The 57,671-nt window shown below is 36.3% G+C and carries 47 protein-coding genes and 1 other RNA gene (1 of these 48 running past the window's edge); 21 read left to right on the plus strand and 27 right to left on the minus strand.

Going from position 1 to position 57,671, the window contains the following annotated elements; all coding sequences use genetic code 11:
• The 5 genes from MM236_RS00005 to aqpZ form a co-directional block, all read right to left on the minus strand.
• Positions 1 to 1,279: phage tail-like protein (locus MM236_RS00005; protein WP_500793347.1), on the minus strand; the 1,279-nt coding region annotated here is incomplete at its 3' end.
• 87 nt (positions 1,280 to 1,366) lie between these two features.
• Positions 1,367 to 2,947 (minus strand): T9SS type B sorting domain-containing protein, encoded by a 1,581-nt coding sequence (locus tag MM236_RS00010; RefSeq protein ID WP_241272866.1) that lies wholly within the window; start codon positions 2,945 to 2,947, stop codon positions 1,367 to 1,369.
• A gap of 5 nt (positions 2,948 to 2,952) precedes the next feature.
• Positions 2,953 to 5,304 (minus strand): OmpA family protein, encoded by a 2,352-nt coding sequence (locus MM236_RS00015; RefSeq protein ID WP_241272867.1) that lies wholly within the window; start codon positions 5,302 to 5,304, stop codon positions 2,953 to 2,955.
• Between the two features lie 2 nt (positions 5,305 to 5,306).
• Complete coding sequence (locus MM236_RS00020; protein WP_241272868.1) at positions 5,307 to 6,278, minus strand: PorP/SprF family type IX secretion system membrane protein; 972 nt, start codon at positions 6,276 to 6,278, stop codon at positions 5,307 to 5,309.
• A gap of 754 nt (positions 6,279 to 7,032) precedes the next feature.
• Complete coding sequence (aqpZ, locus tag MM236_RS00025; RefSeq protein ID WP_241272869.1) at positions 7,033 to 7,722, minus strand: aquaporin Z; 690 nt, start codon at positions 7,720 to 7,722, stop codon at positions 7,033 to 7,035.
• 557 nt (positions 7,723 to 8,279) lie between these two features.
• Between aqpZ and MM236_RS00030 the strand changes: the two genes are divergently transcribed.
• A complete protein-coding gene (locus MM236_RS00030; protein WP_241272870.1) occupies positions 8,280 to 8,507 on the plus strand; it encodes a hypothetical protein in 228 nt (75 codons plus the stop codon).
• A gap of 89 nt (positions 8,508 to 8,596) precedes the next feature.
• On the opposite strand, the gene MM236_RS00035 is transcribed toward MM236_RS00030, so the two are convergent.
• Entirely contained in the window at positions 8,597 to 8,893 is a 297-nt protein-coding gene (locus tag MM236_RS00035; protein ID WP_241272871.1) for a hypothetical protein, read from the minus strand.
• A gap of 140 nt (positions 8,894 to 9,033) precedes the next feature.
• On the opposite strand from MM236_RS00035, the gene ffs reads away from it, so the two are divergent.
• Positions 9,034 to 9,122, plus strand: an RNA gene (gene ffs, locus MM236_RS00040) — signal recognition particle sRNA small type.
• A 272-nt stretch (positions 9,123 to 9,394) separates the two neighbouring features.
• Here the strand turns inward: ffs and MM236_RS00045 are convergent.
• Positions 9,395 to 10,135: an NYN domain-containing protein gene (locus MM236_RS00045; protein WP_241272872.1), complete on the minus strand. Its 741-nt coding sequence runs from the start codon at positions 10,133 to 10,135 to the stop codon at positions 9,395 to 9,397.
• A gap of 609 nt (positions 10,136 to 10,744) precedes the next feature.
• On the opposite strand from MM236_RS00045, the gene MM236_RS00050 reads away from it, so the two are divergent.
• On the plus strand, positions 10,745 to 11,071 hold the full coding sequence (locus tag MM236_RS00050; RefSeq protein ID WP_241272873.1) for a YbjQ family protein: 327 nt from the start codon (positions 10,745 to 10,747) through the stop codon (positions 11,069 to 11,071).
• A gap of 87 nt (positions 11,072 to 11,158) precedes the next feature.
• Here MM236_RS00050 and MM236_RS00055 read toward each other — a convergent pair whose 3' ends face one another.
• The 3 genes from MM236_RS00055 to MM236_RS00065 form a co-directional block, all read right to left on the minus strand.
• Positions 11,159 to 12,412 carry a DUF819 family protein gene (locus MM236_RS00055; protein WP_241272874.1) on the minus strand — a complete coding sequence of 418 codons (1,254 nt, stop codon included), beginning with the start codon at positions 12,410 to 12,412 and terminating at the stop codon, positions 11,159 to 11,161.
• A 63-nt stretch (positions 12,413 to 12,475) separates the two neighbouring features.
• A complete protein-coding gene (locus MM236_RS00060; protein WP_241272875.1) occupies positions 12,476 to 13,108 on the minus strand; it encodes an NUDIX hydrolase in 633 nt (210 codons plus the stop codon).
• Entirely contained in the window at positions 13,098 to 13,775 is a 678-nt protein-coding gene (locus tag MM236_RS00065) for a bifunctional isocitrate dehydrogenase kinase/phosphatase (RefSeq protein WP_241272876.1), read from the minus strand. Before MM236_RS00065 ends, MM236_RS00060 begins: the two co-directional genes overlap by 11 nt.
• Positions 13,776 to 14,184: 409 nt before the next feature.
• Between MM236_RS00065 and aceK the strand changes: the two genes are divergently transcribed.
• A complete protein-coding gene (aceK, locus tag MM236_RS00070; RefSeq protein WP_241272877.1) occupies positions 14,185 to 15,915 on the plus strand; it encodes a bifunctional isocitrate dehydrogenase kinase/phosphatase in 1,731 nt (576 codons plus the stop codon).
• Here aceK and tamL read toward each other — a convergent pair.
• Entirely contained in the window at positions 15,912 to 18,200 is a 2,289-nt protein-coding gene (gene tamL, locus MM236_RS00075) for a translocation and assembly module lipoprotein TamL (RefSeq protein WP_241272878.1), read from the minus strand. The genes aceK and tamL overlap by 4 nt on opposite strands.
• Positions 18,190 to 23,226 carry a translocation/assembly module TamB domain-containing protein gene (locus MM236_RS00080; RefSeq protein ID WP_241272879.1) on the minus strand — a complete coding sequence of 1,679 codons (5,037 nt, stop codon included), beginning with the start codon at positions 23,224 to 23,226 and terminating at the stop codon, positions 18,190 to 18,192. The genes tamL and MM236_RS00080 overlap by 11 nt, the downstream gene beginning before the upstream one ends.
• 338 nt (positions 23,227 to 23,564) lie before the next feature.
• Here MM236_RS00080 and miaB point away from each other — a divergent pair, with 338 nt between their 5' ends.
• From miaB to secG, 5 genes are read left to right on the plus strand one after another with little or no spacing between them, the layout of a single operon-like run.
• On the plus strand, positions 23,565 to 25,025 hold the full coding sequence (gene miaB, locus MM236_RS00085) for a tRNA (N6-isopentenyl adenosine(37)-C2)-methylthiotransferase MiaB (RefSeq protein WP_241272880.1): 1,461 nt from the start codon (positions 23,565 to 23,567) through the stop codon (positions 25,023 to 25,025).
• A 15-nt stretch (positions 25,026 to 25,040) separates the two neighbouring features.
• On the plus strand, positions 25,041 to 26,330 hold the full coding sequence (locus MM236_RS00090; protein WP_241272881.1) for a sigma-54 interaction domain-containing protein: 1,290 nt from the start codon (positions 25,041 to 25,043) through the stop codon (positions 26,328 to 26,330).
• Complete coding sequence (locus MM236_RS00095; protein ID WP_241272882.1) at positions 26,317 to 26,862, plus strand: LptE family protein; 546 nt, start codon at positions 26,317 to 26,319, stop codon at positions 26,860 to 26,862. The genes MM236_RS00090 and MM236_RS00095 overlap by 14 nt, the downstream gene beginning before the upstream one ends.
• 36 nt (positions 26,863 to 26,898) lie before the next feature.
• Entirely contained in the window at positions 26,899 to 27,714 is an 816-nt protein-coding gene (locus MM236_RS00100) for a DUF8458 domain-containing protein (protein ID WP_241272883.1), read from the plus strand.
• A gap of 4 nt (positions 27,715 to 27,718) precedes the next feature.
• Positions 27,719 to 28,099, plus strand: coding sequence for a preprotein translocase subunit SecG (gene secG, locus MM236_RS00105; protein ID WP_241272884.1), 381 nt, complete (start codon positions 27,719 to 27,721; stop codon positions 28,097 to 28,099).
• A 61-nt stretch (positions 28,100 to 28,160) separates the two neighbouring features.
• Here secG and MM236_RS00110 read toward each other — a convergent pair whose 3' ends face one another.
• Positions 28,161 to 28,868 carry a hypothetical protein gene (locus tag MM236_RS00110; RefSeq protein WP_241272885.1) on the minus strand — a complete coding sequence of 236 codons (708 nt, stop codon included), beginning with the start codon at positions 28,866 to 28,868 and terminating at the stop codon, positions 28,161 to 28,163.
• A 230-nt stretch (positions 28,869 to 29,098) separates the two neighbouring features.
• Here MM236_RS00110 and MM236_RS00115 point away from each other — a divergent pair, with 230 nt between their 5' ends.
• The 6 genes from MM236_RS00115 to MM236_RS00140 all read left to right on the plus strand — a co-directional run bounded on the left by MM236_RS00115 (position 29,099) and on the right by MM236_RS00140 (position 35,025).
• A complete protein-coding gene (locus MM236_RS00115; protein ID WP_241272886.1) occupies positions 29,099 to 29,377 on the plus strand; it encodes a co-chaperone GroES in 279 nt (92 codons plus the stop codon).
• Between the two features lie 43 nt (positions 29,378 to 29,420).
• Positions 29,421 to 31,049, plus strand: a complete 1,629-nt coding sequence (gene groL, locus MM236_RS00120) for a chaperonin GroEL (RefSeq protein ID WP_241272887.1) — start codon at positions 29,421 to 29,423, stop codon at positions 31,047 to 31,049.
• Positions 31,050 to 31,243: 194 nt separating this feature from the next.
• The gene (locus MM236_RS00125) at positions 31,244 to 31,618 is read left to right on the plus strand and encodes a response regulator (RefSeq protein ID WP_241272888.1); all 375 of its coding nucleotides are present in this window, start codon (positions 31,244 to 31,246) and stop codon (positions 31,616 to 31,618) included.
• Position 31,619: 1 nt separating this feature from the next.
• The gene (gene corA / locus MM236_RS00130; protein WP_241272889.1) at positions 31,620 to 32,627 is read left to right on the plus strand and encodes a magnesium/cobalt transporter CorA; all 1,008 of its coding nucleotides are present in this window, start codon (positions 31,620 to 31,622) and stop codon (positions 32,625 to 32,627) included.
• An 81-nt stretch (positions 32,628 to 32,708) separates the two neighbouring features.
• On the plus strand, positions 32,709 to 33,791 hold the full coding sequence (gene proB, locus MM236_RS00135; RefSeq protein ID WP_241272890.1) for a glutamate 5-kinase: 1,083 nt from the start codon (positions 32,709 to 32,711) through the stop codon (positions 33,789 to 33,791).
• Complete coding sequence (locus MM236_RS00140; protein WP_241272891.1) at positions 33,784 to 35,025, plus strand: glutamate-5-semialdehyde dehydrogenase; 1,242 nt, start codon at positions 33,784 to 33,786, stop codon at positions 35,023 to 35,025. The genes proB and MM236_RS00140 overlap by 8 nt, the downstream gene beginning before the upstream one ends.
• On the opposite strand, the gene MM236_RS00145 is transcribed toward MM236_RS00140, so the two are convergent.
• The 3 genes from MM236_RS00145 to MM236_RS00155 form a co-directional block, all read right to left on the minus strand.
• On the minus strand, positions 35,015 to 35,803 hold the full coding sequence (locus MM236_RS00145) for a YoaK family protein (RefSeq protein WP_241272892.1): 789 nt from the start codon (positions 35,801 to 35,803) through the stop codon (positions 35,015 to 35,017). The two genes, MM236_RS00140 and MM236_RS00145, sit on opposite strands and share 11 nt — an antisense overlap.
• A 3-nt stretch (positions 35,804 to 35,806) precedes the next feature.
• Entirely contained in the window at positions 35,807 to 36,271 is a 465-nt protein-coding gene (locus MM236_RS00150) for a hypothetical protein (RefSeq protein ID WP_241272893.1), read from the minus strand.
• A 329-nt stretch (positions 36,272 to 36,600) separates the two neighbouring features.
• Entirely contained in the window at positions 36,601 to 36,999 is a 399-nt protein-coding gene (locus tag MM236_RS00155) for a DUF983 domain-containing protein (protein WP_241272894.1), read from the minus strand.
• Between the two features lie 390 nt (positions 37,000 to 37,389).
• Here MM236_RS00155 and MM236_RS00160 point away from each other — a divergent pair, with 390 nt between their 5' ends.
• Entirely contained in the window at positions 37,390 to 38,088 is a 699-nt protein-coding gene (locus tag MM236_RS00160) for a murein L,D-transpeptidase catalytic domain family protein (protein WP_241272895.1), read from the plus strand.
• Here MM236_RS00160 and MM236_RS00165 read toward each other — a convergent pair.
• Positions 38,074 to 39,747 carry a L,D-transpeptidase family protein gene (locus MM236_RS00165; protein ID WP_241272896.1) on the minus strand — a complete coding sequence of 558 codons (1,674 nt, stop codon included), beginning with the start codon at positions 39,745 to 39,747 and terminating at the stop codon, positions 38,074 to 38,076. The two genes, MM236_RS00160 and MM236_RS00165, sit on opposite strands and share 15 nt — an antisense overlap.
• 309 nt (positions 39,748 to 40,056) lie before the next feature.
• On the opposite strand from MM236_RS00165, the gene MM236_RS00170 reads away from it, so the two are divergent.
• The 3 genes from MM236_RS00170 (at position 40,057) to MM236_RS00180 (ending at position 42,983) form a co-directional block, all read left to right on the plus strand.
• Positions 40,057 to 40,431, plus strand: a complete 375-nt coding sequence (locus MM236_RS00170; RefSeq protein WP_241272897.1) for a hypothetical protein — start codon at positions 40,057 to 40,059, stop codon at positions 40,429 to 40,431.
• A 103-nt stretch (positions 40,432 to 40,534) separates the two neighbouring features.
• A complete protein-coding gene (locus MM236_RS00175; RefSeq protein WP_241272898.1) occupies positions 40,535 to 41,434 on the plus strand; it encodes an HAEPLYID family protein in 900 nt (299 codons plus the stop codon).
• A gap of 313 nt (positions 41,435 to 41,747) precedes the next feature.
• Positions 41,748 to 42,983: an ROK family protein gene (locus MM236_RS00180; RefSeq protein WP_241272899.1), complete on the plus strand. Its 1,236-nt coding sequence runs from the start codon at positions 41,748 to 41,750 to the stop codon at positions 42,981 to 42,983.
• Here the strand turns inward: MM236_RS00180 and MM236_RS00185 are convergent.
• Positions 42,970 to 43,995, minus strand: coding sequence for a LacI family DNA-binding transcriptional regulator (locus tag MM236_RS00185; protein ID WP_241272900.1), 1,026 nt, complete (start codon positions 43,993 to 43,995; stop codon positions 42,970 to 42,972). The genes MM236_RS00180 and MM236_RS00185 overlap by 14 nt on opposite strands.
• Positions 43,996 to 44,521: 526 nt before the next feature.
• On the minus strand, positions 44,522 to 46,684 hold the full coding sequence (locus tag MM236_RS00190) for a glutamine synthetase III family protein (protein WP_241272901.1): 2,163 nt from the start codon (positions 46,682 to 46,684) through the stop codon (positions 44,522 to 44,524).
• 231 nt (positions 46,685 to 46,915) lie between these two features.
• Here MM236_RS00190 and mtaB point away from each other — a divergent pair, with 231 nt between their 5' ends.
• Positions 46,916 to 48,235 carry a tRNA (N(6)-L-threonylcarbamoyladenosine(37)-C(2))-methylthiotransferase MtaB gene (gene mtaB / locus MM236_RS00195; RefSeq protein WP_241272902.1) on the plus strand — a complete coding sequence of 440 codons (1,320 nt, stop codon included), beginning with the start codon at positions 46,916 to 46,918 and terminating at the stop codon, positions 48,233 to 48,235.
• Between the two features lie 132 nt (positions 48,236 to 48,367).
• On the opposite strand, the gene MM236_RS00200 is transcribed toward mtaB, so the two are convergent.
• From MM236_RS00200 to lpxK, 8 genes are all read right to left on the minus strand, one after another.
• Positions 48,368 to 49,276, minus strand: a complete 909-nt coding sequence (locus MM236_RS00200; protein ID WP_241272903.1) for a helix-turn-helix domain-containing protein — start codon at positions 49,274 to 49,276, stop codon at positions 48,368 to 48,370.
• Positions 49,277 to 49,285: 9 nt separating this feature from the next.
• Positions 49,286 to 49,630, minus strand: coding sequence for a hypothetical protein (locus tag MM236_RS00205; protein WP_241272904.1), 345 nt, complete (start codon positions 49,628 to 49,630; stop codon positions 49,286 to 49,288).
• Positions 49,627 to 50,415 (minus strand): SDR family oxidoreductase, encoded by a 789-nt coding sequence (locus MM236_RS00210; protein ID WP_241272905.1) that lies wholly within the window; start codon positions 50,413 to 50,415, stop codon positions 49,627 to 49,629. Before MM236_RS00210 ends, MM236_RS00205 begins: the two co-directional genes overlap by 4 nt.
• A 130-nt stretch (positions 50,416 to 50,545) precedes the next feature.
• The gene (locus MM236_RS00215; RefSeq protein WP_255742105.1) at positions 50,546 to 52,048 is read right to left on the minus strand and encodes an ATP-binding cassette domain-containing protein; all 1,503 of its coding nucleotides are present in this window, start codon (positions 52,046 to 52,048) and stop codon (positions 50,546 to 50,548) included.
• A gap of 30 nt (positions 52,049 to 52,078) precedes the next feature.
• The gene (locus MM236_RS00220) at positions 52,079 to 53,323 is read right to left on the minus strand and encodes an ABC transporter permease (protein WP_241272907.1); all 1,245 of its coding nucleotides are present in this window, start codon (positions 53,321 to 53,323) and stop codon (positions 52,079 to 52,081) included.
• 121 nt (positions 53,324 to 53,444) lie between these two features.
• Positions 53,445 to 54,026, minus strand: coding sequence for a MiaE family protein (locus tag MM236_RS00225; RefSeq protein ID WP_241272908.1), 582 nt, complete (start codon positions 54,024 to 54,026; stop codon positions 53,445 to 53,447).
• Between the two features lie 32 nt (positions 54,027 to 54,058).
• On the minus strand, positions 54,059 to 55,993 hold the full coding sequence (locus MM236_RS00230; RefSeq protein ID WP_255742303.1) for a putative porin: 1,935 nt from the start codon (positions 55,991 to 55,993) through the stop codon (positions 54,059 to 54,061).
• Between the two features lie 31 nt (positions 55,994 to 56,024).
• Positions 56,025 to 57,083 carry a tetraacyldisaccharide 4'-kinase gene (gene lpxK, locus MM236_RS00235; protein WP_241272910.1) on the minus strand — a complete coding sequence of 353 codons (1,059 nt, stop codon included), beginning with the start codon at positions 57,081 to 57,083 and terminating at the stop codon, positions 56,025 to 56,027.
• A gap of 46 nt (positions 57,084 to 57,129) precedes the next feature.
• Between lpxK and MM236_RS00240 the strand changes: the two genes are divergently transcribed.
• On the plus strand, positions 57,130 to 57,671 hold the 5' end (the start) of the coding sequence (locus MM236_RS00240) for a Nif3-like dinuclear metal center hexameric protein (protein WP_241272911.1). 559 nt of this gene lie beyond the right edge of the window; the window shows 542 of its 1,101 coding nt (coding positions 1-542); the start codon lies at positions 57,130 to 57,132; the stop codon falls past the right edge of the window.

Raw genomic sequence — 57,671 nt, forward strand, 5'->3', positions numbered from 1 at the left:
CTTCGGTCAATATCTGGTTGTAGATCTCCTCAAACTGGTTCACAACACTCGCAGGGATGTTGATGATAAACTCAACATCCGATTCATTGAAGTAGGTATAGCTACCGTCTGTATTCTGCTCTATCCTCGTGACCGTCTCGTTTGCCTGGACGATGCTCTCTATGGTTGCCCACTCAACATAACCGTTGGCATTCGTGATCAACATGCTGTTCGAAGCTCCGCCGTCTATCGTGATCTCGTATGGATCCGTTTCCGTTCCCGAACCTGTAACGGTAATGAAATCACCGCCATCTATGTTCACAGCATTGATCGCTATGAACTCAAGGTATTCCTCAAATGAAGTGTAGGTATTGCCTTCAACCGTGATCTCTTCGGTCAATATCTGGTTGTAGATCTCCTCAAACTGGTTCACAACACTCGCAGGGATGTTGATGATAAACTCAACATCCGATTCATTGAAGTAGGTATAGCTACCGTCTGTATTCTGCTCTATCCTTGTGATCGTCTCGTTCGCCTGCACGATGCTCTCTATGGTTGCCCACTCAACATCGCCATTGGCATTCGTGATCAACATGCTGTTGGCTACCCCTTCCGATATGGATACGATATATGGATCTGATTCCGTTCCCGAACCTGTAACTTGGATGAACTCACTGTCCCCCATGTTTACCGCCTGGTTGGCTATCGTTGTTAGGTATTCCTCAAAAGTATTGTAGGTCTCTCCCTCTATCGTGATAGACTCGTTCAAAATTTCATTATAGATGTTCTCAAACTGGTTGACCACTGAAGCGGGAACATCAATGATGAACTCCACATCAGCTTCGTTTTTGTAGCTATATACTCCAGGGGAAACCAGTTGCATAGTTGTGACAGTCTCTTCAAAAAGATCACCCATGTCTATCAATACCAAATCACCATCCTGATTGGTATAGAAAAATTCATTAGTGGTAGGATTATAGGTAACAAAATTGTTCGAACCCTCTCCAGCACCTGTCCATGCCATTCTTCTCCATCTATCATTGTACCAATAATAGTACCCAGGGACGATTAGTCCATTTTCAGTTGTGTTATAAACCAACAAGCTCTCTACATTACCAGCTGAAATGGTTCCACTATCAGTGACACTCGTAAGTGCGACTCTAGGAATCAAGAGACCTCTGTCAGATGATACTATCTCAAGTTGGCTTGAGCGAGATGGATCAACCGTTCCTATCCCAACTTGTGCAGATACTTCTATGTAGGCACCTACAAACAAAACCAAAAGTAGTATTTTTTTCATATTGCTATAATTTTTATTCCTTCTAAAAAACATTCTACCAATTTTATATTTATGTGGACAGTCCACTTTAATGCATTTAAATAATTACTATTCTTTTACGACCTGAATCCAACCTTTAAATTGCTTTTCCTGCCCATTGTGCTCATTCACAGTAAGAATATAAAAGAATGTACCTGCAGGGAGGCCGTCAGCATCCCAATCATTTTGGTAATTTTCCGATTCGAATAAATGATCCCCATACCTATTGAAAATGACAATTTTGTTACTCGCAAACTTGCTAAGTCCCATGATTTGAAAAGTGTCATTATCTCCATCACCATTCGGTGTTATTACATTTGGAATAAAAAACTCCAAAATTCTATTCTCATCTGTATCTGTATTATCGTTGAGATCTTGGTCCTGTTCCAAAGCCAATACCTCTGCAAAATTGATGATGGTACCTGGTGTCTCAGCCCTAACTTTTAATCTGATTATCATTTCATCACCTGCTAAAAACACAGGCACACTCCATGTAAGGGTCTGTCCAATAACATTTAAAGAGTATTCCATTAAGCCAAATGCCGTTTCTACTTCATTACTTACATAAGAAACACCATTGGGTAAATTGTCTACAATAACAACTTCGGTAGCTTCAAACTCTGAATTGTTTTGTACCCGTATTTCATATTCAAAGACATCACCTTCCCAAATCGAAACATCAAATGAGGTTTTCTCAATAGCCATATTGACCAAGTTGCTAGACAAAACAGCTAGGGTAAAAATCCCATAGGAATCAAGCACCAAAGGCGTAGTAACAGTCTGAGAAGCTAAATCTACATCTCCACCCAAACTAATCCATTGGTTATCAGAATTATCCCATTTTGCCACAACCACACTATTTGTTTGTCCTAGAATAAAAGCTGGTGTAGTGACATCCCTCCAAGAGAGTGTCAATTTTACATCTGATTGGCCATTTTCTTTTACCAACTCCCAGTATTCTGCATCGTTTATCAAATTCAATCTAGGAGCTTTTTGGTCACGCGGATAAAAATTGTTTGGATCCTCTAGGAAATACTTAGCCCTAAACCTTTCACTTTCATTTGCAGGAGCAGAAATACCGGCAAATCTAAAGAAGCCTGAGTCACCAATTGGATAGTTGAAACTTTCATTTCCAACTTTGGCTACTGTCCCGTCTACATGACTTCTGTCTGATGTACTCTGATGTTCTGAACCTTTTTCAAAGATCATCAACCCACCAAATCCATCTGCTAATACGATTCCCTCAATAAAATTTGAAATACCCGCAACACTTAAGTCTCCAAATAAATGAAAAGCATTTGGCGCAGACGCATTATCAAAGACTACATTGTTCAAATTACTGATTTTGGTACCCATTATTTGTTGGACAGTATTTTGTCCGACAAACCTAGAGACACCTTCAGTACCATTAGAGAAAGTGATCTCTCCATCATTATTCAAATTTGCGAACAAATACAAATCCCCATCATTGATCAATCTGCCTGATTGTCTATTATCGAGATTAAATAAAGTTGATACTGTAGTACCAGGCAAAATAGCCATTTCTCCCTGATTTACTGTCTGTGAAAAGCTTTGGAAAGCAAACACATTGAAAACGAAAAGAAAAACTAAAGTTATTCTTTTCAATAAAGATGAAATTCTTGTTTTCATAAGCGTCATTTTATCTTTATTTCTGTTCTTCTGTTTAACTGATGCATTTCAGGAGTACAATCCTGAGTCAAGCAGTCTACAGCAGGTTTTGATTTTCCAAACCACTCATAGGTCAACCTATTTTTTTGAATGTTTCTATCTATAAGATACTTCAAGACAATTTCTGACCTTCTTTCTGACAATGATTTATTATAGCTTTCGCTACCCCTAATGTCAGTATGTCCTTCTAAGTTTAGATTTATGTTGCTGTTGTTCAAAAGAAGTATCAGTCTTTCCAAATCCATTTTATGCTCAAGCTTTAAATGTGATTTGTCAAAATCAAAATAGATTGTAGGAATCTTCAAGTCCTTTTGTATCTTATTTATTAGATCTGCTTCCTTACACAATTCATCTTCTAGGAAATCCTCTGGAACTAATGAACCTTCTTTTAATACAATTGAAAGACTCAGTTCACTTCTTCTATTCAATTGATGGTCATCTTCAGAACAATCCACACCATCAGGACAATCTGTAATCAATTTGTCTTCGCCATACCATTCCAATGAAATCCTATCTTGATTGATTCCTTTCACATTTAGAGACTCCCTCACAGCTTCTGCTCTCCTTTTACTCAAGGCCACATTGTAATCTGATGAAGCTCTAGAATCTGTATGAGAGGCAACTTTCAACTCCAAAAATTTATATTTGTCCATCAAGGAACTCACATTTGCCAAAATTTCCTCGGCATCATTTCTAATATCACTTTTATCAAGGCCGTAATAAATTATATCTGTAAATACTACCAGGTCTGATGGTATTCTAATGAGCCTATAGTCTCTTTCAATAATACCAGGCTCCATATCAACAGTGGTAATTGTATGGTCCTCTACAGAAAAATGTCCGTTTTTGGCCAAATTAAGATCATATTTAGTATCAGCTTCCAAATCCCCCACGTAAGCTCCTTCGCTATTCAGCTTCATATCAACCTTTTCTCCTTTGGCCTGAAATACATTCAAATCAAAATCCGTAACCAATTCACCATCGCAATCCACTACACGAACCAACAATTGTCTCAGCTGGTTGGAAAGTTTGTAGATGTTATCTAAACCTGAGTCTCCCAATCTATTGGAGCTCAGATAAATTTCGTCTTTCTTGAACTTCTTATATCCGAAATCATCTTTGGGAGAATTAATGGGGGCTCCTAAATTAATTAGGTTTAAAAATATTCCATCACCCTTGGAATCTGCCTGAAAAATATCGAAGCCCCCAAAGCCTTCATGTCCATTTGAGGAGAAGAAAATCTTTTCCTCAAAAAGATATGGATCTCTTTCATCTCCTTCGCTATTAATATTTTCACCTAAATTAATAGGATCAGTGAATTGAAAATCATTTCCAAATTCTACAAAATAGATGTCAAACCCACCAATTCCACCAGCCATGTCTGACGAAAAGAAAAGCTTGTTTCCTGAATTAATAATAAATGGTGTAACAACGCTGTGCTCCAAGAAACTATTATATGGAAAATCTTGAATACCAATAACTTTACCATCCTCTAATTTTCCATAGAACAACTCTGGATGTACCGTTATATTTTTTTTCTTTTTGATTTTGGTGACATCCCTGGTGGCTGTAAAAAACATATATTCCACCCCATTAACTTTGGTAATCGCAGGATCACTGATATGGAGAAAGTCACTTCTTTCGAATTGTACTTCTTGGATGTTTTTTTCTTTATCTTGTCTATAGATCTTCAGGTACTCTCTTCCTGTCCAATCATAGATGTTTTTGTTAAAAGTTCTATTTCGGGCATCCATTCTTATCAAAGGCATGGACTTGCTATCCATCAACTGTTCTCTATCAGAAACAAAATAAATGTTTCCTTCCTCATCTAATGCGCCAGTAAAGTCAGCCGCATTCGAAGAGTTCAACTCACCCAAGTATTCCAAAGTCAGACTGCTTTGCATATCACGAGAAGCCAAAATCATTTCGACTTTAGATTGCTCTATTTCTTCTACTGCATATCCAAGGGAAGCTATCTTTTCAATCGCAACATTTTCTCTACCAACTACATAAGCAGATAGTAGATAACTTTCAATATCTTCTTTGATTGGTTCAGAGGACACATCAATTACTTTTCCCCACCAATCATAAGAGTTGGAATAATCATTAAGTTTATCAAAACTTAATGCTGCACCTTTGGCTGCTATATAGGAATTTTTCCTTTGGAAAGCTTGTGTATAAATATCCGCAGCATGATGGTAGTTACCAAGCTGGACTTCCTGATCTGCATACCTTAGCATCTGGTTTTGTGCTCTTGCATTAAACACAAAACCTACAAGCAATAAGGAAAGTATAATTAGTTTGTAAAATTTCTTCATAATTAGAACCATCTTTGATTTTTCATCTGTGCTTTTCTATGTGAGAGGTAATATCCTAAAGAAATCTCGTGGGAATTGTGCCTCATGTCTACCAATACATTAAGATTCTGATCATAAGCATAACCAAACCTTAAATTTTGAGTAGCAAAAACTTCTAATATCAATGCAACAGCATTTCTTGATGACAAATTAGAAGGCAAGTTATCTTTACCCCATTTCACATTTGATCTGAATGATCCGCCTAACCACACTCTATCATGAAACAATACCATGGCATTTAAGTCATAGTTGGTAGGTGCTCCCTTTACTTCCCTTACCAATATGGAAGGTTTAAACTTGACCACATCAGACACAGGTATTAACCCACCCATTGTGAAATAATAGTGAAAATCATGGTAAGCCAAGGCTATGTCCTCTCTTTCCAACACTCTTTTTCCTACCATATTGTATGCACTTATTCCTGCATAAAATGTAGATGTATTGAAAAATATTCCTGCATTCAAATTTGGAGTATAGAGATTAGCCAATCCTCCAGCTAGGACCTCATCAGGATAATCGAGAGGGTCAAGCATAGATCTATCAATGGCATATTCAGAAGCTCCAGCACTTATACCTAACCCTAAATGCGAATCAAAGCCCGTCTGAATTCTGTATGCATAAGTTAATAATGCTCCACTCGTCCGAGCAGGTCCCAATGCATCATTCAAAAAAGAAATCCCAAATCCCATAGACCCTTCATTGGCACTGAAATCCGCCGAAACTGATAAAGTCTTTGGTGCACCCGGAAACCCAACCCACTGTGATCGGTAAGTTGATTGAATATAACCCTCTTCTTTATAACCCGCATACCCCGGGTTTATGTGTAGGCCATTAAAAATATATTGACTGAATTGTGGTAACTGCTGTGCACCAACATCAATTTTTAAAGTACCAAACAATAGAAAAGCTAAAAGTAGTTTGTAATGTTTTCCCATATTAACCTGATTATAAAATCTGAATACCCATTTAAACTAGAACATTATTTAATATTCAGTTTACAAAAGTAGTTTATCGGTATGCGATCATCAATTAAACTAATACGCACTTATACTCAATCAAAAAAAATATTTAGTAATCAAACAATTATCAAAAATCAGGCATTTCAACCTTTAGCGTATTGACAATTCTTTTGATAAATACTACAACCCATATTTGCTTGTTTTTAGCCTACTCTCTATCCCTAAAGAAAAATAAATGAAGAAAATGTTCTTTATTCTTCAGAATAATTCAGGAATTGAAACAATTTGAGAAAAAATTCCCCAACCACTAAACATGATAAATTAGGTTAAACAACCTTTGCATTCCCAAATTAGACTGAAAATACCTTCTGACATCTTTTAATTCAAAAATGAACTTCATTTCTAGATCCGAATTTTGGGAGGGACTTTACAAATCACGAAACAGGTTTTTTTGAAATCGTTATCATTTTTTGATGATAGCAAATAGCATTTACGTTATTTATGGTCAACTGTCTTAAATCATCAAACCGCAGATTGGTTGAAATATACTTTGAAGAATGTTAAAAGTGACAATTGTTAAGAAAGCAGCTAATCACAATATATAATATGACATGCTATTCAAATGAAAAACAAAAAAATCAGCATAATTAACTTCATATCTAAAGAATTCAGTGAATTATGCTGATTATTGAATTTACTCACGCAAGCAACAATCTAAAAAACAGAATCACTATTCTTTTATATTCGAAAGATATTTATATACCCAAGCAGCCAAAACAGCGCCCAAAATTGGTGCAACAATAAAGACCCATAATTGGCTAATTGCATCCGTCTGTGCAAACAAAGCCTGGCTTATGCTTCTTGCTGGATTGACTGAGGTGTTTGAAATTGGAATACTGACCAAATGGATCAAAGTAAGGGCTAAGCCTATCGTCAAACCTGCAAATCCTTTCGGAGCAAATTTGTCAGTCACTCCGAGAATTACTAATAAAAAGAAGAATGTCAATAAAGCTTCAGCCAAAAAGACGGAAAACAAGCTATAACCTCCCGGTGAAAGTTCCCCATACCCATTTGAGGCAAAGCCTCCAATTTGGAAATCGCCAGCTCCCGACAAAACCAAAAACAAAACACTCGCACTTGCCACTGCACCTAAAATCTGTGCAAATATATATGCCCCTACTTCAGAACCACTATGCCTACCACTAACCCAAAGGCCTACTGTAACTGCAGGATTCAAATGAGCTCCCGAAATATGCCCCAATCCATAAGCCATGGTAACAACTGTCAATCCAAAAGCCAATGAAACCCCTGCAAAACCAATTCCTAGTTCAGGATATCCTGCTGCAAATAATGCGCTTCCACAACCTCCGAATACAAGCCAAAAAGTCCCAAGGAACTCAGCAATCATTTTTCTTACCATAAATGTTTATTTAAATTTTTGAAAATAATTATAAACTAACTTTTACTCATAACTAATCATTGTGTTCCAAATAGTAAACTTGAAATATTCATCTTATTTGAAATCTATTCAATTGTAATTGGCAAGTGATAAAAAACATGTTTTCAAAATCTCACAAAAAGGATTTTTAACAATAATATATGTTACAAATATGCTTTTTCCTAAGTCATCGAAAGGAAACCAAAATTTGCATTTTCTATTCCTTTTGATTCTCAACCATAATTCATCTTTATACCTAATACGCGAAGGTTCAAAACAATATTTGATAGCGAATCCCACTTATAATTGGTATTATTCACACGAACAAATACTAAGTAAAAGAAGACAAATTCAAAAAATAACCAAAAAATACTAGTACTACAAAAATACCACATTGTGCACTTTTTTTATAAAAAATACTCTCAATAGCAATTAAATGCATTTTTTTAAAGCAACAATAATGATTAAAAAAAAATAACTGAGTGATCTTCCTAACTTTGTATTAAATAACAAACATTATGATTGAAAACATTTAACTTATGAATAAGCTCTCTAAATATTATAAAAGAACGTTTGATGACTACAAAGTACTGGTACAGGTAAATCCAGAAGATTGGAGTGGAATCGAGTTGATTGTACATCCAGATGGTAAAATCGAAAAAACAGAAATGCAATTTGATGAGGAAGTCTTTGAAGATTTGGCTGTCGATGAGTTTGAAGAAAATGGCGCCATGGAATTTAATCTATACTTGAAAGGGGTAAAATAGAAACCTAACCTCTTTTTAGTTTAAAAAAATTCAAAAAGCCTGACAATTTCAAATTGCCAGGCTTTTTAATATACGGATTACTTTAATTGTTATTCCTCGTTATTATTTTGATTGGAAGGTTGTTGAGGCATCCATGTGGGCACCATCTCCCTTTCTTCCAACTTAATCAACTTTCCATCTTCAAAAGTCGCAAGAACATAGAATGTCTCCCCTCTATTTACTCTGTAGGTAGTAAATTCCCCATCTAAGGTATTGATGACTGCATCTCTGTTTTGTCTAAGGAATTGTCTTTCTGACATTCCTTTAGAAAACTCTGCTCTAGGGCCGAAAACAGCACATGAACCCAATAAAATTAATGCAAAGGTAAAAACTATTGAATATTTCATAATTTATTTTCATTTGTCTATGGTAAAATCTGCAAATATACTGCCATAATTTTTTGGTCTGAAAATAAGCATTTTAGCAAATTGGGGAGATTTAATCGACATTATATACTTGGAATGGAATAATTTTAAACTACCTTTGTATCGGCGGTACGACCAGCTCCTGCTGAATCCCCCAGGTCCGGAAGGAAGCAAGGGTAGGCGGTCGTAGCGGTGCGATACCGCCTCTTTTTTTATCCTTCCCTCAAAATCTCCATCAAATATCGTTCAGTGTTAAATTTATCCGCTTCCTTTCCTAGCGGGATGAATAATCAATATAATTATTAAGTCACCTAGATCAAGAAAGGATCTTAAGAGAGTCTCTTTGCTTCTTTGAAACAGGAAAGTGTATATTAAAATAGGAGTATGAAATTCGGAACAAGATTTCTCCCTAACCTCCCTAAAGTGAGGTAAAGTCAAAATGACTACTAAGATAGGAAAGGTCTCAGAAGAGGATTGCTTGTATTATCCTTTCTTATCTCTTACATAGATCAACTTAAATCTCCCTTTTTGATTTTCTCTTTGCTCAACTTCAAATCTATCAATGGAAGAAATCAAGGGTGTCAATTTCTGAAAACCGTAATTTCTAGAATCAAAATTTGGTTGCTTTTTTTGCAAAAGGTTACCAATATCACCCATAAATGACCAACCTTCATCATCAGCCAAATCCCCAATAGTGGAAGCAATTAACCTGATCAATTTAGGGTTTATCTTATCCACCTGAGGTACAGGTGTTTTTTGATCTTTCTGTTCCTCCTGATTATCTGATTGAGTTCGGAGGATTTCGAGATAAATAAATTTGTCGCAGGCTACTATAAATGGTTCTGGCGTTTTCTTTTCCCCAATTCCAATTACAGTCATTCCTGCTTCTCTTAGCCTAGTAGCAAGTTTGGTGAAATCACTGTCACTGGAAACAAGACAAAAACCATTTACTTTTTCAGAGTAAAGGATATCCATGGCATCAATTATCATTGCCGAATCAGTCGCGTTTTTACCTGTCGTATAGCCATATTGTTGAATTGGATTGATCGCATTTTCGAGCAAAACATTTTTCCACTTACCAAGATGAGGTTTGGTCCAATCACCATAGATTCTTTTGATGGTAGGATTTCCATATTTAGCAATCTCTTCCATCATTTCCTTTACTTGACCAGATGGGATATTATCTGCATCAATTAATACCGCAATCTTTATATCAGTATTCATATTTGTTTCTTTGGCTATGCTTTTTACTAGAAATCAAATATACACAAAGCATTGCTTTGGATACCCCATATACTTGAAAACTATGATGATTATCAGCTTCTTTGTTAAGAAAGAAAGAAATGATTCTAAGGATATACGGAACTTTGCCACTAACTAAAAAAAACCTGATTTAGCTTAGATCCGATATTAATTGATATTAGATACTCATAGATATTGAACATAAGCAATCAACCTTGGAATTAAAGCTACTGGCAAAGAGGCGGATAATCATAAAACTTTTTATGGAATCTGAGAAAGTAGTATGTAACCAAAAAACTTCATATGCCTATCTGCTTTCTTGCACATAGCCAATCAATAGAATGCTTGATGAACGATTTGAGGTTATTTGTTGACTGTTGACAGTTGTCTGTTGACGAGATCCGCAACTTATAAAGCCTCTTCTTACCCAAAGTGCACCATTGCGGATACTCAATTGCGGATACTCATAAACTTAAACCTAAATTTTGGTTCTCCCACTTTTATATTTAGAAATAAAATTGACTCTAAACACATTTTAAATTTTACTAATTTGTATTTTAGTTCCTTTATTAATCTTTAACTACTAATAAAATGATCGTATCAACGACTCCTTCTTTGGAAGGGTATGAAATTACAGAATACTTAGGTATCGTATCTGGAGAAACTATAATTGGAGCAAATCTTTTCAAGGATTTTTTTGCAAGCATCACAGATATCGTCGGTGGAAGATCTTCATCTTACGAAAGGGTTCTTCGCGAGGCAAAATCTATCGCATTGTCAGAAATGGAGATGCAGGCAAGAGCCTTTGGCGGAAATGCTGTCATTGGAATCGATTTGGATTATGAAACGATCAGGGACGGAATGCTTATGGTAACTGCCAGTGGCACTGCTGTGAAGGTAAATAAGAAAGCTGTCTAAATAATTTAAAACAGGAAACAATACAGCCTAAAACCCACAGCCAATTTGACTCACAAAAATTGGCTGTGGATTGCTTTTTTGAATGGTTTACAAATTATGAATCCATTGGAGCAGATAGCCACAAAGCAAAGCTCCATAAGTACCCACAGCATATCCCAAAACCGCCATCAAAACACCTACTGGGGCAAGGGAGGGATTGAAAGCCGAAGCTACTATCGGAGCAGAAGCTGCGCCTCCAACATTTGCCTGTGAACCCACAGCCACAAAGAAGAATGGCGCCTTGATAAGGTAAGCTACCAGCAGCATGATGACCACATGGAAAAGCATCCATAATATCCCGATCAAGAAAAGGATAGGGTTATCGAAGATAGCCATCAAGTCCATTTGCATCCCAATAGTTGCCACCAATACGTAAAGCATGCCTGAGCCTAATCGGGAAGCACCAGCGCCTTCCATCTCACGTGCTCTCGTAAATGAAAGAATCAGCCCCCCAGTGGTCGCAATAACCACAATCCAAAAAAATGTAGAATCCAAAGAATATTGATTCAGCTGGGGATAATTTTCTCCAATAAAAGGCGCCAGATTATCTGCTATCAGATGTGCCAATCCAGTAACTCCAAATCCAACTCCAAGAATCTTCATTGTATCTGCCATGGTAGGTATTTTCAAGATGCTATCGCGGTACTTTTCGACTTTGTCCTGCAATTCATGGATTGCAGAGCTGTCTGCTTTGAACAATTTGTCTATTACACCAGGTTTAGCTGCCCAGTAAAGCAAAACAGCCATCCAAACATTGGCTACTATCACATCCACAGCGATCATTTGGGAAAACAAACTTGGACTTGCACCAAATATCTCCAACATGGCTGTTTGATTTGCTCCTCCACCTATCCAACTCCCAGCAATCGTAGATAATCCCCTCCAAACTTCATCAGGACCTACCCCACCCAGAATCTCCGGATAGACCCAAGAAATCACAAACAATGCCATAGGTCCTCCCAAAATGATCCCTAAAGAACCCGCCAAAAACATAATCAGCGCTTTTGGTCCAAGTTTCATAATACCTTTGAAATCTATACTGAGCGTAAGCAACACAAGTGAAGTTGGAAGCAAATATCTTGAAGCCATGAAATACAACCCTGAATATTCTCCAGATATCACACCAAATGAATTTAATAAGGCTGGAATAAAATAACAAAGTAAAATGGAAGGAACTACGCGGTAAAACTTTTTGAAAAATGTATTTTCACTATTATATGTTGAAAAAACCAATGCCAGAATAATCATCAGGATACCAAAAACTACTGCATCATTGGTCAACAAAGGGATATTTTCTTCCATTATATTTGGGGTTGATTGAACTACATAAATACACTAAATGCCCGAAAAGCCAAAAAAAACCAATCAGTAATTTTCCCAGAGAAACATAAATTCCCCAAGCATCATTGCGGTAGCTCCCCAAACCATTTCTTTTTCTATATCAAAATATGGGGCATTAAGCTTCATTTGGTCACAAACAGCAATCTCTCCTTCTTTCCTAATATTCAGATCTGTCAACAAATCAACTGGGCAGGAAATAATCCGATCTACTTCAAATGGATCGGGTACAAACATTGGCTTTTCTTCTACAAATCCAATATAGGGGGATACAAGAAAATTGCTAGGTGGGATATATAGGTCAGATAATTTCCCCAGCAAATTGACATTGTTTTGTCTGACGCCGATTTCTTCCTCGGTTTCCCTCAGAGCAGTTTGCGATAAATCGTGGTCTTCTTCTTCCCATTTGCCTCCAGGGAAAGAGACCTGCCCTCCATGAACCCCATCATAACTTGGTCTTTTGATAAATGGAACCAAAGTATCATGCTCACCAGGATAAAACAACATTAAAACAGCCCCTCTTCTAGGATTAACTGGCTGATATTCGGAAAACCTCTTTTCATCTACAGGCTTAGGCGCCATACTTATCTGCCCCTCCCTACCCGGAAGTGGTTGCGAAAGCATTTTATCCAACTTCTTTATAACGTCTTTAAAGTCCATTTACCAAACTTACACCTGTAAATCTCTTAAGCAAAAAACTCTCTCTTTTATATTCTTTTGATTGAAGTGAATTGTCATATTGAGTGACAATCCCGTCATTGGGATAAATCAACCAAGCTTTTGGGGAGACACCATTTTCATCTTCAAAATGGCCTACTACAAGCAAGATTTCAGGTGTCAGCCAAACCAAATCTTCAAATGCACCAGATGGCCCCATAAATAGCAAACGCTCACGCATGCCATCAGCTCTAAAATAAGTCACTTCTGAATCTGGATTGAAATATGGTCTCCCTTCTTCCGGAAACACAATTTTATAGCTGTAAATATCAACAACCCCTTGTCCATCGGGCTGCTTTTTGAGATGAGGATAAAAAGGGCTTCCTTGGGTGATATGGAGCTCTTCCGGTCGTTCTATTCCTTCTATTGTGTCTTTTCGGGAAAATTCAAAAGCACTAAGATCAAAATCAGAATCAACACTTTTCCAATGGCTAGACCAAGCTGAAAGCTTTTGTAATCCCAATTCCATTAGCTGAGCCTCTTCGTCCATATCTGCATGTGTTTTTTCCTCTTTTGAAACATCATTCTCCTCATTTTTAGACGAGCATGACAAAACTGAAATCAGAGAAAACAATACAAGAAAGTGAATGATTTTGTTGGAATGAACCATATTTAAATTAGATGTCAAAACGAATGCTAAAGAAACACAAAATCTTATAAAATCAAAAAAGGTTCGAACATTGCTCGAACCTTTTCTATCTCTCAAACCTATTAAACCTATTGTAGATATTCATTGAATGAATAACACGCAGGAAAGGTAGAAAATGTTTTTTTATTGTCCAAACAATCGATTGCGAAAATTTTATTTGGTCGTGTAAAATATAATATAGCATCCCATTTACCCCATAATTTTCACCTTTCAAAAATACTTTTTACCATAAAAACTTCATACAGCCAGTGACAAAATAGTGAAAACCTCTAATAAAAATTTATGTTTTGTACATACCCTTCAATCTAGATTTACTAATTTCAGATTTTAAAAAATATTTTCAGAGCTTAATTTTTATTAAAATACAATCATGACCATAAATAAGGCAATTGAGTATGCTATTAATAGTATCACTTTAGAGTTCGAAAACTATATCTACAAGTTCAATGAATTGACTGGATTGGCTCCAAAGTTTTTTGCTGAAAGAAATTGGTCTGCAATGCATGAGAATCAGAGAAGAAGACTCCGCATTTACAAAGATTTCGTAAGGGTATGTGTTTTGTCATTAGAGGAAAATCTAAAACCACATATTGAAAGTAAAGAGTTTTGGAAAGAAGCAAAAATCCAATATTCAGCGAATATTTCAGCTCGGAAAGATAAAGAGCTCGCGGAAACTTTTTTTAATTCTGTCATAAGGAAAGCATATCCCAATTTGGAAATAAATGAAAATGTAATGTTTGTCCATGAAGGTTATGACACTTGTGACCTTCATCCAGTAGACAGTCTTTATCATAGCTACCCATCTTCTTGGGGACTTCAGAAAATCATTCGAAAAATCATTGAAGATTTTGATTTTGGCGTTCCTTATTTGAGTAAAGAGGAAGATATCCAGTATCTGGTCAAAGCAGTAAGGGAAGTGATTTTGACTAGGTACGAGCCTACCCAAGATACAATCACACAGGTGCTAAAAAGTGTTTTCTATAGAAATAAAGCCGCATACCTTATCGGTAGAACAAGAGTTGGTGGAAAATGGATGCCTTTTATCATCCCATTTCTAAATGGTCCAAGCGGAGTTTATGTTGACACAATGATTTTTGATCCAAGAATCATGGCGCACATGTTCAGCTTTAGCAGGTCTTATTTTATGGTAGAAGTAGAGATTCCTTCATTGATGGTTTCTTTTCTGAATGCTGTCATTAGCCACAAACAAGTCCATGAACTTTATAATGCCATTGGTTTCAACAAACATGGGAAAACTGAATTCTATCGTGACTTCTTAATTCATCTAAATGAAAGTAAAGATCAATTTACCATAGCAGAAGGGATTTTGGGGATGGTAATGACAGTGTTTACCTTACCAAGCTACAACATCGTATTCAAGCTTATCAAGGATCACTTTGAGCCTCCAAAAAACATGACAAGGCAGGAGGTTCGTGAAAAATACAAGCTCGTGTCATTACATGATCGTGTGGGAAGAATGGCTGATACGCATGAATTTGAGAACTTCCATTTCCCGCTAGACAGAGTAGATCCTCGACTTGTAGAAGAAGTGAGAAACACCACTAATTCACTTTTGGTAATCAAGGATAATAAAATGATCATCAAACATCTATACACTGAGAGAAGGATGATCCCTTTAAACATCTATTTGGAGCATTGCAGCCATGAAGATGCGAAGCAGGCGGTAGAAGAATACGGAAACAGTATTCTTCAACTTGCACAAGCGAACATTTTCCCTGGGGATATGATGACAAAAAACTTTGGTGTAACGCGACAAAAAAGAGTGATTTTTTATGATTATGATGAAATAGAATTTTTGACAGATATGAATTTTAGATGGAAACCTAAAGCAGAAACTTATGAACAGATTTATGCTTCAAGCCCTTGGTATGACATTGCCAAAAATGATGTTTTCCCAGAGGATTTCAAAAGATTCATGATTGGCAGAGCAGATGTAAAAGAACACTTTTGGGAATACCACAAAGACTTATTCAATCCAGATCATTGGGTGGAAATGCAAAATAAAATCCGATCAGGTGAAATACTCCATGCATTTCCTTACCCAATTGCAATAAGGTTTAGACCAAATGAAGAAATTTAGAAGGGATAGCCAATGGCAAAGTTGAAGATGAGGTTTTCTCTTCGCCAAGATTTACTTCCAAATTCAAAAGTATTGCCCCAGCGTTCGTTTTCTGGTAAATATGGAACTCTTAGAGGTGTAGCCAAATCGAATCTTATCACAAAAAACTCTATATCTATTCTTGCTCCGAATCCAGCACCAACAGCCATTTCATTCCACCAGTTGGATGTGAATTTTCCACCCGGCAAAGCTTCATTTTCATTGATTAACCAAACATTACCTGCATCCATAAATAATGCCCCTTTCAAAACCGAAACCAATGGAAACCTATATTCTATATTTCCTTCCAGCCTTACATCACCTGCTTGATCAAAAAAAGACCCCAAATCGATCTGTTCGGGTCTATATGTACCTGGTCCCAAACCTCTGATCCGAAATGCTCTCACACTATTTGGGCCACCTGAGAAAAACTGTTTTACAAAAGGCAATGATTCTGAATTCCCATAAGGCAGTCCTGCACCACCAAAAAGCCTTGTCGCTATTGTATGCTTTTCGTTCAATCTGAGATAGTATCTAACGTCTACATCAGCTCGGGAATACTGGGCGAAATTCAAGCCAATGAAAGTCCCAGGCTCCCCTCCTGTTACTGATTTGGCAAGATTCAAACCGTTTCCAGCAAGGTCAAGTGTAGTTCCTACAAAAATGCCATGAGTCCTAAATCTATCTGAAAGCTTGTTGTAATTGAAGGTATAATTGATACCCGCTATAAACTGCTGCTCAAAACTCCTTCGGAGGAAAGGGTTGTTATCCAATATCTCATCAAACTCCGGTGATGTCCTTGAGAGGTTCACCAAATTTAAACTTATTGGATTGATCTCATGATAGACAAATCTATTGGCATTCCAATAGTACCCGTAGTTTGCAGAGAATGTGTTTAACCTATAGAGCCCTCCTCTATTTTGATATTCAGTACCCAAACTCATTTTGGTTTTCGGCACAGAGTAGCTGAATTTCTCTTTGATGGGAAGGAAAAACACTACCCTAGGAAAAATCAGATCTGCCTTCAACCCCAGCTCTATGGAGTTCAAGCCAGACAATTGTCCTCCTGCAATTTGATTTTCATAAGCAAATTTGGCAGTCAAATTCATCGTCTCACCGCCGTGGAACAAATTTCTGTTCCTATAAATCAAATTCAGTGCTGGGCCGGCAAAGTTGTTTGATTTAGACACCCCCTGCAACTCTACCCTCACTGACCTTTTATTCATTGGTGATAAGTATATATCTGCATCCAAATTTCCTTTGGTCACACTATCGCTTAGCTCCTCATACCGTAAGTTAACGAAGCGATAATTCCCAATAGATGTCAGCCTATTACTTGTCAATCTGGATTTTTCAGGAGAATATCTTTCCCCTTTTTCCAGTAAAATATACTGTTCCAGCAATTTCGGTTTAAAAACCTCAACACCTTGAATAAAATCCTTCCCTTCTATTGTCACGGTATCGATCTTGTCTTCCTCTTCAGAGACAGAATAATTTGGAAAAACCCTAATGTTATTCACCGTGTAGGGAATAATCCCACTACTAGGTGTATCAGATCTAAACCTTAAAAAAAGATCAAACTCACGTTGCTCATTAATATTTGTATCTGCTTCAAATATCAGATAGTTGGGATTGAAATTGTAATAGCCGATTTTTTTCAATTCTTCATCGATTCTTTCTCTTTCACTTTTTAGCTCTGACAGATTAAATCGAACACCTTTTTTCAGAATGGTCTCCTCCATCAGTTTAATGATTTCTTTATCAACTTCCAGAGAATCTCTATCGACGCTTATATCCCGCAATAAATATGGTTTAGACACCTCAACTTTATAAGCTACTGATGCGAATTTCCCATCTCTATCCACATCTGAGGAGGCTACAGAATAGAAAAAACCGTTATTTTCTAATCTGTTTACCATCAACTCCTCTGTAGTAGCTGGATCCACTTCACTAAAATACACCGGCTCTTCCCCAAATTTTCTTTTCAAAAATCTATTGATAAACCCTGGCTTTTCTTTACTTCCTTTGTAATGTGTCCAAAGTCCAAAATACATTCCCAGAACTTTGTTGTTGGGCTCAGGTCTCATCAACCCTTCCAATTCAGATTTCAAATCTTTGAAATCCTGAATACTCTCTTCAGACTTAAGTTCCAAATCAGCTCCCGTATATAGATATTCATCTTCAGGTATGAATTTTTTTACACTGCATGCTTCTGACAAAACAAATAGCAAACAAAAAATAAATATTTCTTTGGACTTAATTTTCATCTTCCTCCTTCTTTAGATTTTCAGACTTTCCTTCAGAAGGCTTTTCTTTTCCTTCTTCTTCCTTATCTTTTTTACCGTTCTCTTCTTTGATTTTATCGATTGGGTTTGACTTATCCTTATCCGCTTCTACCCCTTTCCAAAGTTCAAAAAACTCATTGAATTCTCTGTTGAAAATGACTCCAATCCCTGTAATGATCAACTGACCATCGATAATACTTTCAAATTGATTTTTTCTAAAAGCCCTTAATCTATATCTTTCGTTTTTGGTGAGGATATACTCCAAGCTTACATTTCCAAGAACTGCATTGGCTTGATCTGGATTTTGGGAACTTCCTTCCACATCTACTTGGCTACCAACTTGGACTATTAGCCTATCGTCAAACATCCTTTTTCTGGCACTTACATTCAGTTGTGTTCTATCTTGTGCACTACCTCCTTGATAATCGGTAAAGCTATCCAAATCAAAATCCAATTCTAATCCTGAATTTCCAAAAACGCTGCTAGACAAAGCGTTCAATTGACCTGAAAGAACCTGGCTCACGCTATTTCGTGCAATCGCAGAAGTTCCTCCTCCCGAACCATCACTGCCGGTGGATGGGAAAAATCTATTGAGAACCAATAAGGAAAAGACCTGTTTATTGAGTTCATCTTCTTGCTCATTTACTTGTAAAACTCTGCTATAAACATTTCCCCCAAGTGCGCCTCTTTGTTCCTCTGGCATATCAAGTCTAAATGAAATCTCTGGCCTTAGCAATTCCCCATTCACATTCAAATAAACTGAAAAAGGCAGTTCCTGATTGAATTGGGTTCTAGATTCCGTATTCGAACCAGAAAGCTGAGAAGCCATCAATTCTGTAGCAGCAGTCCTGATCGAATAGATAGCCGAAATACTCAAGTTGGCATCCATAGGGTCTCCATTCCAAGTAATCCTACTACCAGATGCTATTTCAAACCTTCTACTTACGAGATTATAAAGTGACATTTCATAATGACCATTATTAATTTCATAATTACCACTCAAAGTAATTCTTCCATTTGGATTGATTTCCATATTTAAATCAGCCCTCCCAGACACTTCCAGATTATCACCCGATCGCTCATCCACTACAATTCTAAATACAGCGTCCGGATCAATTTTCAGGACTGACCTGATATCATATCCAGCAAATGAACCAGTGACTTCATCACCCTGACGCGTCAATATATCAAATGGATCTTGTCTATTCACAAATTGGACTACACCTTCCCTTTCTACAATATCTAATTGTGTCTCCGGAATGATTACAGTGAAATCTGTCCCTTCTTTGATACTGATATCGGCCTTGATTCTTGGAAGGTTCAAATCTCCTGTCACTGCCACATCCGCATCCAAAATAGCACTCCCAAAGAATAAGTCATTATCCTCTCTACTGGAGCTTACTGCTTTGAAGTTATTTGCTTTCAGGCTTAGATCAAAACTTGGGTTGACAAAGCTTTCTGTTTTGACTGATCCATCGATCACAAAATTCTGACCTTCCACATCCTGAATTGTAAAATTGTTTAGATATACACCTTCATTGTCAATCCTAATCCTTTCGTCAGGCATGAGGTATTTTGAATTCAGTTGGGATACTAAAAAAGAAGCTTGTTTAAAAGAGAATTCACCTTCATATCTCGGGTCAGTTGTAGTTCCTGATGCATTGATTTTGCCAGAAAGATATCCTGATGCATCTCTTAATTCTGAACCTGCAAGATCTGCAATGACTTGCATCTCTATTTTATTCAAATCCAAATCAAGATCAAATTCCCCTCCAGCCTCATCAGCGATAAAACTTCCTCCCAAATCCAAATCAAAACCGCCGTCTTTCAATGCCAGTTCAAGTTTGTAATTACCTAAATTTTCAGACACAGCATCCAATGAAAGATTGCCCAAAGGAACATCCAAAGCCTTGAGTTCCGCAACTTTTAAGTTTGCCAAAAGACCTATTGCTCCAAATGGGTTCTCGACAACCAATCTACCATTGAGGGTACCTCCTGCAATCAGTTCATCTGGATTGAGCAAACTGGTAAAGGTTTCTAACCTGAAATCCTTAAATTCCATTGCAAGGTGCTCTTCTGAAACATCGTTTAAATCATCCCTGATCTGTAATTCCTGATTGTTTCTAAAAAATCTAAATTCTTCAAAATGAATAAATTTTTCAGCCAAAAGAATCTCATTATTTTTTGGTATCTGCCATTCTCGTTTGTTCAGCAATAAATTTTCAGGTGAAAAATGAATACTCAGCGTGTCACCATTCATTCCAATGTCAGTTGCTACATGTACAAGTCTCTCCTCACCATCAAACGAGTTGAAGTCAAAATACAATCTTGAATCTTGCAACTCACCCTTGAAATAAGTCCTATCCATAGATAAAGGCCCAGTAACAAGTTTCATAAACCCAAAAGCCAAATCCAAATCTTCTTGATCTGATCTTACCCTCACCCCCAAACTATCTAACTCAATCCCTGCATATTTCAAATATGGGAAATCCACATTTGCATCAAGTTTACTTTCCCTTTGGTTGAAATCTACAATGATCTTTGCAGTATCCAATTTTTCCAACCCTTGTAAAAAAACCTGATTCAATATCGGAGCTTGATTTATCGTCAAGTCCAAATTCATCATAATATCGCCATCCGCAAGTAAGCTGGAATCTTGCTCATCAAGATACCTTCTCAAATGATCACCAATTGCATCACTTAATAATTGTGGTGAAGTATTTGACCTCAATTTTCCATTGACCAATAAACTTTTGATATCCAAACTCGTGGAGTCTTCTCTTATCATTGCTTTGAGATCTAGGCTTCCAATTGGATAACTTCGTTGCTCATAAACCATGATTGCATCTTTCAAGTTAGTATGCAAATCAAAACTGCTTGGATTTCCTTCAAATTGTGCTGTAAATAAAAACTTACCCCTTAGGCTTTGTGGAAAAAATCCAAGTTCATAAAAATCGGCTCCTTTTAGATCTAAATTGACATCTATCTTGGAGTTTATTGAATCTAGCTCAAGTTTTGTAAGCAATTCAAAATTCAAATATTCGTCTTCAAGGGATAGCTTAACATCACCAATTCCATTCTCCATCTGTCCTTCCAATACCATTCCCGAATAATCATTCCCATTTATTCTCAACCTTTCAAAATTGGAAGTGAGCTCAGCACTCAGATCATTTATTGAGGATCCGCTTCCCGAACTTTGAATTTCGAAAGTCAATGTATCCAAGCCCGGATTGTCCAACAAATTCCCTAATTGCAATTGATCAACTTTGATATTTGCCAAAAAAACTATTTGCTCTTGATTCTTGAAAGCACCATCGAAATTGATTTTGCCCATTTCAGTTTCTAGAAATGCCTGCGCTTTCAGATCATCCAGCTTTCCTTTTACTTCTGCATCCAATGAAAGGCTTTCAGGCAAGTTAATTCCACCTAGACTTTGCTGATCCACGAACTTTAGAATTGTATTCTTATTTGTTTTTAGGGAAATTTCAGGAAAATCAAAGGCCAATAAATCCATATCCAAAAGATTGGATACTTTCCCGGAACTTGTCAGTCTAGTTTCATCCCAACTCACTTCTAAATTTGGGATATCCAATGAAGTTATGTCTCCTCTAGCACGAACTTTCATTCTTACCGGATAAGAAGCCAAACTTTTTATCATTTCATCATTTCTTAAACTTGGTTCAAAAAAGTATGCATCTCTAACATCAACCAAAAACTGACTTACCTCAATATCCATTGAGCTACGGTCCGGTGATTCAATCAAGGCTTGGATGGAATTGTAGCCTAGTGCCACATCAGCCCGAAGCTTACTTCTATTTGTCTCAATCCGGAAATCATCAATCTCTATTGATTTATTGTCGAGTTTGAGTCCTGTAGTAAAAGTCCTTAATTCAAACCCTCCAGCTTCTTTAAAATTGAATTCACTGATATTTAATCCTGCCTTTTCATTTTTCAAATAAATATTATCCAAAGTCAGAGTTAACTCCTCAAAAACCATTGCCTCGGGATTAAAAAACCCTTGTCTTGGTGCTACATCTTTTGTCTTGAATTCAATTCTGTTTTCCTCCAAATTGATTAAACCTACATCAACAATCCAATTTGGCCACTTGAAAGGTGTAGCTTCAGTTTGATCTGATGAGTTTGAAGCAACTGATGGGGTGGAAAAATCGTGAAACAATATCTTTGATTTTAATAAGGACAATTCCTTTACCATCACTTTTTGGGTTTCCAAATCGAACTCTGGCACTTCCAATCTCAAATCTCCAATAAACACATCTGCCAGTTGATTTGATACTTCATCATTGTACATCAATGATACATTTTGGATCAAAAAATTATCCAGTGAAACCAAGGCCAAAGCTTCCGAATCAGATTCCTCTTCTTCAGATGCTTCTAGGGGCTTCGTTTGCCTGTAGCTAATTTGACTTTCCTTCAACTCTATATTTCTAATATCAAATTCCAATTTTTCTAAATCTAAAAATGGGATATCAACATCCAGACTCCCTAATAATAACTTCGCATCCATACCCATTTTTTCATCAAGATATATCAAGTCGAAATTCCTCAAAGAAATTGGATCAATTGAGATTTTCATGGGTTCAGATTCAGCCTCAGTTTGATTTACTTCAGTATCTTGGATGTTTGTAGAATCAGAAACAAAAGCATCTATCAAAAAATCATAATTAAATTTCTCGGAATTTTCTTTTCTAACAACTCGTGCTTTGAGACCTTCCCAATCAAGTTTGGATATATGAAGATCACCAGAACTGATAAAATCCCATAATCCAATACCAACTTCAAGATCTTTGGAATACAACAATGTGTCATTTTGCATATCCTCTACGTAAAGGCCTTCTAAGGAAAGGTTTCCACCAAAAGTCAAGAAAAGTCTTTCAATTTCTATTTTAGTGTTTGTTTTTTGGGAAAGAAAAGAAGTTGCTTTCTCCACGACAATACCTTGCCCCCAGGGACTTCTGATAAAAAACACCAGAGATATCAGGATCACCATAATGCTCAGAATTATTATAGCTGAGATTTTTAAAAATTTGCGAAGAAGCTTTTTGATGATTATAAGAAGGTTAGGTGAATATTAAGTTTCAAATATAACATTAACATGATAAAATTGGGCAAAAATAAAGCCACAATCATAATGATTCAGAAGAGAGTTAAATATTATTTGATAAGTGAGCGCTTGACCGTTTTGTAAAACCAAAAATTTCTTTCAAAGTTTATCTCAACCCAAAACAAATCAAGAAAACTCCTAAGCATTATTTCAAATAAATCCATCCAAAAACCTGTCATTTTGTCGGTATTTAGTTAATTTTGCAGATTGAAATTGACAATTACATGGAAAACATCATCAAAGACATAGATATTATATCCTCAGAAGAAGCACAAGTTTGTGATTATAAGACAACTGAAGATGAAAACACAGGGAAGACCAAAAAAATTTATATAGAGTCTTATGGATGTCAGATGAATTTCTCCGACTCCGAAATCGTCGCATCGATCATGAAAGACAATGGTTTCGATACGACTTCTGATTTCCATCAAGCTGATGTTATTTTCCTAAATACATGTTCAATAAGGGAAAAAGCAGAGCTGACAGTAAGAAAACGACTTTCACAATTCAACAATATCAAAAAAAACAAACCTGAATTGACCATTGGAGTGCTAGGATGCATGGCGGAGCGGTTGAAAGAGAAATTGTTGGAAGAAGAGAAATTGGTTGATGTAGTAGTAGGCCCAGACGCATATCGAGATCTTCCAAACTTGGTTTCAGAGGCAGAAGATGGAAATAAGGGGGTGAATACATTTCTCTCAAGGGAAGAAACTTACGCAGATATTTCTCCCGTAAGGCTAAACTCAAATGGGGTTAGTGCATTCATTTCTATCATGCGAGGATGCGACAACATGTGCTCATTCTGCGTGGTTCCTTTCACCAGGGGAAGGGAAAGAAGCAGGGATCCACATTCAATCGTCAGAGAAGCCCAAGAATTGTATGACAGAGGGTTCAAAGAAGTGACTTTACTAGGCCAAAATGTAGATAGCTACAAATGGTCACCTGAAGAAAACAACAAAGCCCGACTCAACAAAAAAGAAGATGCTGTAAGTGCCGTTATCAACTTTGCGAATTTATTGGAAATGGTAGCGAAGATTAGTCCACTCTTAAGAGTAAGGTTTTCAACCTCCCACCCCAAAGACATTACAGATGAAGTGCTTTATACCATGAAAAAGTACGACAATATCTGTAAATATATTCATTTGCCAGTGCAAAGTGGAAACTCCAGGGTTTTGGATATGATGAACAGAACTTATGATCGAGAGTGGTATTTGGAAAGAGTCTCAAAAATAAGAGAGATTCTTGGTGAGGAATGTGGAATTTCTTCTGATATGATTACCGGATTCTGTACAGAAACAGAGGAAGAGCATCAAGATACACTGACATTGATGGACATTGTGAAGTATGATTTTTCATATATGTTCTATTATTCAGAAAGACCAGGAACGCTAGCTGCGAAAAAATATGAAGATGACATTCCTTTGGAGACCAAAAAGAGGAGGTTGAACGATATTATTCAGAAGCAGAGTAAATTATCAGAAGAGAGAAACAAATTGGATGTAGGAAAAATCCAAGAAATCCTTATAGAAGGAGAATCAAAAAGGTCTGAAGACCAGCTGAAAGGAAGAAACTCTGCAAACAAAGTAGTCATTATAGAAAAAGGAAATTTGAAGAAAGGTGATTATGCCATGGTGAAAATCATAGATTGTACACCTGCTACGCTATTTGGTGAAGTCATATCTTAATATAAAAAACACACCATGATCACAGCATCAGAAATTCAAAGTGTAAAGCAAAGATTTGGAATCATAGGGAATAGCCCTTTGCTTAATCATGCCATACAAGTAGCGATGCAAGCATCTCCAACTGAAATGACGGTATTGATCACAGGGGAAAGTGGTAGTGGAAAAGAGTCATTTTCCAAGATCATACATTCACTTAGTGTCCGGAAACATGGGAAGTTCATTGCCATCAACTGCGGCGCTATTCCGGAGGGAACGATTGATTCAGAGTTGTTTGGACATGAAAAGGGTTCATTTACTGGTGCTCATGAAGCTCGAAAAGGGTATTTTGAAGTGACAGATGGCGGATCTATTTTCTTAGATGAAATAGGGGAAATGCCACTTGGGACTCAAGCTAGACTGCTGAGAGTCTTGGAAAATGGCGAATTCATCAAAGTTGGTTCGTCCAAAGTCCAAAAGACAAATGTTCGTGTCATTGCAGCCACTAATGTAAATTTAATCAAAGCTGTAGAAAAGGGTAAATTCAGGGAAGATCTTTACTATAGGTTAAACACAGTCCCCATATTTGTCCCACCACTTCGGGAAAGAGGGGAAGATATCGTTTTGCTATTTAGAAAATTCACCACAGATTTTTCTGAAAAATACAAGGTCAAACCTGTGTCTTTGGACGAAGATGCAAAGACACTTCTGATGAAATTCCCATTCCCTGGGAACATTCGACAGTTGAAAAACCTAGCAGAGCAGATTTCCTTGTTGGAACAGGAAAGAGAAATAGATGCAAACACTTTAGGCAGATATTTACCTACCGGCCAGACAAGATTGCCAGCCGCTTACACAGGAGGTGGCTCTGGCAAAGATAGTAGCAATGATTTTTCGGAGAGAGACATACTTTACAAAGTCCTCTTTGATATGAAGAAAGACATGCACGAGTTGAAAAAGCTAGTTTTGGAAAGTTATCAATCAGGTGGACTGAACTCATCGATCATCAATAAGCATCAGAATCTTTTCGAGGATTTAGACTCACCTGTTTCATTTGAAGAAACCAATTCCAATGTACCTTCAGTCAATATGCCATTGGTAATAGATTCACAAAAAAATGAAAACAATATGGATGATTATGAAGATGAATCCATAGAAGATATCATTCACGAAGAAGATGACAATTCACTTTCTCTGGAAAGAAAAGAAAAGGAAATGATCATTCGTGCCTTAAAAAAACACAATAATAAAAGAAAATACGCCGCAAGTGACCTCGGAATCTCAGAAAGGACGTTATATAGAAAAATCAAACAATATGACATTGAATAAAAAGAAAGCTTGTTCATTGGTTTTCGTATTGGGATTGGCGCTAGTTTTCAATGCCTGTTCGGTCAAATATAGCTTTACAGGCACCAATATCAACTACGAAATCACGAAGACATTCTCAGTAGAGAATTTCTTTAATGATTCGGGTGGTGGTCCAGCGAACATGGGACAGCAATTCACAGAATCTCTCAAAGATTTCTACCAAAGGAATACGCAATTGGAATTGGTGAGGTCAAATGGGGATTTACAGCTTTCGGGTGCTATTTCGAGATACAATATCGCCCCTCAAGCCACTGTCACCAGTACAGACCCCAATGCACCTGACAGAGCAGGTCAGGAAAGGTTGACTATTGTCGTTGAGGTAGAATTCATAAATACCAAAAATGAGGAAGAAAACGTGAAAAGGAGCTTTTCATTCTTCAGTGATTACAATCCAAGGACAACCTCCCTTTTGCAAGTAGAAAGTGTTTTGATTGAAGAAATATTTGAAAATATCATTCAGGATATTTTCACTGCTACTGTAGCAAATTGGTAAAAATGCTTATATTCGAAATCCATAATCACAAATGAAGTGAACGCTAACCAATTTTTAAATATTGTAAGTCAAGGTGATCAACTAAGTAAGGATCAAGTCAATCAGCTCTTTAAGCTTCACCAGAACTTCCCTTATTTCCAAATCCCAAATATTTTGCTTGCAAAATATGAATTGCAAAAATCGAAAGGTTCACCTTCTGATTTTTTGGCATTCGCTGCTATAAACAGTCCCAATAGGGCTTGGCTTAAGATATTAATTGAAGATCCGGATGCAATCTCAAACTTGACTTTTCTATCTTCAAAGCCAAAGGCTACAGATGCTCCAGAAAAACTAGGCAATGCGGCAGTTTTGGAAGACGAATCTGAAAGCGAATTGGTACCCAGACCACTACCAGAGACAGATCCTTCAAAAAGGGTGGAAATATTGAAAAAGCTGGATGAAGATTTAAAATCTAAAGCTTCCCTAAAGCCAGCTGAAGAGAAAGAAGTCGTTAAACCACGGAAAAAGCGAAGTGGACCGGATGATTTGATCGAAACGATAAGAAAAAAGGAGAAAAAGGAAATACTAGACGTCAAAAAGAAAGAGCAAATAGATATCATCAAGTCTTTTAGTAAGAAGGATATAAAATTAGCTACGCTCAAAGAAATTGAAAATTTCCAGAAGCAAAGTGATCTTTCGGAAAACAGTACAAAACTCAATCCTGATCTTTTATCTGAATCTTATGCCAAGCTACTGGCCAAACAAGGAAAAAATAAAAAAGCCAAGGAAATTTATCAAAAATTGATGGTGAAATTTCCAAATAAAAGCACTTACTTTGCGGACTTGATTAAAGAACTAGAGAATAAAAATTAAAAATATGTTTACTATAATTATCAGCATTATAATCGTATTAGCAGTATTGTTGGTTTTGGTGATACTTTCTCAAAACTCAAAAGGCGGAGTTGGATCTGCTTTTGGCGGAGGTGCTTCCCAGATCATGGGCGTTACCAAAACAGGAAACATCCTTGAAAAATCAACTTGGGTATTAGCTCTAGCAATACTTGTACTTTCATTAGTATCATCAGCATTCTATTCTTCATCTAGTGTAGACAACTTCACTTCACCGAATATCGAGAGTGCAAAAAAACAAATCATAACTCCATCTTTCGACAACAACGAAAGCATACTACCTTCTACCCCTGCTGAAGAAGCTCCAGCAGAAGTGACTCCTACTGAAGAAGGTAATGAGGAAAACTAAAAGATTATTTTTAACAAAAAAAAAGCCCAACTTCAAAAGTTGGGCTTTTTTTATGCCTTCTTCATTCTACATTTTTCAAAAGTAACCTTTTGCTAATTGGCAACAAGCTTTCCTGAATTGGAATTCGGTATCTTGAATGAATTCTAAAGGCAGCTGGGTTAGGCAATTCTTGGTAGTCCTTTACCAATCCCAACTTCATTTGCTCAAAAGTATTTACAATGGACAGCCTTACATTTCTGATAAATTGAAGCATAATCCCTTTAAACTTATCAATGCTATTCTGGAACAAACTCACTTTATATTTATAAATCAAAATTTCTTTGGAGTCTTCCTGTGAAAGCATAATGTAACCTTCCTTCTGATAAAGCGGAGAAATACCAATAGGCTCAATCAACATTTCATTTTCCAGAAAATCATAAATATCCTTGCCTTGTTCAATGTAATTTTTGAAATGGGGTATTGAATACTGTACAATTTCATCAAGCTGCTTCATCATATCATCATCTATAAAGACAGGACGATAGTTCAGTTTCAGACTTTCAATATCAGGCCCTTCCAATTGCTTTGGAAAAGCTGCTTTCAATTGATTTTTATCCTCCTCAAACGATTTTAACCTTCCATAATGATGAATCAAGTCAGCTAAAGGCGGATAAAGCTTTACTTCCTTGAAGTTTGTATTTACACCTTTGAGGTAAGCCAATAGAAGGTATTTTTTGTATTCAAAATCAATCCAACCTTCCGTAATCCAGTTTTCTGATAAATTTTTCATAATCAATTCGAATGAATCATATACACAGAAAATTTACTAAATATCTGACATCAAAAAAACAATATTTACGAAAAATTGACAGATTGAATGGTGGAAAATCACTTCCCTGACAGGAAAGATGAAAAGAATGCCGACTTTATGTCAGGAATGAACAACTTCCACCAATTGGCACAAAAAGTGAAATAGGGATTGCATCATTATAGAACTAACTTTAATAAAAAATCATAATTATGTCAAACGTGAACATCAAACCTCTTGCAGACAGAGTTCTGGTAGAACCAGCTGCAGCAGAAGAGAAAACCGCTTCTGGACTTTATATCCCAGATACTGCTAAAGAAAAGCCTCAAAAAGGAACAGTTGTAGCCGTAGGTAGTGGCAAAAAAGATGAACCCTTGACTGTCAAAGTGGGTGATACTGTATTGTATGGCAAATATGCTGGCACTGAAATCCCAGTGGATGGCAAAGATTTTCTTATCATGAGAGAAGCTGACATCTTTGCGATTTTATAATCATCTATTTTAACACATTCAAAAAACTTAAAATTCAAAAAAAATGTCAAAAGAATTATTTTTCAATACCGACGCAAGAGACAAACTGAAAAAAGGCGTAGATGCTCTTGCAAACGCTGTAAAAGTGACACTTGGTCCAAAAGGTAGAAATGTAATCATCGACAAAAAATTCGGTGCTCCTACCATTACAAAAGATGGTGTATCAGTAGCCAAAGAAATCGAATTGGCAGAGCCTATCGAAAACATGGGTGCACAATTAGTGAAAGAAGTAGCTTCGAAAACTGCCGACAATGCTGGAGATGGAACTACTACTGCAACAGTCCTAACGCAAGCAATTTTCAATGTTGGTATCAAAAACGTAGCTGCAGGTGCCAATCCAATGGACTTGAAAAGAGGTATCGATAAAGCTGTTTTGGCTGTTGTTGGTTCTTTGAGAGAAAGTTCTAAGGCAATCTCTACAGGAAAAGAAATTCAACAAGTAGCGACAGTATCTGCCAACAATGACGAAGAGATCGGTAAAATGATTGCTGATGCGATGGAAAAAGTTGGTAAAGATGGTGTGATCACTGTTGAAGAAGCTAAAGGAACTGAAACTGAAGTAAGAACTGTAGAAGGTATGCAGTTTGACAGAGGTTATCTTTCTCCATACTTCACTACCAATACTGAAAAAATGGAAGCTGAATTGGAAAGACCATATATCTTGATCTATGACAAGAAAATTTCTTCCATGAAAGAGTTACTCCCAGTATTGGAGCCAGTAGCCCAGACAGGAAAACCATTGTTGATCATTGCCGAAGATGTAGATGGAGAAGCATTGGCTACCTTGGTAGTAAACAAAATAAGAGGAGCTCTGAAAGTAGCTGCTGTTAAAGCACCAGGTTTTGGTGATAGAAGAAAAGCAATGTTGGAAGACATCGCTATCCTTACAGGTGGTACAGTAATTTCTGAAGAAAGAGGTTACAAACTTGAAAACGCTACTATCGATTATCTAGGTACAGCAGAAAAAATCAACATCGATAAGGATAACACCACCATCGTAAATGGTTCTGGAGATCCAGCTGCAATCCAAGCGAGAATCGCAGAGATCAAATCCCAAATAGAAAAAACAACTTCTGACTACGACAAAGAAAAGCTACAGGAAAGATTAGCTAAGCTTTCTGGTGGTGTTGCAATCCTTTACATAGGAGCTGCTACAGAAGTAGAGATGAAAGAGAAGAAAGACAGAGTTGATGATGCACTTCATGCAACTAGAGCTGCAGTACAAGAAGGTATTGTCGTAGGTGGTGGTGTAGCGCTCGTAAGAGCTGCTGCTGCTTTGGATTCTTTGAGAGGAGAAAATGAAGATCAAGATACTGGAATCAATATCATCAGACAGGCTATCGAATCTCCATTGAGAACGATTGTTGAGAATGCTGGCGGTGAAGGTTCGGTAGTGATCAATAGAATCAAAGAAAACTCTGGAAACTACGGTTACAATGCAAGAACAGATGTATATGAAGATCTATTCGAAGCAGGTGTAATAGACCCTACAAAAGTTACACGTTTAGCATTGGAAAACGCAGCTTCAATCGCCGCACTTCTATTGACTACAGAATGTGTGATTGCAGATGTAAAAGAGGAAGGTTCTGCTATGCCTCCAATGGGTGGTGGCGGAATGGGTGGAATGATGTAATCAACCATTCATGATAATATTCAAAAAGGGAGTCATGATGACTCCCTTTTTTTCTTTACAATTCACCTGAATTGTAAAGAAAAAACATATCATAAACCGAAAAATACGAGGATTCTATTTTTATCATAAGATTATAATTGTAATTTACACCGTTAATTACCCTATTAAGTCCACTTTTATCTCAAGATTAATTAATGCACTCATTTTACTCAATTATTTTAATTGACGACGATCCGATCAACAACTTGATCAATAAGCGATTGATATCAAAAATGGATCTTGCTGATCAAGTAGAGGAGTTTTTGGAAGCTGAAAAAGCGCTTGAAAGAATCGAAAAACTAAATATTGAAGAGAACACCTTGATTTTGTTGGACATCAATATGCCAGTGATGAATGGTTGGGATTTCTTAAATGAATATTTAAAAGTGTTTCAAAGCAGGAAAGATAGAATAGTCATGCTATCAAGTTCCATCAATTTTCAAGATAGGCAAAAAGCAAAACAATATTCTTGTGTTGAAGGATTTATAGAAAAACCATTGACACCAGACAAATTCAAGATCATCCTTTAAAATGAATTCATCTTTGGATAATGAGGAAAATAGAAGTATGGAGTTGTATGTTTTTGGTGAGAATCATTTTGAGAAACACCACCTTACTTCTCTTTCCCAACTTGACCAAAAAATCCAAACTGACAAAAAATGTTGGCTGAATGTCCACAAGAGTCATGATAAAACTATTTTTGAAGATATATGTCAGCACTTTGACATACACCCAGTAGCGTTCGATGACATTGATAATTTAGATCAAAGACCGAAACTTGAGGACTTTGACAATTTTATATTGATTGTCAGTAAAATGCTGTACACAAAAAGTGACATTCACCATTTGGAAAAAGAACAAGTCAGCATCGCTTTCAATAAGCACATTGTCATCACATTTCAAGAAAATGAATATGATATTTTTGATCCTATCAGAATTCGACTAGAAAATCCGAATGGAAAAATGAGAAAATTGGCAACAGATTACTTTGCCTACACCCTACTCGATACCATCATTGATCAATATTATAGCATTCTCGAAATGGTCAGCAATCAAATCGAAATTCTTGAAGATGATATTGTAAGCCAAAACAAAAAAATCGAACTTGCTGATATCTATAAGCAAAGAAAAACTTTACAGGAAATAAAAAGGTCTATTTGGCCAACACGTGAACTCATTTCATCATGGAAAAAATCAGACAGTCCTTTTATTACTAAAAAAACAACCCCATTCGTAAATGACATCTATGAAAATACTGTAGAAATTATAGAAAATCTAGAAATGCAAAGGGAATCTATCACTACTTTGGTGGAGATTTTCATGACAAATATCAGTGTCAAACAAAATGAAGTGATGAAAACACTTACAATTATTGCCACCATATTTATCCCCCTTACTTTTATAGCTGGTGTATATGGAATGAACTTTGAATACATGCCTGAACTAGGATGGAAGTATGGATATATCAGTAGCTGGGGATTTTTTATTACTGTTTCTATTTTAATGGTCATTTATTTCAAAAGAAAAAACTGGTTTTGATCAAACCAACAAAACAGCATCACATTTCTTAGTAATTTTTCAACAATAAGCTTATAATTGCGTCAAATTCACATCTCTGTTATGAATTCAATCAATTGCTGTGTCATCAAAATCGGATCTAATGTGTTGACCACCAAAGAAGGAAAACCTGATTTGGAAAGAATGAACCACTTAGTTTCGGAAATCTCCAATTTCCATAAAAAAGGAATCAAAGTAATTCTGGTAAGTTCAGGTGCAGTAGCTTTCGGAAGAAAAGAAATTTCTTTGCCCGAAAAACTGAATCCAGTGTTGAAAAAACAGATCTGGGCCTCTACTGGTCAAATTGAATTGATCAATAAATACAAAAGTCTGTTTGAAGAACGAAAACTTCAAGTTGCTCAAATTTTGGTAACCAAAGAAGATTTTAGAGATAGGAAGCATTTTTTAAACATGAAAAATTGCGTATTAGGCTTACTCTCCCAAGGAATCATCCCAGTGATCAATGAGAATGACACCGTTGCCATTACCGAACTGATGTTTACTGACAATGACGAATTGGCCAGCTTATCAGCAGCAATGGTAGACGCTGATACATTGGTGCTATTGACCAATGTCAATGGCATTTATACAGGTTCTCCAGATCATCCTGATTCCGAATTGATCAGAGTAGTAGCGCAAGATTCCGAAGAACTTGCTTCTTATATTTCTGCTACCAAGTCATCTTTTGGAAGAGGTGGCATGCTGACTAAACTAAACATGTCAAAAAAGTCAGCAGACCTGGGAATCCAGGTATTTATTGCAAATGGAAAACAAGACAACATCCTAACAAATATCCTTGCCAAGGATACGGATTTCACTTATTTCGAACCAAAAAAAGCAAAGCAAAGTACCAAAAAATGGCTTGCCCATGGAGATCAGTACTTCAAAGGAGAAGTCATCATCAACCAAGGTGCAAAGTCAGCCCTTTTTGATCAGAAGATTAGCAGTCTCTTACCTATAGGGGTAATCACTATTGAAGGGGAATTTAAGAAAGGCGATATCCTAAGGATTTCCGATGAGCAAGGAAATAGAATTGGCCTTGGAAGAGCTGAATACCCTTCGAAAACCGCATTGGAAAAAATCGGACAGAAAAACCAAAAACCAATCATTCATTACGACTATCTTTATCTTTTTCACCATGAATAATTCTAATATCCTATTTTCGGAAATCCAGAAGTCAGCAAAAAAACTAGCCCAAATCAGCTCAGAACAGATATCTGAAGTGTTGGAAACGCTCGCCAAATTGACTTTATCGAATATAAACTCGATTATAAAAGCAAACCGTCAAGACTTAGAAAAAATGGATCCAAAAGATCCAAAATATGATCGGCTAATGCTGACCAAAGAGAGAATTGAAGCTATTGCATCGGAAATACGTCAAATAAAAGGACTTAATAGCCCCATAGGAGATATACTAGAAGAAAAAACTCTAGAAAATGGATTGCTTCTGAAGAAAGTAAGTGTTCCTATTGGGGTAATTGGTGTGATCTATGAAGCCAGGCCTAATGTGACTTTTGATGTGTTTTGCATTGCATTAAAATCAAGAAATGGTCTGGTTCTAAAAGGTAGTTCTGATGCAGAATTCTCAAATAAGGAAATCATGAAAATCATCCAAGAAGCACTTAAGGTCCATGACATTCCAATGGAAGCATTTATATTGCTTCCTCCAGACCGTAGTGCCACAGATGAATTGTTGAATGCCGTAGGCTATGTAGATATCATAATTCCACGGGGGAGCCAACAACTGATTGATTTTGTCCGAAAAAACTCCAAAGTTCCAGTCATCGAGACAGGTGCCGGAATTGTCCATACTTATTTCGACGAGTCTGCAGATTTAGATAGTGGAAAATCAATTATCTTAAATTCGAAAACAAGAAGACCTAGTGTCTGCAATAGTCTTGACTGTTTGATAATCCATGAAAGCAGGCTTTCCGATTTAAATAAAATAGTAGAAGATTTATTGGATAAGAATGTCGAAATCTTTGCAGATGAGAAATCTTTTGAGATCCTCGATCAACATGAATTGATTAACCTTGCCAATGAAAGTCATTTTGGCACTGAGTTTCTTTCCCTCAAAATGTCTATCAAAACAGTCTCAAACTTAGATGAAGCGATAGAACACATTGATAGATATAGCTCTAAGCATAGCGAAGCAATATTGTCGAATTCAGAAGAAAATATCGCTCTTTTTTTGAACACTGTGGATGCTGCAGCTGTCTATGTCAATGCTTCTACTGCATTTACAGACGGAAACCAATTTGGTATGGGTGCAGAGATTGGAATTAGCACCCAAAAGCTGCACGCACGTGGACCTATGGCACTAAAGGAATTGACATCATACAAATGGATCGTGATAGGAAATGGTCAAATCAGATCTTAATCCTTTCTAACCACATCTCTTTGATTTTAAGTCTTTTGCTCCCCCCATATCCTTGAAGCCTTCTTTTTCGCAACAGGAGGTTGAACCTGAATTTGATATAATCATACAGAATAATGAATATCAAAAATAACGAAACCATAAAAAATACTTTGAATCCCATAGCGAAGTAGATCAGACCTGCTATTACCCCACCTGAGATATAGGAAACTGCTATAGTGGACAACAGTTTGGCTTTATTTCTTAACTCTCTATTTTCCCTAAATTTTTTCTTGGTAAACATAGAAACCAAAATTGCCAAATCAGTTGTCAGACCAGTCATGTGGGTAGTCTTTACGGCAGAATTAGAAATACTAGCCGTTAGCCCATTCTGCAACCCCATAGCCAATAGCATGATCGCGATCAAAATTTCTGTTTCGAATAAAGTCTCTTGGTAATAGTACAAGCCATAAAACCCTACTGATGACAAACAAATAGTCTCAAGTATCAATGGCAAAGCATGTGCAATGTAATTAGATCTACTACTACTTATGACTAAAAAATTTGCCAAAAAATTACCATAAAAGAACATAAACAACCAAAAGAAAACCATCAAAACCTGATTCCAATTTCCTTTGGCAATTTCTTCTGCCAGAATTGCGTAATGGCCTGTGACATTGGATGTGAATGCAAAAAAAATGATCAATGAAGTGACGTTTACCATTCCGGCTGAAAAAGCTGTCAAAGACCCTAACTGAAGATTATCTTTCAAAGTCCTTGAACTACTGTGTTTTCTTAACATAAATTATATTTTTTCAAATGTCAATTTTACTATCCCCCTTGCATTCAAATCAACATGGAAATGCAAAACAAGTCTATCTCTATTCAGCTCTTTGATGGTATAATATTCTGATATTTTGTCGTTGTGGGTTAGCTTTAAAATATCGCCTTTGCTTTTCAATTTCCAATCTACAAACTCCTCTTTTCCATCTTCAAAACCTACTTTCAATGTGTTATCATCAATAAATTCCCAAACTTCCGATTTATGGATCACAAAGTTCTCTCCAAGCTGGACTTTTGTTTGATCCATCACCTCATCGATTGTCAAAGAATCAGATTGATTCAAAAAATCAACTTTTTCATAATCCCAAGATACTTCTTTCCATTCACCAATGATATCATTCATTGGCTGGTTTCCAAACTGAGTCACCATCAGAAACAATGATAAAGCAGTAAGCCCCATAATAACATTCATTACAATGCCTCTCATACTTTAAACTTTAGAAATTTTCAAATCCTATTCCCTATCATTTTAGTGTGTTTATTTTTCTAAATTTCGCTTTAAAACAAAATCACCCCAAAAAGATCCTTAAATTCTATTTGTAAAACCTATTACTTTTATTTTAAAAATAGATAAATACACAAAACTTTAAAATTGCAGTCTTTAACAAACTACTTCCAAATACAAAGCATTTATTTGAACAATCATAATTTATTAAAATACATACATTTATTGATTTTTATGACTTTGAGTTAACCACTTTATGAAAAAAATGGTTCTATTTTCAATAATCTAATTTAAACAAAAACTAAAAAAAATCAATTTGTCACATTTTTCCTCCAATTTGGATCGTAAGACAACCTTCCTACCGCATACAAATACAATACTTTGGAATATCTCAACATCACTGGGATCAATACTATATTTGCAGTCAATACAGTAGCGACATAAACCCAAACATCGGGATCATCGAAGAAAAAATTTAATATAATCAAAACATTCACTACCAACGCCACCGAAAACGCATAACTTATATACATTGCTCCATAGAAAAAATCTGGCTCAGGAGTCAATACTGCATTGCAAACTGGGCATTTTTGATGGATCTCTGATAGTTTTCTATAACTTAATATTGAAGTTGGAAAAATACTACCTTCTCTACATCTTGGGCAATTTCCGTTTAGTATGGCCTTGGTTAGGCTTTTTTTGTTTTCCATTTATTGGGATGAATCGAACTGCAAATATACAAAATCCAAATTTAGGCTAGGTGGGTATTTCAGATAAAAGCCAAAAATAACTGCGCAAACAGCCAGTATTCAAAGAAATAAATGTCGATTTTTACAATAATTTCAATTGTTTAATTTAACAACTGAACTCATTCCCTGTCATCCTGAATTATATTTTATTGAATTATTCTCCCATCATGGCTGTTACCAATAGACAGGAAAGCTCTAATAATCAATAATTTGATTTGAATCCTGAAAAAAAAATTATACTATTAAGGTTTAAAGTCCGTTGTGAATGAAGTTTATACGGAATTAGATCTAGTAAAAAATCTAAATTAAGTCCAACTTAGAATCACATCAAAAACAGAAAATTTTCTGCTTATGCTTTTACAAACCCTCACCATTACTTTCATCCTATTCATTGGGATTTTTCCAAATCCTAATTACACCGAATCCAATAAATCTTCCTCCTCAAGCTTATCGAACACCAGTCGAATTTCTGAAATTTACGAACAATTATACAGTGTAAATGAAAATGTCCCTTCAGAAGAAGTACTTACTTTGGCTCTACAAGGTTGGATCAAATTGAATGGTGAGCTCAAATCAAAATTGTTGACTGTTATTGATTTTAGCATGCCGTCCACTGAAAAGAGGCTTTGGATCATAAACCCCGAAACCGGTGAAGTTCTTTTAAATTCTGTAGTTTCCCACGGAAGAAATTCCGGAGGATTGATTGCAAATGCATTCTCCAATCAACCCGAATCCTTCAAAAGCAGTTTAGGATTTTATAAAACTGCCGAAACTTATGCTGGAAAGCACGGATATTCCCTGAGACTAGATGGTTTGGAAATTGGATTTAATGACCAAGCAAGAAACCGTGCCATAGTAATTCATGGAGCTGATTATGCCAGAGAAGAATTTGCTGCTTCTGTAGGCCGATTGGGTAGAAGTCTCGGATGTCCCGCGCTTCCAACAGAGCTATCTACACAAGCAATCAACCTGATCAAAGATGGGTCATTGTTGTTCATATTCGCCAATGACCCTCAATATTTGAATAAGTCTAGTTTAATTCAGGCTTGATGTATAATTTTTGTTTGTATTTCTGAGCGAACTCAAAAGTGCCGAATCCCTATCATATACATCTGATCTAAAGTTGGATTTACCATCTTCATTTGCCCAAAATGTCATGTAAATCAGGACTACTGGTATTTTTCTATCAAGGTCAACTACCATTTCCTCGTCTTGATCCATGGCCTCTTTGATTTTTTCATCATCCCAAGATTTGTCATCCAATAGTATCTTGGCAAATTGATCTGGATTTTGGATTCTAATGCACCCATGACTCAACGCACGCGACTCCAAATCAAATAGGCTTCTTGCAGGAGTATCATGAATGTATATATTGTATTCATTTGGAAACATGAATTTTACCAAGCCCAAAGAGTTGTCTCCCCCAGGCTTTTGTCTAATCCTATATGGAAAGTTCTCAGTATCTTTGTTCCAATTTATTGAGTTCACTTTTACTGTTTCTCCGGCCCCAGTGATTACTTCCATCTTTTTGTCTGTCAAATAATTTTTATTTTTTTGAATAGAAGGTATTATTTCTTCGTTGGTAATCGATTCAGGAATGTTCCAATATGGACTGAAAACAATGTAACTCATCGGAGCTGTAAATGTCGGTGATTCATTGTATTCCTTTCCCACTATTACTTTAGCAGTAAAGACAGTGTCTGATTTTTTCAAATAATCTAATTGGTAATTAGCAATATTGACCAAAACCATCTCTTGGTCCCATTCCATTTTTGGCATCCATCTCAATCTTTCCATATTGATGGAAGCAATATCTATCAGATTCTGTGGAGAATTGTTTAAAAATTCAGCTACTCTAGCTCCAATCACACCGTCTGGATTCATACCATTCGAATTTTGGTATTCCTTTAGCCCCTTGTACATCGTAGAATCGAAGTATGTAGGTTCTTCAAAATCATAATCGCTGACAAAACCCCAAAACATCAATCTTTGCCTCAGCACAGGAATGGCATTGTGATTTTCCCCAACTTTTACAGCTCCTTTCACATTTTCAAAACTCCAAGCAAGTGTGTCATTCTTTTGAATTTCATAAAGACCTTTCAAGGCTTCCCTCCCATTTTTATACATATCCAATTCTGGATAAATGTCTAAAAAAACCTCTTCAACAGCTTTTCCACTTGCTATTTGATCCAAAAAGGATGAGAAATCCATTTCTTTTTTTTCCAAATCAAATTTCCAGTTGGGATCCAAGGTAGAAGGATCTACTTTACCATTTGCGAGGTCATTGGCTAGTTTGAAAAAACCATCGGTAATCAAAAGTTCAATTTTTACTTTTTGATCTTTAGATAGGTTATTAAACTTTAGTTCTTCTTCAATGGAGTTTGAAGATACCTCATATAATTGAGGCAGATTATAATCATCAGGCTGTAAGCCATCAAATTTGGAATCTACGATCTGGGAGATCATTTCTTCTCCTGATTTTGAAAGCTTGCCGTTAAAAAACCATATTTCAAGATAATCTCTGTCCAAATAAAAATCTTGGATTTCTTTGAAAGATTTTGATTGAGCCAGTGTCCCGCTTTCATCTCCTGATAAGCTTATACGGAGCTCATCAGTAAAATCTGTCCTCCTCTGATTGAAGTACCAATACAACCCAATCCCTAAGACCAAAACTAAACCAATTGCAATTGAAATATTTTTATTATTCATAAATAGAATTTTGTACCGATCTTAATATATCAATTTCCATACTTGCAAAATCAGAACAAGAAACAGAGAAACATAACCCTTATATTCAGAACATTAGCAATATTGATTATGAAAAACAACATGCCATCTCAATTCAAGTTGAGTTCAATTTTTCCCAACTTGGGGAGATTACTATTTTCCTATCGATTTATAAACCACAACAAGGTTAGTTGTGATCCCATATTATATCCTTTCTAGATTGACGGCGATTTACCTACATTGATTTACATTCATACATAATGGTATACATAAAAAACTTATATTTGTGCTATGTTTAGAAAGTTGCATAAAAATCTACTGATCAAATGGGTGAATTACCTTTTGATTATAAATTTTATCAATTTAACAGCAAATTTTTATTTTGGGACAAACTCCCTTTCTGCAGAGTCATACTATTCAGACCCAATAGATACTTTGGCAGAAATTATAGTTGAATATATTTTTGAAATGGATGACGAGATTATTCCTGATACTGAAGTCCCAAATGAAAAAAGAAAAATTCCTGATATTAAATTGGCATTTTCACAGTTTCAATTTGTGCACAATGTGCATTCAACAATCGTTAGCGATGACTGGGTGAACAACCAATACTTCAAAACACTGGGAATGACTTATGAAGTCAATTCTCCTCCTCCAGAAGTTTAAGTTACTTTTTCAACACTTTTTCAGGCTAAAGTCTGAAAAAGAAAAAAATGCTTTTGAAAAAAAGCAAATAATACTATTTATATATCAGATTAAATTTCAAATCATGAAAAATATTTCAAAAGGCATAATGCTATGCCTTTTACTTTGCATCACCAAAATTGCCTATTCACAAGTATCAGAGGCAGAAAGTGCAAAACAAGAAAGAGTTGAATTAGACAGTATTTTCCTTGCAGAATTTGAAGAAACCAAAGCTACGCAAAAAGCAAAAGTACTACATGCAGAGCCACTTTACATCGATTTAATTAGAGATCTTGGAGCAAGGAAAGGTGAAAAGGAATGGAATGTGGGAGCTGGAATGACAGACAAAAGAGGCTTTGATGAGTACGAGCTTTTGGTAGAATATGAGTGGGCACCGATCGACAGACTTGGTTTTGAAGTGGAGCTTCCTGTTACTATATTTTCTACGAGAGGAGATTTGTCTCAAAATTTAGAAAGACCTTCCAATCGGATAGAATCACTCAAATTAGCTACACAATGGTCTTTTTTGGTGTCTGAAAAAGCAAGAACATCTTTAGCAGTTGGATACATTCATGAATTTGAGTTTGTAGATCTCAACAAAATGGGAAGAGGTGAGATTTTCAATGGCAATGTATTCAATCCTTTTTTTGTTGCTGCCAAAAGATGGGGAAGTAATTACCATACATTGATCTATACAGGCCCTAGGTTTGTCAAGGAATTCAATCATAGCGCTAAATTCGCATATGAAATACACACCAATTTCCACTATATGATTCCTGGCACGCGGAATTTTATAGGTTTGGAATTTAACAAAGAACTTCACCAAAATGAATTCATTGGTGTTTTACGTCCCCAAATGCGGGTAGGCTTAGCAGAAAATCTAATGGTAGGCATTGTAACCGGGATTCCTGTCAGTGGAGCTGACAAGAGCATGAGTTCATTTATTCGAATCATCTATGAACCTGGTTTTAAAACATTTCATTAGTGTATTGAATAATATGTGTATCCGCTTACTTGCACGTAGCCAATCAATAGAATGTCTGCTAAATGATTTGAGGTTCTGTTGCCTGTCGACAGTTGTCCGGTTGATAAGAATCAGCAAAACAAAAAACCTCGTCTGAGCCAACGTGTAACATTGCGGATGCTCATATTAAAAACCATTTTTTTTGAATAACAATTGAATTTCTTTGACTTCAATAAAAATTATTAATCAATTAATCATTGCGATTTGTAATTTTATAGTATAAGTTAAAAACCTTTCATTGATTTTTTTACCTTTATCGGATAATATGAAATCTATGAATTTAATCAATCCAAGAAAATCCTTAGAATCTAAAGAAGGAGTTGTAGAAATAAAAAATTATATCAATAAAATAAAGCTGATAAAAAACCTCTATTCGAAGGGGAACAATACTGCTGGTGAAATTTGTAATGAAGTTGGAATCAGTTTGCCCACAGTCAATTCCTTGTTGACAGACTTGATTAAATCTGGAGAAGTGATCAAAGATGGAAGAGCGCAATCCCAAGGTGGAAGAAAGCCTGACCTTTACAGGCTTTCGGACGATTCTTTCTATATAATATCTGTAGATATCAACAAATTCAATGTTACAGCAGCTATATATGGAAGCAATAACAAAGCTGTAACTGAGCCAAAATCTCTCAAGATCAAACTCAACAATGAAATTGTGACATTTGAAAGAATCTGTACATTTTTAGAGGATGTCATCAGAGAGTCCAATTTAAAGGATGAAAAGATCATTGCTGTTGGAATATCAATGCCTGGAATGATTGATTCAATTCACGGAATCAACCATACATATCTCAATTTTGGCAAATTGGATTTGGTTGCAAATTTTGAACAAAGGCTAGGAAAGAAAGTGTTTTTGGAAAATGATGCAAGGGCGATGACGCTTGCTGAATTCAAGTTTGGCCACAACGAAGACTACAAAAATGTTTTGGGGATATTTATAGGTTGGGGTATCGGACTCGGTATTATGATTGATGGAAAAATATACCAAGGAGCCTCAGGTTTTGCGGGTGAGTTTAGCCACTCCCCTATCTTTGATTCTTCCGATATCACTTGCACATGCGGCAAAAAAGGATGCTTGGATTCAATCGCTTCAGGAACAGCTATCGTTCGAAAAGCCAAAGAAGCTGTGCTGACTGACATGGAATCCATCATGGCAAGAATGGCAAAAGACAGTGAAATCACTCCGGAATTAGTAGTGAATGCAGCTTTAGATGGTGACCAAAGAGCAATTACGATTTTGAGTCAAGTAGGACTTGATCTTGGAAGGGGAATTTCAATTTTGATCCAATTGCTAAATCCAAAATTAATCATCCTAGGAGGAATAGTAGCTGAAGCTAAACACTATCTCACCACCCCTATCCAACAAGCATTGAACATTTATAGTATGGCTAAGTCTAGAGAAAACACAGAAATCACATTATACAAATTAGGCCGTGAAGTTGGACTATTGGGTGGTGTAGCAGTGGTAAATGAAAAAATCTTTGAAGATATTATTCAATCCTAAAAGTGGATTTTCTCTGAATAAACTTATTAGGCAACACGACTTTGTTATTTTGGATTGCTTCCAAATCAGAAAGTTGATGCAGAATCCCTTCCATCAAACGCTCTGCGATCAATTCGATGGGCTGTGCAATTGCAGAAATACTTGGCTGATACAACCCAAAGAAAAAATGATCGTCGAATGACAAAACTTGGTAATCTTCAGGAATTTGTTTTCCCATTTTCCTAAATGCCTGTAACCCTTCAAATGCCAAGTAGTTAGTAGCAAAAAACACTGCATCAATATCCTTGTGCATGTGTAGAAAATCCATAATCTGATCACCCACAAATGCTTCGGATGGGGTATGAAAAGGCTCTTCAAAGACCAAAGGTCTATAACCATGTACCACAATTGCTTTCTGATACCCTGACAATCTATCTTTCATTTGGGTTTGGTTCGATTCTACTGTGACAAAAGCTATTCTCTTACAGCCATTCAATATCAAATGTTCTGTACCATCATAACAACTCTTTTCATTTTCTACAATTACGTGGCTACATTCCAAGGATGGAATCCATCTATCAAATAGAATTACACCAAAGTTTTCTGAAATAAGGCTTTTGATTTCAGACTCCAATCCTAAAGTTGGTGTGATTATAAAACCATCTACATTTCTATTTTTGAATGTTGTTATCAGTTCTATAGCCTTTTCTGTGTCGTTTTCGGTGCTGCAATAGATTATTTTATAACCATTTCTATACGCCTTTTCTTCTATCAACCTGGCAATGTTGGAAAAAAACGAATTCGATATATCTTCCACCATGAAAACAATCACTTTAGATTTACCAGACCTTAAGCTTTGAGCCAAATGATTTGGCCTATAACCCACTTTGGCAACATAATCCTCCACCAATTTAGTCATAGACTCACTGATCCTCTTCTCCTTGGACTTGCCATTGATAATAAAAGAAACTGTCGTGATCGAAATCCCAAGCGCTTTGGCAATATCCTTAATTGAAATCTTCTTGTTTGTCATCGTTTTTAAGCTTCTCAAAATCTAAGCAAATCTAATACTAATTACTATTCAAGTGATCACTAATTCAACTCTTCTGGGTGATAAGGTGACTAAGTTAATTAGGTGATTAGTTAATTGAGTCAATTGGGGGATTAGTTAATTGAGGGGTTAGTATAATAAGTACCGACTTGAAAACACTATTCACTGGTCAACTTTTCACTGATCACAAATCTACTATTCACTAATCCACTAATCACTATTCAACTAATCCACTAATCACTAATTCAACTCTACTGGGAGATAAGTTAATTGTGTTAATTGTGTGATTAGTTAATTAAGTCACGACTTAAAAATACTTTTCACTGATCAACTTTTCACTGATCCCTATTCAACAAATCCACTATCCACTGATCCACTAATAACTAATTCAACTAATCACTATTCAACTAATCCACTAATCCTTAAACTCAAAGTTTTCTTCAACAAAAAAAGAAGACTGCTTTCACAGTCTTCTTTTTCTAAAGTAATCTAAGTAGTAGTTACATTCTTATTTGATGAACAACATTTCTCTATATTTCACTAGAGGCCATGACTCATCATCTACCAAAAGTTCCAATTTGTCTACTGCATATCTGATTTGATCGAAGTAAGCTTCTTTCACATTAGTACTGTAGCCTTTTGCTCTTTTGATAATATCATCTTCTTTATTGAGTTTCTTTCTCGCCTCTATCATTTGATTCACACTAGATTTAAGTGCTTCCAAATGACGACTTACATCCTTGATTGTCTCAATCGCAGCAGTATTGTCCAAACCTAAACCTTGCAATCCATTAGCATTCTCTATCAATTTGTTTTGATAAAGGATTGCAGTAGGAATGATATGGTTCAAAGCAAGGTCACCCATTACCCTTGACTCGATCTGAACTTTCTTAATGTAATTTTCAAGCATGATTTCGTGTCTTGCATGAAGCTCTACATTAGAAAGCACATTGTGCTTTGAGAATACCTCAATAGACTTCTTGTCCAAATAAGTATCCAAAGCAAAAGGAGTACTCTTAAGATTAGAAAGACCTCTTTTTTCAGCTTCTTTCTCCCACTCTTCTGAGTAGCCATCACCTTCAAATCTTACTTTCTTACTATCCTTGATATACTTTCTCAAAACATTGACGATAGCGATTTTCTTCTCTTTACCTGAAGACATTTCCTTGTCGATATCTTTGGCAAGTTGCTTCAAAGTCTCTGCTACGATCACGTTCAATACAGTCATTGGTCCAGCAGAATTTGCCTGCGAACCTACTGCTCTAAATTCAAATTTGTTTCCAGTAAATGCAAACGGAGAAGTTCTATTTCTATCAGTATTGTCCAATATGATTTCAGGAATTTTAGAAATACCCAATTTCATATACATATTGTCACCTTTCTCTATCTTGATGTTACCGTTTTTCTCAAGCTCATCAAGAACACCGCTAAGCGTAGATCCCAAGAATACAGAAATAATCGCAGGTGGTGCTTCATTGGCTCCCAATCTATAGTCATTTCCAGCAGAAGCAATACTAGCTCTCAACAAATCTGCATAATCATATACAGCTTTGACAGTAGCTACCAAGAAAGTCAAAAACTGAAGGTTTTCCCTTGCTGAATTGCTTGGTTGGAATAAGTTAACTCCAGTATCTGTGATCAAAGACCAGTTGTTGTGCTTACCAGATCCGTTTACACCAGCAAATGGCTTCTCGTGGAACAACACTTTCAAATCATGTCTTTCAGCTACTTTGTCCATCACATCCATCAATAGCTGATTGTGATCTACGGCTTTGTTGATTTCTTCAAAAAGAGGAGCTACTTCAAATTGACCTGGAGCTACTTCATTGTGACGAGTCGAAACTGGGATACCTAATTTCAAGGCTTCAATTTCGAAATCCATCATAAACTCTTTTACTCTTGTAGGAATAGTACCAAAATAATGGTCTTCCAATTGCTGACCTCTTGCAGGGTTGTGACCAAATACAGATCTACCAGCCATTACCAAGTCAGGTCTTGTTGAAAAGAGCGCTTTGTCAATCACAAAATACTCTTGCTCAACACCCAAAGAAGGTGTGATTTTTCTTACATTTCTATCAAACAATTGACAGATTGCCACAGAGGCTTCATTGATAGCTTCGATAGATTTCAAAAGGGGAGTTTTGTAATCTAGGGCTTCTCCTGTATATGCAACGAAAATAGTTGGAATACATAATGTATTACCAAAAATGAAAATCGGTGAAGAAGGATCCCAAGCAGTATAACCTCTTGCCTCAAAAGTCGAACGGATACCACCATTAGGGAAAGAAGATGCATCTGGCTCTTGTTGTACCAATGCCGACCCTTTGAATTTCTCAATACCTGCATGTGCATCGAAAAAAGCATCATGCTTCTCTGCCGTAGAGCCGGTCAATGGCTGAAACCAGTGAGTATAGTGGGTTACACCTTTGCCTAAAGCCCAAGTTTTGATAGCTGAAGAAACCTCCTCAGCAGTAAGTGGATCAATTTTGGAACCTTTTTCAATTGCTTCGACTACCTTCTTGTAAACAGTAGGTGCCAAAGTTTCTTTCATTTGTTTCGTTCCAAAAACATTTACTCCATAATAATCTGAAATCTTTAGCGAAGGTGGAGTTGCCGTAACGCTAGGTCTGCTTTGCGCCAATAAAAGCGCTCTCTGTCTTAAAGTTGCCATTTCTACAATAAGTGGTTTGATTTAATGCTTACAAAAATAGAAAATTATATCAATTTAAAAGCAAATAGCCTGTTTTTAAACCATTTTTTTGAAATAAATACAGTTTTTTCAAAAAAACAGGGCGGAATTTAATAAACCACACCAATTTTTATTGATTTTGAGGTTAATTATTAGATAATTGAAAACCTGAGTTAAATAATTAACTTTGCACTCACAAATTCAAAGATCATCGTGAAAAAAGTAGCATTTTATACTTTAGGCTGTAAATTAAATTACTCGGAGACTTCTACAATCAGTAGAATGTTTGAGAATAAGGGGTATCAAAAGGTGGAGTTTGATGAAACTCCGGACATTTTCATTATCAATACCTGCTCTGTCACCGAAAATGCTGATAAGAAATGTAAAAAGATCGTCAAAGAAGCTAAAAAAATCTCTCCCAATTCGTATGTAACGATCATAGGATGCTACGCACAACTTAAACCAAAAGAGATTGCTGAAATCAAAGGTGTTGATGCTGTCTTGGGAGCAGCAGAAAAATTTAGATTGATAGAATTGTTGGATGGCTTTGCCAAAGAACATGAAACAAAAGTCCTTGCTTCAGAAATCCAAGACGCTACTGTTTTCAACAATGCCTTCTCTATACACGATAGAACTAGAACATTCTTGAAAGTTCAAGATGGATGTAATTATGGCTGTGCTTTTTGCACAATCCCACTGGCACGAGGAAAAAGCAGAAGTGATAGTACCGAAAATATCCTGAAGTCAGCAAGAGAAATTGCCGCAACAGATGTAAAAGAAGTAGTGCTCACGGGAGTGAATATTGGTGATTTTGGAATTCAGGAAGGAAAAAGAGAAGAAAGGTTCATCGATTTGGTCAAAGCTATTGACGAGATTGAAGGAATAGACCGAATTAGAATATCTTCTATAGAACCAAATCTATTGACAAATGAAACAATCGATTTTGTATCTACGTCGCAAAGATTTGTTCCTCATTTCCATATTCCACTCCAATCAGGAAGTAACCAAATCCTGAGAAAAATGGGCAGAAGATATCTTCGTGAACTTTATGAAGACAGAGTAAGCAAAATAAAAAGTCTCATGCCACATTGCTGCATAGGCGTGGATGTTATAGTTGGATTTCCGGGAGAGACAGACGAATTGTTTTTGGAGACTTACAATTTCCTGAACAATCTAGACATTTCGTACCTTCATGTCTTTACATATTCCGAACGTGCCAATACCCGAGCTACAGAAATGGAAGGTGTAGTTCCTATGAAAATCAGAAATGAAAGATCCAAAATGCTGAGGATACTTTCTGAGAAAAAAAGAAGGAATTTCTACCAAGAAAATCTAGGAAAAACTTTCACAGTACTCTTTGAAGATGATGTAGAAGACGGGAAAATGCATGGATTTACTGAAAACTACATTCGTGTCTCCGCCAAATATGATCCAATCTTGATCAATGAGCTAAAGACTGTAACTTTGAAAGAAATTAATGACAAAGGTACTGTAGAAGTAATGGAGCCCGAGATGGTTTATGAAAAGCACTAAATATTGAACCTGCCTACAGTTTGTAGGCAGGCATTTTTTTACTTCAATAAATGAATGTTTCAGAATTTGTTATTTTTCAACATCTCTCTCTTTTAATCAATCAGCATTTTTCGAAAGTTGAAGCGTCTTTGATTAATTGAAACTTGCCCTAAACTCCTTGGGACTTTGTTTGGTTTTCGTTTTGAATAATTTACTAAAACTTTGAGAATGCTCAAATCCCAATTCATATGCAATTTCACTTATTGATAACTCTGTTGTTGAAAGCTTTTCTTTTGCCTTTTCTATTAACTTCTCGTGAATATGCTGCTGAGTTGTAATTCCTGTCATTTGTTTGAGCATACTACCTAGATATTTACTAGAAACATTAAGATTTTCGGCTACATATTGTACACTTGGCAATCCCTTAGTCATTAAGTCCTCTTGACTGAAATAATCTTCCAGTACTTTTTCCAATCGATTCAAAATCTTATTATTAGTGATTTTTCTAGTTATAAATTGACGCTCGTAAAATCTTTTGGCATAAGTTAACAGCAAATCAAGCTGAGAAATCATTACATCCTGGCTAAATTTATCAATATTGGAGTGATACTCATGCTTGATGTTTTCGATAATCCCATTCATCAATGACTCTTCCTTATCCGAGAGAAACAATGCTTCGTTAGCAGCATAATTAAAAAATTCGTATTGTTTAATTTTTTTTGCCAAAGGTGTGTTCCACAAAAAATCAGGATGAATAAATAGCATCCAACCTTGTAAACTTGATGGCCGACTACCTGCTTCTCCTCTCAAAATCTGTCCTGGTGCCATAAATGCCATAAGTCCTTCATCAAAATCATACTTTTGTTGTCCATACAGCAAGTTATTGCATCCACGTTTGATTGAAATAGTGTAAAAATCAAAAATCACAGCATTGACTTCTGAATCCTTGGTAAACTTTGAAACATCCACAATGCTGATCAAAGGATGATTCGGCTTTTCAACTCCAGCCAAACGATGTCCTTCTGAAATTGATTTTATACGAATTGGCGCACTAATTTTCATAATCTGATCTTAAAATTTAAAAGGGTATCTCAGCCAAATCAAAAGCAATGGTAGAGTCAGAAAAGGAATTTCCATCAAAGCCATTTTATAATCCCCTGCCTTTAACGACAATGCCATAATTAAAACAATGGTTACTGCATTTAGAACATTAGACAAAAAAAATGTCTGAGGAAAAAAAAGCAGAAAACCAATGATGATTGAAAATGCTCCAAAATAGGGCATTACCGACTTTGATATGCCAAGATTTGACATCATTTTAAGTTGCTCAGCATTGGCAGGTTGAAAAGCATCCCATCCATGCTTCATACTAAGCAAAGCAGAAACCAATAACAATATAATACTTAAAATCTTCATTGTTGTTTCTGGTTTTTGAGTTTTTTGATTTCTTTAAATTCACGGTGGCCAAAATTCAATAAGACATTGGGAAATAATCTACTAGCAGCTTTTATCACTCTAATCGTGAAAGGCTTCAATTCTTTCTTGTCTTTCAAAAGACCTTCAATGGCGACTTTTACCATTTTGTCTGCGGTCATCATCATTGCTGGATCTGGTTGCTTTTCCCATGTTTTTTGAAGATTTGTTTTGACACCGGGAGGTATCATTTCGAACACTTTGACACTTGTATCTTCCAGTTGCAATCTCAACGCTTGTGTGTAGGCCCTAACTCCAGCCTTCGTAGCACTATATATAGGTGCAGAAGAATAGGACATAAAAGCTATTCCTGATGAAACATTAACTATGGCGGCTGATTTTTTAGTTTTAAGATGCGGTAAAAATTGATGTACCATTTGAATAGTACCTGAAAGATTAACGGAAATTTCTTGGTTGATATTTTCCAAATCCAACGAACTGTCTTGTAAATCAATCAGACGCATCAAGCCTGCATTATTGATGATAATATTCAATTCCGGAAATTGTTGGATTACTCCTTTATAGAGTGTTTCGATATCTTTCGGATTGCTTACATCACTTTTGAAGGTGTGGACATTTGTAAATTTTTTCTTAGTATCATCTAATGCCTTCTGGTTTCTTCCTGTGATGATGATATTTGCACCATATTCGGAAAGTTGCTTAACAAATTCCAAACCTAAACCACTTGTGCCTCCTGTGATGAGAATTGTACTGTTCTTTAATTCCATTTTTCTGATATTTTGTTTATACAAATTTCAGAATTAAACCCCCATCAGATGTAGCCAAAATTCACATTGTTGTAGCTGAAAATGCTTATCTTTAAAAGGTTTTTGATTGACTGAAAAAACCAATGCCTGATTAACCAAAAATCTCCCCATCCTGAAGCACAATTTCATTAGTAACTGTCTCTGGAATCTCATTTTCGTAATGACTTACAAATATCATCGAGATCAAAGGATTCTTTCCGATATGGTTTATTGCCTCCAAAAATAATGAACTTTGGTCTTCATCCATTCCTTGGGTTGCTTCATCCAATACCAATAAAGCAGGTGATTTGATCATAGCTCTAGCTAAAAGACAAAATCTCTGAGTTTCGAGAGACACTTGATTAAAAAACAACCCAGCTACATTGGGAATTCGGAACAAAGACAACCATTCCATAGCTTGGCTTTCTTGGTCCGGAGTAACTTTTTTAAACAATCCCATGGTATCAAAAAGACCAGACAATACTACCTTGATGCATGATTGGTTTTTTGGAAAAAATCTTGACAATTCTGCAGAAACAAAACCCACTTGCTTTTTGATATCCCAAATTGTCTCACCTGTTCCTCTTTTTCGGTCAAACAAAACAATATCATTGGCATAAGCTTGAGGATTTTCTCCAATAATTAGACTTATCAATGTTGATTTCCCCGCTCCATTGTGCCCTTTCAATGACCAACATTCCCCTTGTTTGATTTCCCAATTCAGATCTTTTAAGATTTTCTTTTGATCATAAACCACCGTCACCTGATTCATCCGAACTAAAAAGTCAAATTTTTGAATAGAATTGATCTGGATTAATTTGTCCAATTTCTCCACATCAAAATGAAAGAATTTTCTTTCTTTTTGCATATCAAATGAATTAAGAAAATCTTCTCGATTCATTGTCGTCAATTTACCATCCTGCAAGACCCCAACATGGGTGATGACATTTGGGATTTGATCAGGCTTTGTGGCTACAATTAACTGAATGCCGGAATCAACTATTTTCCTCAGAATCCCATCAAACTGATTTCTTGTTTCTTTATCCAAACCTGTCATTGGCTCGTCCATCAAAAACAACATTGGATTTTTAAGTAAGGCTGATGCTATTGCCAGTCGGCGGGTTTCTCCATTTGATAATTTTAATATTGATTCAGCTAGCAAATAATTGATATTCAATAAATCAACTACCCTATCAAAGTTCCAATATCCTTCAATTTTAGATTCTACTTTTTCTAAATATTCCTGTACGGTATGTGCTGAATCTGATTCAGAGGAATTGAAGCGTTGCTGATAATAGAAATTCTGAAGATTATCCTTATTGGTAAAAGTGTATTTTTGGCTTACGAAAGCAACCAAGTCTCTGTAGCTATTAACTTGGCTTTTTTGCATGCTTTGTTGTCTGTAATTATCAGCGAACGCAAAGCGCAAACTCCCAGAGAAAACCACTGTTTTCCCCAAAATGGTTTCTAAAAAGCCTTTCTTTTCTATACTAGAAGCACTTACAATGGCCCAGTTTTCGCCCTTTTTCATCAAAAAATCAAGATTTTGAAAAAGCACATTATCCAGGCTCTTCACACAAACTTGATTCATTGACAGAAATGAATTTTTATCCATCAAACAAAATTTTCCTTTTTAACGCATATTCTATTCGTAACGCAACGACTCAATAGGATCCAACTTGCTTGCCTTGAATGCTGGAATATAGCCTGAAGAAAGCCCTACAAAAACACAAATCACAAATGAAACAAAAATCCAAAGCCAAGGAACCAGAAAACCTCCAGGCCCAATCAAATTGGCTACGACATTTCCAATTCCGATACCCAAAATCACCCCAAACACACCTCCAATCAGACAAATTACAATTGCTTCAATCAAAAACTGTTGCCTAATCCTTAAAGGAGTAGCTCCCAAGGCTTTTCTAATCCCAATCTCCCTTGTTCTTTCCGTTACTGACACCATCATGATATTCATCAATCCTATAGATGCACCTACAAGTGTAATAAATCCAATAGTGAACCCTCCAATCCTCAAATAACCAGCAACTTCTTCAAGACTCTCTCCTACAGTTTGACTTTTGGTGATTTCGAATGAATCATCTTCCCCGATTCCATCCTGTCTGATTTTACGCATAATTCCTGTTGCCTGTCCCATTTCGTATTGAAGATTCACAGGGTTGGAACCACTTGCGGTAATCGTATATCTAAAAGTTCCATTGCGGTCTAATCGACTACCATTTTCAATAGGAATAAAAATAGCCCTATCAGCACCTGAACCACCTCCAACACTCCCTTGCTTTTCGATGATGCCTATTACAGTATACTTATTCCCAAAAAATGAAATTTGTTGATTTAGAGGATTTTCTTCTTTTTCAAAGAGCAAATCAACCAATTCCTTCCCTATGATACACACGTTTGTTCCATAGTCCACTTCAGTTTTACCGAAGTTTCTCCCCTCTTCTACTTTAATTCCTTTGATCAAAAGATACAAATCATCTACACCCGTAACACGGATGTTGGGATTGGTCTTTTTTGATCCTCTTTTTATTTCTACGGATCCTGACAGAGTCGAATAGACCGTCGAAACTCCTATACCAGAAAATTCAGTTTTGAAAGTTTGGGCTTCCTTGTATTTTACTAATGGATAGGATTTTTCTGTTTTGCCGTCTTGGACAGACCTTCCTCCAGAAAAACCTCTCGATCGGATATCAAAATTGTTAGCACCCAAGCCAGAGAAACTGTCCTCTATCTGAGCTTTTATGGCATCTATGGCAGTAAGCATCCCCACAAGAGACGTAATCCCAATAGCAATGATGGCGCCAGTAAGAATGGTACGAAGCAAATTGATCTTTACAGATCTCAAGGCTTCCTTTATATTTTCGATCAGATTCATAAAATGTTCAAATTGGAACAGTATTCCTTAAAATTTCACTTTAATTTCGTTTAATATGATGGATTTTATTTAAATGCCACAGAAATAACCCGATTTTTTCAGAAAAAAAATTTTCTGATCATTAATGCATCCTATCAGCCCTAACTTCAAGGCTACTGATTACTTGTGCTTCATAAGCAAGCCATTCTTGCCATCTTGCATTGACGACATTCTTGTCATTTATCTTTCTTGCCAATTCTATAAAATTCACATAATGCCCTGCTTCTGATATCATCAGCTCATAATAGAATTTTCGCAATTCTTCGTCCTGAATATGATTAGACAGCAATTTGAATCGCTCACAACTCCTTGCTTCTATCAAGGCATTCATCAAAAGGTGTTCTGACAATTGTTGTGCTCTACTTCCACCTTTTTTGATAAACTCGTTGAGTTTGATGACATATTCATCCTTTCTTGGTTTCGCAAGTACATATCCCCTCTTATTCAAATGGAACAAAACCCTTTCAAAATGCCCCCACTCTTCTGCTACTACAGGTGTGAGTAATTCTGCCACTTCTTGAAAATCATAAAAATTTACGATCAGTGAAATGCATGATGAAGCAGCTTTTTGCTCACAATATGCGTGGTCAATAAGTATCTCTCCAATATTCATCTCAGCAATACCCACCCATCTCGGGTCTGTAGGCAGCTGTAAATGCAGCATTTTTTGTTTTGTACTTTCTTCCCAACTCATCATCAATCAAATAAAGGCCATGAAATACCGATATCCAAAGTCCCTTTCAACCCAGTGAAATCAGGGGTTACAAAATACCCAGGTACAGATAATAGATTACTATTGACATGGTTATATCTTACCAAAACCCTAGTCCTATTGATCCTTGCATTTAGGAAAAAATCAATAACAGGATACCCTTCAACATTGGAAAACCTATCTTGTAGGTAAAACTGCTGCATAGCTGGGTTATAAGCTTCCGCAAAATGCTCGCTTCTATACCTTCCTTCAAGCCCTATCTGAATAAACAAATTTTCGTCGAAAAGTGGACTGTCAAAATAAATCCTACTATTGGCAAATATCTCAGGAATTCGGAAATTATCAGCACCTCCACCAGTAATCAAAGTATAGTAAGCTTCTGTTTCCCAAAATAGCTTTCCTGCAACATTAAAACTGGTCTTAATTCCTGGAATCAACATAAATGCTTCTCCAGAGGCTTGAGTGGCTTGTTGATTTTCATCAAAAAACACATAGTTATTTACCCGATTGATTGTAAGATTGGGCCTAATACTCCACCTTTTGAAATCAGCTTTGATTACCCCTTGAACTTGATCTAGACCAATATTTGAAAAGCGATTGCTCCAGCGGTGATGATTGCCTCTGTATAATTCCTGCATGGAAGTAGGTTTGTAGAGTGCTTTGGTGTACGATGCCTCCAAAAAGGGAGAAACAAACAAACCATGAATTCTAAACGCTCCGGGAACTAAGTACTCTCCCTCTGCTTCAAAACTCCATTTTTCATTCAAGTCTCCACGCAAAGCTCCACCAAGAGAAAGCTCATCAAAACCATTGGGGTTCACCATGTAATTGCCCCTCATTCTACCTGTACGGAATTTTACAAAAGCGTTGTAATAAAACAACCCTAAATCCCCCTTAAAACCCGCTTCATTTCGCCATTCGGAAAAGTGATTGTAATTAATTGTACTATCCGCTCTATTGAATCTGTCAGGGTTGTATTCGTTGAAAAAGGCTTCATCTGGTGAAGTCAATGCAGATCTGAATGTCACAGCTTGCTTTCTTTTATCAAAAACATGATAAACTTGCCAACCTTTCAACAATTCATATTCATGGTACAAATGATAATCTTGCCTCAAATCTACCGCACTTGAATTTCTCAGCCATACTTTGGCATCTTCATAAGTAAAATACAAAGATGTACTGTCTATATCTGGCGGGATTATACCCCCTTGCTCTGCCACTTGATGTCTTCCCCTAGAAAAGTTTCCCAAGAGAAAGTATTTCTCATTGTCTGATTTATAACTAGTCTGGAAAGAATAAGAGTTGGCTACTGTGCCATGGTCATCTCTTCTAGCAGGATTAAGGGTTTTAGTGGCTCTGATGGTATGAATGTTAAAGCCAACATTCCAATTGGGTGTGACATTTCTTGCAAACTCAAGATCCATCATGTTCCTATTTCCACCACCAAAGAATAGGGCCATTTTGGTATAGGGAGATTTGGTATCATAATACTTCACACTATCAGGAGAGTGATGATACAAATCATAAGCAGTAAAACCTGATGTAGTACCTATCATTTTCGGAGCTTGATAAAAGATTGGCTTAGATGCAGTCCCTATATTTCCCAAATCCTGATATTTCCATCCTGTCTTGGCTACCGGCTCATAATAATGAAAGCCATTCAGTAAGGTATCTAGCTCTTGCTTTTTTATCCTGTTTCTTTTGACATCTTTTTCGAAAAAATATAAGGTAGTTTTTGGTCCGAAAACCATTTTGGTAGAATCATCTATCAGCTTTTTTCTTCCCGATGAATCTTCTTGACCTTCCTCATCTTCACCATTTCCTGATTGCTGCCTGTTTTGTTGTCTACTTTGTTGTTGGCTTCCTGGAGGAGGGACCCGGGTAGGAATTTGGGAATAGACCTCTTGTGCCAGCAGCATGCACACAAAAAAAATAAATATGCTGTATAATTTAATTTTCACGGATATATCCTTTTTCCTTTACTACCTCTGAAATCTTGTCTTTTATCCATTGTGAATCACCTTTGCTCAAGCTGATTTCTATTGGAAGGGCAAAAATCGCAATTTCTGCCAAATATTCCCGAAATATAGGGTCTTTAAGTTTGACTGCATCCTTTTCAGTAGTTAAAATTGCTGAATTAGAATTTTGACGTACACTTTTTGCTATATTTTTGACATCACTGATTTTGTAATGATGATGATCAGAAAATGTAAATACTTCTTTGACCTCATAATGCTTACTCACTTCTCTTCTCAAAAGTTCATCATTTGCGATCCCTGATACCAAAATCACTTCATTTAGTTTATGGTTTGCAGGATTAACGAGCGAAACTGGTTCCCCATATTTCAACCCAGCAAAAATAATTTTAGCATGACTATTATAAACCCTTATTTCTCTTTGATAGAAATTCTTGGTGCTTTCATCAAAGTCTTCCGGGCATTTGGTCACGACAATTATATCAGCACGGATTGCTCCTGCTCTCGCCTCTCTCAAAGTTCCAACTGGCACAACTCTATCATCAAAAAATGGCTTTTGGAATGTCGTCAGCAAAATATTCAAATCACCTTTCACATATCGATGCTGAAATGCATCATCCAAAAGTATCAGGTCAGTACTTGGCAAATTGGCAATGATCATGGGAATCGCCATCACCCTATCTTCACCAACGGCTACTGCTACATCAGGTTTGAATTTTGAATAAATCTGAAAAGGTTCGTCCCCAATTTGAGATGCATTAGAATCTTCATCTGCTAAAATAAACCCAGTGGTTTTACGACCGTACCCCCTACTCAGCGTACAAATAGATTGAAAATCTGACAGCAACCTGATCAAAAACTCAACGAAAGGCGTCTTCCCAGTACCTCCCATACTCAGATTTCCAACCACTATCGTTGGAATGCTGAAGGACACACTTTTCTTATAACCAGTATCAAATAGTCTGTTTCGTACCTTTGTGACACCGTCATAGATAAAAGAAAATGGATAAAGGAGAGGTTCAAACCAAGGCATTCGCAATTTTTAGTTAATTTTGATTGACAAATTTAAATTAAAATATATGGTTTATACGATCAAAGAAGTAGTTTCTTATCTCGAAAAACTCGCACCGCCTGCATATCAAGAGTCTTATGACAATGCCCAATTGATCACTGGAAATTCTAATGACAATGTGAAAGGCATACTTTGTACACTAGATGCTACAGAGGAGGTGATTGACGAGGCTATCAATCTTGGTTGCAATCTTATCGTAGCCCACCACCCTATTGTATTCAAAGGCTTAAAAAGTTTGACGGGCAAGAATTATGTAGAAAGAACCATCATCAAAGCAATCAAAAATGATATTGCAATCTATGCAATCCATACCAACTTGGATCATGTGGCAAATGGAGTAAATAAGCGAATCAGTGATAAGATTGGTTTAGTCAACACAAAAATTTTATCTCCTAAAAAAAATTTATTAAGCAAGCTAACCACATTTGTCCCACATGAAAATGTACATCAAGTAACCACTGCGATGTTTGCAGCTGGTGCTGGCAACATTGGAGAATATAATGAATGCAGTTTTATGGTGGAAGGCAAAGGTACGTTTACTCCTTCTTC

This window comes from Belliella calami (assembly GCF_022549695.1).
Classification (GTDB): Bacteria; Bacteroidota; Bacteroidia; order Cytophagales; family Cyclobacteriaceae; genus Belliella; species Belliella calami.

Bases quoted from the DNA above. Each gene is read 5' to 3' on its own strand.
- groL (WP_241272887.1), top strand. From the start codon at position 29,421: ATGTCAAAAGAATTATTTTTCAATACCGACGCAAGAGACAAACTGAAA.
- MM236_RS00095 (WP_241272882.1), top strand. From the start codon at position 26,317: ATGACATTGAATAAAAAGAAAGCTTGTTCATTGGTTTTCGTATTGGGA.
- MM236_RS00050 (WP_241272873.1), top strand. From the start codon at position 10,745: ATGATCGTATCAACGACTCCTTCTTTGGAAGGGTATGAAATTACAGAA.
- MM236_RS00020 (WP_241272868.1), bottom strand. From the start codon at position 6,278: ATGGGAAAACATTACAAACTACTTTTAGCTTTTCTATTGTTTGGTACT.
- MM236_RS00150 (WP_241272893.1), bottom strand. From the start codon at position 36,271: ATGAGAGGCATTGTAATGAATGTTATTATGGGGCTTACTGCTTTATCA.
- MM236_RS00140 (WP_241272891.1), top strand. From the start codon at position 33,784: ATGAATAATTCTAATATCCTATTTTCGGAAATCCAGAAGTCAGCAAAA.
- MM236_RS00110 (WP_241272885.1), bottom strand. From the start codon at position 28,868: ATGAAAAATTTATCAGAAAACTGGATTACGGAAGGTTGGATTGATTTT.
- MM236_RS00015 (WP_241272867.1), bottom strand. From the start codon at position 5,304: ATGAAGAAATTTTACAAACTAATTATACTTTCCTTATTGCTTGTAGGT.
- corA (WP_241272889.1), top strand. From the start codon at position 31,620: ATGAATTCATCTTTGGATAATGAGGAAAATAGAAGTATGGAGTTGTAT.
- aceK (WP_241272877.1), top strand. From the start codon at position 14,185: ATGACCATAAATAAGGCAATTGAGTATGCTATTAATAGTATCACTTTA.
- MM236_RS00035 (WP_241272871.1), bottom strand. From the start codon at position 8,893: ATGAAATATTCAATAGTTTTTACCTTTGCATTAATTTTATTGGGTTCA.
- MM236_RS00185 (WP_241272900.1), bottom strand. From the start codon at position 43,995: ATGACAAACAAGAAGATTTCAATTAAGGATATTGCCAAAGCGCTTGGG.
- MM236_RS00220 (WP_241272907.1), bottom strand. From the start codon at position 53,323: ATGAATCTGATCGAAAATATAAAGGAAGCCTTGAGATCTGTAAAGATC.
- MM236_RS00010 (WP_241272866.1), bottom strand. From the start codon at position 2,947: ATGAAAACAAGAATTTCATCTTTATTGAAAAGAATAACTTTAGTTTTT.
- MM236_RS00090 (WP_241272881.1), top strand. From the start codon at position 25,041: ATGATCACAGCATCAGAAATTCAAAGTGTAAAGCAAAGATTTGGAATC.
- MM236_RS00160 (WP_241272895.1), top strand. From the start codon at position 37,390: ATGCTTTTACAAACCCTCACCATTACTTTCATCCTATTCATTGGGATT.
- MM236_RS00230 (WP_255742303.1), bottom strand. From the start codon at position 55,993: ATGCTGCTGGCACAAGAGGTCTATTCCCAAATTCCTACCCGGGTCCCT.
- MM236_RS00060 (WP_241272875.1), bottom strand. From the start codon at position 13,108: ATGGACTTTAAAGACGTTATAAAGAAGTTGGATAAAATGCTTTCGCAA.
- MM236_RS00045 (WP_241272872.1), bottom strand. From the start codon at position 10,135: ATGAATACTGATATAAAGATTGCGGTATTAATTGATGCAGATAATATC.
- MM236_RS00065 (WP_241272876.1), bottom strand. From the start codon at position 13,775: ATGGTTCATTCCAACAAAATCATTCACTTTCTTGTATTGTTTTCTCTG.
- secG (WP_241272884.1), top strand. From the start codon at position 27,719: ATGTTTACTATAATTATCAGCATTATAATCGTATTAGCAGTATTGTTG.
- MM236_RS00190 (WP_241272901.1), bottom strand. From the start codon at position 46,684: ATGGCAACTTTAAGACAGAGAGCGCTTTTATTGGCGCAAAGCAGACCT.
- MM236_RS00180 (WP_241272899.1), top strand. From the start codon at position 41,748: ATGAATTTAATCAATCCAAGAAAATCCTTAGAATCTAAAGAAGGAGTT.
- tamL (WP_241272878.1), bottom strand. From the start codon at position 18,200: ATGAAAATTAAGTCCAAAGAAATATTTATTTTTTGTTTGCTATTTGTT.
- MM236_RS00215 (WP_255742105.1), bottom strand. From the start codon at position 52,048: ATGGATAAAAATTCATTTCTGTCAATGAATCAAGTTTGTGTGAAGAGC.
- MM236_RS00145 (WP_241272892.1), bottom strand. From the start codon at position 35,803: ATGTTAAGAAAACACAGTAGTTCAAGGACTTTGAAAGATAATCTTCAG.
- MM236_RS00115 (WP_241272886.1), top strand. From the start codon at position 29,099: ATGTCAAACGTGAACATCAAACCTCTTGCAGACAGAGTTCTGGTAGAA.
- MM236_RS00170 (WP_241272897.1), top strand. From the start codon at position 40,057: ATGTTTAGAAAGTTGCATAAAAATCTACTGATCAAATGGGTGAATTAC.
- MM236_RS00125 (WP_241272888.1), top strand. From the start codon at position 31,244: ATGCACTCATTTTACTCAATTATTTTAATTGACGACGATCCGATCAAC.
- proB (WP_241272890.1), top strand. From the start codon at position 32,709: ATGAATTCAATCAATTGCTGTGTCATCAAAATCGGATCTAATGTGTTG.
- MM236_RS00200 (WP_241272903.1), bottom strand. From the start codon at position 49,276: ATGAAAATTAGTGCGCCAATTCGTATAAAATCAATTTCAGAAGGACAT.
- aqpZ (WP_241272869.1), bottom strand. From the start codon at position 7,722: ATGGTAAGAAAAATGATTGCTGAGTTCCTTGGGACTTTTTGGCTTGTA.
- MM236_RS00030 (WP_241272870.1), top strand. From the start codon at position 8,280: ATGAATAAGCTCTCTAAATATTATAAAAGAACGTTTGATGACTACAAA.
- MM236_RS00155 (WP_241272894.1), bottom strand. From the start codon at position 36,999: ATGGAAAACAAAAAAAGCCTAACCAAGGCCATACTAAACGGAAATTGC.
- MM236_RS00205 (WP_241272904.1), bottom strand. From the start codon at position 49,630: ATGAAGATTTTAAGTATTATATTGTTATTGGTTTCTGCTTTGCTTAGT.
- MM236_RS00165 (WP_241272896.1), bottom strand. From the start codon at position 39,747: ATGAATAATAAAAATATTTCAATTGCAATTGGTTTAGTTTTGGTCTTA.
- MM236_RS00055 (WP_241272874.1), bottom strand. From the start codon at position 12,412: ATGGAAGAAAATATCCCTTTGTTGACCAATGATGCAGTAGTTTTTGGT.
- MM236_RS00080 (WP_241272879.1), bottom strand. From the start codon at position 23,226: ATGGTGATCCTGATATCTCTGGTGTTTTTTATCAGAAGTCCCTGGGGG.
- MM236_RS00210 (WP_241272905.1), bottom strand. From the start codon at position 50,415: ATGGAATTAAAGAACAGTACAATTCTCATCACAGGAGGCACAAGTGGT.
- lpxK (WP_241272910.1), bottom strand. From the start codon at position 57,083: ATGCCTTGGTTTGAACCTCTCCTTTATCCATTTTCTTTTATCTATGAC.
- MM236_RS00175 (WP_241272898.1), top strand. From the start codon at position 40,535: ATGAAAAATATTTCAAAAGGCATAATGCTATGCCTTTTACTTTGCATC.
- MM236_RS00225 (WP_241272908.1), bottom strand. From the start codon at position 54,026: ATGCTGCATTTACAGCTGCCTACAGACCCGAGATGGGTGGGTATTGCT.
- miaB (WP_241272880.1), top strand. From the start codon at position 23,565: ATGGAAAACATCATCAAAGACATAGATATTATATCCTCAGAAGAAGCA.